This window comes from Proteus hauseri ATCC 700826 (genome assembly GCF_001654965.1).
In the GTDB taxonomy this organism is placed as follows: Bacteria; Pseudomonadota; Gammaproteobacteria; order Enterobacterales; family Enterobacteriaceae; genus Proteus; species Proteus hauseri.
Genome location: NZ_LXEV01000002.1, coordinates 1 through 53,827, shown reverse-complemented (window position 1 = coordinate 53,827; position 53,827 = coordinate 1). Strand labels below are relative to the sequence as shown.

General features: G+C 37.6%; 51 protein-coding genes and 1 pseudogene. 33 read left to right on the top strand and 19 right to left on the bottom strand.

What is annotated here, in order from left to right; translation table 11 throughout:
• Nucleotides 1-202: 202 nt before the first annotated feature.
• Nucleotides 203-913 carry a HAMP domain-containing protein gene (locus M997_RS00380; RefSeq protein ID WP_064718145.1) on the top strand — a complete coding sequence of 237 codons (711 nt, stop codon included), beginning with the start codon at nt 203-205 and terminating at the stop codon, nt 911-913.
• A 173-nt stretch (nt 914-1,086) separates the two neighbouring features.
• Nucleotides 1,087-2,610, top strand: a complete 1,524-nt coding sequence (locus tag M997_RS00375; protein ID WP_064718144.1) for an insulinase family protein — start codon at nt 1,087-1,089, stop codon at nt 2,608-2,610.
• Between the two features lie 84 nt (nt 2,611-2,694).
• On the opposite strand, the gene M997_RS00370 is transcribed toward M997_RS00375, so the two are convergent.
• The 4 genes from M997_RS00370 to M997_RS00355 all read right to left on the bottom strand — a co-directional run bounded on the left by M997_RS00370 (nt 2,695) and on the right by M997_RS00355 (nt 5,798).
• Entirely contained in the window at nt 2,695-3,705 is a 1,011-nt protein-coding gene (locus M997_RS00370; protein WP_064718143.1) for a serine hydrolase domain-containing protein, read from the bottom strand.
• A gap of 78 nt (nt 3,706-3,783) precedes the next feature.
• Nucleotides 3,784-3,993, bottom strand: coding sequence for a 2-hydroxymuconate tautomerase family protein (locus M997_RS00365; protein WP_064718142.1), 210 nt, complete (start codon nt 3,991-3,993; stop codon nt 3,784-3,786).
• An 83-nt stretch (nt 3,994-4,076) separates the two neighbouring features.
• Entirely contained in the window at nt 4,077-5,096 is a 1,020-nt protein-coding gene (gene yhjD, locus M997_RS00360; protein WP_064718141.1) for an inner membrane protein YhjD, read from the bottom strand.
• A 312-nt stretch (nt 5,097-5,408) separates the two neighbouring features.
• Complete coding sequence (locus M997_RS00355) at nt 5,409-5,798, bottom strand: DUF1090 domain-containing protein (protein WP_064718140.1); 390 nt, start codon at nt 5,796-5,798, stop codon at nt 5,409-5,411.
• A 179-nt stretch (nt 5,799-5,977) separates the two neighbouring features.
• Between M997_RS00355 and M997_RS00350 the strand changes: the two genes are divergently transcribed.
• The 5 genes from M997_RS00350 (at nt 5,978) to fic (ending at nt 12,137) form a co-directional block, all read left to right on the top strand.
• Nucleotides 5,978-6,820, top strand: a complete 843-nt coding sequence (locus M997_RS00350; RefSeq protein ID WP_064718139.1) for a 23S rRNA (adenine(2030)-N(6))-methyltransferase RlmJ — start codon at nt 5,978-5,980, stop codon at nt 6,818-6,820.
• Nucleotides 6,821-6,968: 148 nt separating this feature from the next.
• Entirely contained in the window at nt 6,969-8,321 is a 1,353-nt protein-coding gene (gene gorA, locus M997_RS00345; RefSeq protein WP_064718138.1) for a glutathione-disulfide reductase, read from the top strand.
• Between the two features lie 433 nt (nt 8,322-8,754).
• Complete coding sequence (locus tag M997_RS00340; protein ID WP_064718137.1) at nt 8,755-10,173, top strand: NAD(P)/FAD-dependent oxidoreductase; 1,419 nt, start codon at nt 8,755-8,757, stop codon at nt 10,171-10,173.
• A gap of 48 nt (nt 10,174-10,221) precedes the next feature.
• Nucleotides 10,222-10,716 carry a RidA family protein gene (locus M997_RS00335; protein WP_064718136.1) on the top strand — a complete coding sequence of 165 codons (495 nt, stop codon included), beginning with the start codon at nt 10,222-10,224 and terminating at the stop codon, nt 10,714-10,716.
• 344 nt (nt 10,717-11,060) lie between these two features.
• Nucleotides 11,061-12,137 (top strand): protein adenylyltransferase Fic, encoded by a 1,077-nt coding sequence (gene fic / locus M997_RS00330; RefSeq protein ID WP_064718135.1) that lies wholly within the window; start codon nt 11,061-11,063, stop codon nt 12,135-12,137.
• Between the two features lie 63 nt (nt 12,138-12,200).
• Here fic and M997_RS00325 read toward each other — a convergent pair whose 3' ends face one another.
• The gene (locus M997_RS00325; RefSeq protein WP_064718134.1) at nt 12,201-13,181 is read right to left on the bottom strand and encodes a LacI family DNA-binding transcriptional regulator; all 981 of its coding nucleotides are present in this window, start codon (nt 13,179-13,181) and stop codon (nt 12,201-12,203) included.
• 209 nt (nt 13,182-13,390) lie between these two features.
• On the opposite strand from M997_RS00325, the gene M997_RS00320 reads away from it, so the two are divergent.
• Nucleotides 13,391-15,049 carry an alpha-glucosidase gene (locus tag M997_RS00320; RefSeq protein ID WP_064718133.1) on the top strand — a complete coding sequence of 553 codons (1,659 nt, stop codon included), beginning with the start codon at nt 13,391-13,393 and terminating at the stop codon, nt 15,047-15,049.
• Between the two features lie 69 nt (nt 15,050-15,118).
• Here the strand turns inward: M997_RS00320 and mobB are convergent, their stop codons facing one another.
• Nucleotides 15,119-15,637: a molybdopterin-guanine dinucleotide biosynthesis protein MobB gene (gene mobB / locus M997_RS00315; RefSeq protein ID WP_064718132.1), complete on the bottom strand. Its 519-nt coding sequence runs from the start codon at nt 15,635-15,637 to the stop codon at nt 15,119-15,121.
• Nucleotides 15,634-16,227 (bottom strand): molybdenum cofactor guanylyltransferase MobA, encoded by a 594-nt coding sequence (gene mobA / locus M997_RS00310; protein WP_064718131.1) that lies wholly within the window; start codon nt 16,225-16,227, stop codon nt 15,634-15,636. The genes mobB and mobA overlap by 4 nt, the downstream gene beginning before the upstream one ends.
• Before the next feature lie 220 nt (nt 16,228-16,447).
• Between mobA and M997_RS00305 the strand changes: the two genes are divergently transcribed.
• From M997_RS00305 to polA, 5 genes are all read left to right on the top strand, one after another.
• On the top strand, nt 16,448-16,717 hold the full coding sequence (locus M997_RS00305) for a YihD family protein (RefSeq protein ID WP_064718130.1): 270 nt from the start codon (nt 16,448-16,450) through the stop codon (nt 16,715-16,717).
• Between the two features lie 14 nt (nt 16,718-16,731).
• Nucleotides 16,732-17,727 (top strand): serine/threonine protein kinase, encoded by a 996-nt coding sequence (locus tag M997_RS00300; RefSeq protein ID WP_064718129.1) that lies wholly within the window; start codon nt 16,732-16,734, stop codon nt 17,725-17,727.
• Nucleotides 17,728-17,747: 20 nt separating this feature from the next.
• Complete coding sequence (gene dsbA, locus M997_RS00295) at nt 17,748-18,371, top strand: thiol:disulfide interchange protein DsbA (RefSeq protein ID WP_064718128.1); 624 nt, start codon at nt 17,748-17,750, stop codon at nt 18,369-18,371.
• A 777-nt stretch (nt 18,372-19,148) separates the two neighbouring features.
• The gene (locus M997_RS00290) at nt 19,149-19,541 is read left to right on the top strand and encodes a SemiSWEET family transporter (protein WP_064718127.1); all 393 of its coding nucleotides are present in this window, start codon (nt 19,149-19,151) and stop codon (nt 19,539-19,541) included.
• Nucleotides 19,542-19,885: 344 nt separating this feature from the next.
• Nucleotides 19,886-22,684 (top strand): DNA polymerase I, encoded by a 2,799-nt coding sequence (polA, locus tag M997_RS00285; protein ID WP_064718126.1) that lies wholly within the window; start codon nt 19,886-19,888, stop codon nt 22,682-22,684.
• Between the two features lie 80 nt (nt 22,685-22,764).
• On the opposite strand, the gene M997_RS00280 is transcribed toward polA, so the two are convergent.
• The gene (locus tag M997_RS00280) at nt 22,765-23,223 is read right to left on the bottom strand and encodes a hypothetical protein (RefSeq protein ID WP_064718125.1); all 459 of its coding nucleotides are present in this window, start codon (nt 23,221-23,223) and stop codon (nt 22,765-22,767) included.
• Between the two features lie 192 nt (nt 23,224-23,415).
• Complete coding sequence (def, locus tag M997_RS00275; RefSeq protein ID WP_064718124.1) at nt 23,416-23,934, bottom strand: peptide deformylase; 519 nt, start codon at nt 23,932-23,934, stop codon at nt 23,416-23,418.
• Nucleotides 23,935-24,220: 286 nt separating this feature from the next.
• Here def and spfP point away from each other — a divergent pair, with 286 nt between their 5' ends.
• Nucleotides 24,221-24,268 (top strand): small protein SpfP, encoded by a 48-nt coding sequence (spfP, locus tag M997_RS17965; RefSeq protein WP_438361642.1) that lies wholly within the window; start codon nt 24,221-24,223, stop codon nt 24,266-24,268.
• A 141-nt stretch (nt 24,269-24,409) separates the two neighbouring features.
• Here the strand turns inward: spfP and yihA are convergent, their stop codons facing one another.
• A complete protein-coding gene (gene yihA, locus M997_RS00270) occupies nt 24,410-25,042 on the bottom strand; it encodes a ribosome biogenesis GTP-binding protein YihA/YsxC (protein ID WP_064718123.1) in 633 nt (210 codons plus the stop codon).
• Nucleotides 25,043-25,313: 271 nt separating this feature from the next.
• On the opposite strand from yihA, the gene ppiA reads away from it, so the two are divergent.
• The 3 genes from ppiA to argD all read left to right on the top strand — a co-directional run bounded on the left by ppiA (nt 25,314) and on the right by argD (nt 28,168).
• Entirely contained in the window at nt 25,314-25,883 is a 570-nt protein-coding gene (gene ppiA / locus M997_RS00265; protein ID WP_064718122.1) for a peptidylprolyl isomerase A, read from the top strand.
• 374 nt (nt 25,884-26,257) lie between these two features.
• Nucleotides 26,258-26,833, top strand: a complete 576-nt coding sequence (locus tag M997_RS00260) for an aminodeoxychorismate synthase component II (protein WP_023583284.1) — start codon at nt 26,258-26,260, stop codon at nt 26,831-26,833.
• A 117-nt stretch (nt 26,834-26,950) separates the two neighbouring features.
• Nucleotides 26,951-28,168, top strand: a complete 1,218-nt coding sequence (gene argD, locus M997_RS00255) for a bifunctional acetylornithine/succinyldiaminopimelate transaminase (protein ID WP_064718121.1) — start codon at nt 26,951-26,953, stop codon at nt 28,166-28,168.
• A 111-nt stretch (nt 28,169-28,279) separates the two neighbouring features.
• Here argD and crp read toward each other — a convergent pair whose 3' ends face one another.
• Complete coding sequence (gene crp, locus M997_RS00250) at nt 28,280-28,912, bottom strand: cAMP-activated global transcriptional regulator CRP (protein WP_004246872.1); 633 nt, start codon at nt 28,910-28,912, stop codon at nt 28,280-28,282.
• Between the two features lie 311 nt (nt 28,913-29,223).
• On the opposite strand from crp, the gene M997_RS00245 reads away from it, so the two are divergent.
• Entirely contained in the window at nt 29,224-29,631 is a 408-nt protein-coding gene (locus tag M997_RS00245; RefSeq protein ID WP_064718120.1) for an OsmC family protein, read from the top strand.
• Between the two features lie 90 nt (nt 29,632-29,721).
• On the opposite strand, the gene M997_RS00240 is transcribed toward M997_RS00245, so the two are convergent.
• The 3 genes from M997_RS00240 to M997_RS00230 all read right to left on the bottom strand — a co-directional run bounded on the left by M997_RS00240 (nt 29,722) and on the right by M997_RS00230 (nt 31,867).
• Nucleotides 29,722-30,591: a phosphoribulokinase gene (locus M997_RS00240; RefSeq protein WP_064718119.1), complete on the bottom strand. Its 870-nt coding sequence runs from the start codon at nt 30,589-30,591 to the stop codon at nt 29,722-29,724.
• 77 nt (nt 30,592-30,668) lie between these two features.
• Nucleotides 30,669-30,890 carry a YheU family protein gene (locus M997_RS00235; protein WP_064718118.1) on the bottom strand — a complete coding sequence of 74 codons (222 nt, stop codon included), beginning with the start codon at nt 30,888-30,890 and terminating at the stop codon, nt 30,669-30,671.
• Entirely contained in the window at nt 30,887-31,867 is a 981-nt protein-coding gene (locus M997_RS00230; protein ID WP_064718117.1) for a hydrolase, read from the bottom strand. The genes M997_RS00235 and M997_RS00230 overlap by 4 nt, the downstream gene beginning before the upstream one ends.
• Before the next feature lie 97 nt (nt 31,868-31,964).
• Here M997_RS00230 and M997_RS00225 point away from each other — a divergent pair, with 97 nt between their 5' ends.
• The 3 genes and pseudogenes from M997_RS00225 to M997_RS00215 all read left to right on the top strand — a co-directional run bounded on the left by M997_RS00225 (nt 31,965) and on the right by M997_RS00215 (nt 35,880).
• The gene (locus M997_RS00225; protein WP_064718116.1) at nt 31,965-32,570 is read left to right on the top strand and encodes a LysE family translocator; all 606 of its coding nucleotides are present in this window, start codon (nt 31,965-31,967) and stop codon (nt 32,568-32,570) included.
• Between the two features lie 761 nt (nt 32,571-33,331).
• Nucleotides 33,332-34,192 (top strand): SIS domain-containing protein, encoded by an 861-nt coding sequence (locus M997_RS00220; protein WP_064718115.1) that lies wholly within the window; start codon nt 33,332-33,334, stop codon nt 34,190-34,192.
• 148 nt (nt 34,193-34,340) lie between these two features.
• A pseudogene (locus tag M997_RS00215) lies at nt 34,341-35,880 on the top strand (methyl-accepting chemotaxis protein).
• 69 nt (nt 35,881-35,949) lie between these two features.
• On the opposite strand, the gene M997_RS00210 reads toward M997_RS00215, so the two are convergent.
• The 3 genes from M997_RS00210 to M997_RS00200 all read right to left on the bottom strand — a co-directional run bounded on the left by M997_RS00210 (nt 35,950) and on the right by M997_RS00200 (nt 42,190).
• Nucleotides 35,950-37,695, bottom strand: coding sequence for a methyl-accepting chemotaxis protein (locus M997_RS00210; protein WP_064718114.1), 1,746 nt, complete (start codon nt 37,693-37,695; stop codon nt 35,950-35,952).
• Nucleotides 37,696-38,236: 541 nt separating this feature from the next.
• Nucleotides 38,237-39,922 (bottom strand): methyl-accepting chemotaxis protein, encoded by a 1,686-nt coding sequence (locus tag M997_RS00205; RefSeq protein ID WP_064718113.1) that lies wholly within the window; start codon nt 39,920-39,922, stop codon nt 38,237-38,239.
• 333 nt (nt 39,923-40,255) lie between these two features.
• The gene (locus M997_RS00200) at nt 40,256-42,190 is read right to left on the bottom strand and encodes an ABC transporter ATP-binding protein (protein WP_064718112.1); all 1,935 of its coding nucleotides are present in this window, start codon (nt 42,188-42,190) and stop codon (nt 40,256-40,258) included.
• Nucleotides 42,191-42,312: 122 nt separating this feature from the next.
• Between M997_RS00200 and kefG the strand changes: the two genes are divergently transcribed.
• From kefG to slyD, 4 genes are all read left to right on the top strand, one after another.
• Nucleotides 42,313-42,870 carry a glutathione-regulated potassium-efflux system ancillary protein KefG gene (gene kefG, locus M997_RS00195; RefSeq protein WP_064718111.1) on the top strand — a complete coding sequence of 186 codons (558 nt, stop codon included), beginning with the start codon at nt 42,313-42,315 and terminating at the stop codon, nt 42,868-42,870.
• Nucleotides 42,870-44,723: a glutathione-regulated potassium-efflux system protein KefB gene (gene kefB, locus M997_RS00190; RefSeq protein WP_064718110.1), complete on the top strand. Its 1,854-nt coding sequence runs from the start codon at nt 42,870-42,872 to the stop codon at nt 44,721-44,723. The genes kefG and kefB overlap by 1 nt, the downstream gene beginning before the upstream one ends.
• 13 nt (nt 44,724-44,736) lie before the next feature.
• Nucleotides 44,737-44,940 carry a YheV family putative zinc ribbon protein gene (locus tag M997_RS00185; RefSeq protein WP_064718109.1) on the top strand — a complete coding sequence of 68 codons (204 nt, stop codon included), beginning with the start codon at nt 44,737-44,739 and terminating at the stop codon, nt 44,938-44,940.
• Nucleotides 44,941-45,028: 88 nt separating this feature from the next.
• Nucleotides 45,029-45,661, top strand: a complete 633-nt coding sequence (gene slyD, locus M997_RS00180) for a peptidylprolyl isomerase (protein ID WP_064718108.1) — start codon at nt 45,029-45,031, stop codon at nt 45,659-45,661.
• An 84-nt stretch (nt 45,662-45,745) separates the two neighbouring features.
• Here the strand turns inward: slyD and M997_RS00175 are convergent, their stop codons facing one another.
• Nucleotides 45,746-45,964: a SlyX family protein gene (locus M997_RS00175; protein WP_064718107.1), complete on the bottom strand. Its 219-nt coding sequence runs from the start codon at nt 45,962-45,964 to the stop codon at nt 45,746-45,748.
• A 335-nt stretch (nt 45,965-46,299) separates the two neighbouring features.
• On the opposite strand from M997_RS00175, the gene fkpA reads away from it, so the two are divergent.
• Nucleotides 46,300-47,049: an FKBP-type peptidyl-prolyl cis-trans isomerase gene (gene fkpA / locus M997_RS00170; RefSeq protein ID WP_064718106.1), complete on the top strand. Its 750-nt coding sequence runs from the start codon at nt 46,300-46,302 to the stop codon at nt 47,047-47,049.
• A 116-nt stretch (nt 47,050-47,165) separates the two neighbouring features.
• Here the strand turns inward: fkpA and M997_RS00165 are convergent, their stop codons facing one another.
• Nucleotides 47,166-48,047, bottom strand: coding sequence for a DMT family transporter (locus M997_RS00165; protein ID WP_064718105.1), 882 nt, complete (start codon nt 48,045-48,047; stop codon nt 47,166-47,168).
• 646 nt (nt 48,048-48,693) lie between these two features.
• On the opposite strand from M997_RS00165, the gene M997_RS00160 reads away from it, so the two are divergent.
• The 7 genes from M997_RS00160 (at nt 48,694) to fusA (ending at nt 53,759) form a co-directional block, all read left to right on the top strand.
• Nucleotides 48,694-49,398 (top strand): helix-turn-helix transcriptional regulator, encoded by a 705-nt coding sequence (locus tag M997_RS00160; protein ID WP_064718104.1) that lies wholly within the window; start codon nt 48,694-48,696, stop codon nt 49,396-49,398.
• Between the two features lie 9 nt (nt 49,399-49,407).
• Nucleotides 49,408-49,803, top strand: coding sequence for a sulfurtransferase complex subunit TusD (gene tusD, locus M997_RS00155; protein ID WP_064718103.1), 396 nt, complete (start codon nt 49,408-49,410; stop codon nt 49,801-49,803).
• Nucleotides 49,803-50,171 (top strand): sulfurtransferase complex subunit TusC, encoded by a 369-nt coding sequence (gene tusC / locus M997_RS00150; protein WP_064718102.1) that lies wholly within the window; start codon nt 49,803-49,805, stop codon nt 50,169-50,171. The genes tusD and tusC overlap by 1 nt, the downstream gene beginning before the upstream one ends.
• A 31-nt stretch (nt 50,172-50,202) precedes the next feature.
• Nucleotides 50,203-50,496 carry a sulfurtransferase complex subunit TusB gene (gene tusB, locus M997_RS00145; protein WP_064718101.1) on the top strand — a complete coding sequence of 98 codons (294 nt, stop codon included), beginning with the start codon at nt 50,203-50,205 and terminating at the stop codon, nt 50,494-50,496.
• A gap of 127 nt (nt 50,497-50,623) precedes the next feature.
• Nucleotides 50,624-50,998: a 30S ribosomal protein S12 gene (gene rpsL, locus M997_RS00140; RefSeq protein ID WP_004246896.1), complete on the top strand. Its 375-nt coding sequence runs from the start codon at nt 50,624-50,626 to the stop codon at nt 50,996-50,998.
• A 97-nt stretch (nt 50,999-51,095) separates the two neighbouring features.
• Entirely contained in the window at nt 51,096-51,566 is a 471-nt protein-coding gene (gene rpsG / locus M997_RS00135; RefSeq protein WP_064718100.1) for a 30S ribosomal protein S7, read from the top strand.
• A 78-nt stretch (nt 51,567-51,644) separates the two neighbouring features.
• Nucleotides 51,645-53,759 (top strand): elongation factor G, encoded by a 2,115-nt coding sequence (fusA, locus tag M997_RS00130; RefSeq protein WP_064718099.1) that lies wholly within the window; start codon nt 51,645-51,647, stop codon nt 53,757-53,759.
• Nucleotides 53,760-53,827: the final 68 nt, after the last annotated feature.

Here is a 53,827-nt window from a genome sequence, read left to right as displayed (position 1 = left end):
GAGATAGAATCTATTTTTAAGCTATTTTATTATTTTTTGTTGGTTACTTTACTAGAATATTTGACGCTTATTATTAATATTACTTCGTCTAAACGAATGGACTATCTTTATAGCGATATTTTCTTTATTGAAGAGTGATACACAAACAAAAAAATACAGTATAATCATTATTGTTCAAGTGTGTTTACTGGAAATAGCTGTGATGAAACCTCACCTTAAACGTTCATTAACAATAAAACAGATGGCCGCAGTAGCGGGCGTCACGTTGGTGACTATTGCTATTTTTATCAGTATTCAACTTGTTTATTTGATTGATCAACGTCGTGATGATTATCAAAATCAGCTTTTTAATGCCGGAGTCAGTATTCAGCAACCACTTGCAAATGCATTATTGCGTTCAGATTTAAACGAAGCTAAGCAACTGATTGTGGGATTAAAAACAACCGGTATTCTGGGTAAAGCGATTGTTATGCAGCCAGAAAATACTCAGGTATTAAACCTTGATTTTGCGCCTAAAAAACCAGTTTCTGATTTTTCACAGTGGCTTTTTGGTATTCCTGTTGAAGTCTCCATTCCTTTACAGCCGTTAGGAATAACTGCAACAGATGATAAGTCCTATACAGGTCACCTTATTTTACAAGCGGATACTAATCGCTTTTATCGTTTTGCCAGTAATACTGTTGCATTAATGCTCACCACTTATTTACTGATGGGGCTAACTTTAACCGTTGCTATCAGTTGGTGTATTAATCGTATTGTGATAAAACCATTACGTAAAATTGCGGTTACACTTAATCAAGATAATCAGGTATCTGCATTATCTTGCACAGAATCTCATCGTGATGATGAAATTGGTTTGTTGGTTAAAGGATATAATCATCAAAAATCTGATCAAAAATTACCAAAGGTCTGAACCTTCTGATGCCACAATGAGTCTAATCTCTATCGTGGTTTAGTTTTATGATTTTATGGTGATTAAGAATGACAAATATAAAAATAGACATTAAACATCTAACATGTCTTCTGGCACTTATTGTTAAACCTCATAAGTGGTTTAATACCAAGGATTAATAAAAAGAGGTTCACATGCAGGGTGTAATTACACGAGTTTTATTAGGAAGCGTTATGTTAGGCGCTGTTGTTTGCCAAGTTCAAGCTGAAGCTTTGCAGCCTGATCCTGCGTGGCAAGAAGGGCGTTTAGCCAATGGTTTTCAGTGGCAAATACTACAAACCCCACAACGTCCTAATGACCGCATACAAATTCGTCTGTTGGTGAATACTGGCTCATTATCCGAAAAATCAAATGAGACAGGTTTTTCATCACTAGTTTCAAAATTAGGTGTATTAGAAAATACAGGACTTTCTCCTGTTAAACGCGATAATTTATGGAAAAATGCATTAGATCCTGATTATCCACTACCGCCAATGATTGTTTCTTACGATTTTACGGTTTACAACCTAAGCTTACCAAATAACCAGCCAGAGCTACTTAAAGATGCGTTTGCATTACTTGCTGGCATTGCTAAACCCGCAGAATATACAGAAGATGCTGTTCGTAATGCTGTTCAATCACAGCTTCCTGTAGTGACATTCCCTGCTAATATAGAAGACCCTGTTTGGCGTGCTCGCCTTGAAGGTTCTAATTTAAAAGGGCATAACCCAGGTAAACCCGTTAACCACTCTGTTAATACCAAAGAACTTTCTGATTATCAGCAACGTTGGTATACCCCAGATGTGATGACACTGTATGTAACAGGTAACGTAGATAACCGACTACTAACAGAAAGCATTAATCAGGCATTTTCCCCACTTAATGGAAAACGTGTTTCGCCAGTTCCCGTTCCGGTACTGGCGGATATGAAGCCTGAAACATTGTATGTGCAAGAACCAATGCGTGCTAACGACCAAATTTCTTTAATTTGGGACTTGAATTGGTCGCCAGTAAAAGATTCGGACACATTAAATAAATACTGGTTGAGCGATCTGGCACGGGAAGTGATTTTTGTTCACCTAGGTCGTAGTCTTGAGCAACGAAAAGAGAAAGATAATACCCTTGTTAACATTGATTGCCGCGTACAATATCAGCGTGCCAGTTGCTCACTTAATGTCGACACAACAACGGCGAATGTACCTGTTATTGCATCGTGGGTTGGTGAAGAACTAGGCAAATTACGCAATCAGGGTATTAGTGATGAATTGTATCAAGAGCTTCAACAAGAAAAACAACTTCAGTTAACACAGTTGTTTGCGCGTTATGCAAAAACCAGTACTGCACTTTTGATTAATCAACGTTTGTTATCTCAGCAAAGTAATATTATTGATATTCCACCTGAGCAATATCAACGTTTGCGCCAAGCTTTTTTAGCAAATTTATCGAAAGAAATGTTGAACCAAGAGTTATCTAAAGTTTTATCTGAGGATATTACTTTTGTATTAACTCAAAGTGGTGAGACACCAACGGTTAATTTAGGGGAGTTGCGTATTCAGTTTGAAAAACAAGTTCACCCTGAATCAGCAATTATTCGTGAAGCTCAGCCTAATACAGCAATAGCGCCTGCACCTGTGGTCGATTCTGAAACTGTAAAACCAGTGATACCTGCAAAAAAATAGGTAAATCAGCATCAATTATTTAGTTTGCTGACAAAACATAGAAAAGCCGAAATATGTTAATTGTATTTTCGGCTTTTCTTTGAATTAAAGGCGCTTAAATGCTTCTTTAATAATAGTAATGAGAGCTTCACGATCATTACGTTGTGTGATAAATCCGGCTATAGCAATACGCTTTTCTGGTAAATAATAAGCAGCAGATCCCCAATAACCAAGATGATAATAAAGTGTACCTAACTCTGTATCTTCGGCCATTAAACCTAATCGATAATTAGCCGCCCCAGTATGATTGCCTTGCCAATACATCTCTTTTAATGTTGTGGGATGGGTATAAACGCGGCCTTCAAATAAATCCGCTGTAAACTTAGCAAGCTCTAGTGTTGTCATGACTAATCCCCCGCCGCCAAATGCATCCATAGAGGCATTGATATGTGTACCTTCATGTTTGCCTGTAAATTGTCTTGCGCGAGGTTTTGCATGCGTTGGTGATGTTTCTAATGATTCCCACCAGATTTGAGATAAATCTAAGTCTTGAAAATGTAGTAATTCTCTCACTGAGGTGGCCATATTTTTTTGGGTGAATTGAGAGAGAATATCACCAAGCAAAATATAACCGGTATCAGAATAAATAAAACGTTTTCCTGCGGGAATAATGGGAAAACCTTGCTGAGCATAATGTGTTATTTGTTCTTCACGAGTCCATTGATGTGAAGGGTTTTTAATGACATCTTCAAGATAAGTTTCATTAGCATGATCAAATAAACCGCTACTATGGCTTAATAAATGACGAAGTGTGATGGTTTTTAGGTCATATCCAAGTTCTGATAATGTTTGCTGATAGGTTGAACTAAGATATTTAGTTATATCATCGTCTAACGAAAGTGCATCTTGCTCCCATAAACGTAAAAATGATGCAGCTAAAAATGTTTTCGTATTACTTGCGATGCGAAAAGGTGTATCGACGGTTAATTTCTTCTTGCTGCTTTCATCAGCAAATCCATGTGCTATACCGAAAGGATACTTAACACCTTCACCCATAATATAGATGGCGCTTGATGAGGGTAAAGCATGAAAAGCATCAGTAATTGATTGAACCATTAATCACTTCCTTATCCGTCAGGAAATTGGTCAGAAAAAAGGGTGTACTTGGCACCCCTTAATATTTATATGTTGAGATTACTTATTTTTTGCTGCTGCTCGTAAATCAGTCACCGTTTTACCACCTATTCCCCAATTATCGGTATCAACCTCATCAATAACGACAACAGTTGTTGCGGGATTTTTACCTAATACATCCACTAAAAGTTGTGTTGCACCTGCAATAAGTTGCTCTTTTTGCTCGGCTGTTGCACCTTCTCGTGTAATTTTGATATTAACGTATGGCATTATTTTTTCCTTATTACGTTATTTAATAGGTGGTTAATGCACAGTGTTACCCATATAGCTAACGATGTAGTTTTATCATAAATTTAAGATACTGATGACGTTTCAGATAACTGTTCTTTTCGCATATTTGGTCCATCAGTTGCAATCCAAGCGGCGCAAAATAGTGTTAATCGTGCAAAAAAGTAGAAAAAAGCCATTAATCCGATCACCGAACCAAAAGCAGCACCGGAAGGTGAACTTGCAATTTTAGGTAACATCCAGGTCATAACCGATTTTAAAATCTCAAAACCAATTGCTGCGATTAATGTTCCTTTGACTAATGAGATCCGTTGAGGCTGGTGGCGAGGTAAAATCCAAAGTATCCACAAAAAGAGCAAATAGTTTGCTGTAATTGAGATAGTTAAGCCAAAGACTGTCCAAGCTGGGGTAAGCCATTCAATACCATCTAAGCCGAGAGCATGAACAATTATTTTTTGCGCAGAGCCTGCCACTGATGTCAATGTAATGGTGATAATCAGTGCAATCAATAAGCCAATCAGCGCTAAAAAATCACGAAAATAACGGAAGTAGATTTTTTCTTGTTCTTCTGTATTACGTTCCCAAATTGGACGAGATTGTGCCAAAATAGCTTGGCGTAAATTACCAACCCAATTAACACCGGAGTAAAGTGCGATAGCTAGTCCAGTCAAACCGACGGTAGTGCGTTGGCGCACGGCGGTGTCTATGCTCTGCTGAACTGTTGATGCTAAGGTGGGATCATCAATACTATTTGCAACGCCCGTAATCAGTTTTGCTAACAAATCTGGGTTTGATGCCAAAATAAAACCCGCACATGCAAAAGAGAGCATGAGTATAGGAATTAATGATAAAAATGAGAAATAAGTGATAGCTGCACCAAATTGGTTTCCCATTCTGTCAGTAAAGCGTTCTGCGGCACGAATAAGATGTGCAATAAACGGAATATTAGTAATAAAATTGGTGATCTTTATTCCTAACCCAATTGCTTTTTTCCCATTATGAAGCCCTTTTTCTAACCCTTTTTTAATAGGTTGAGTCAGTTGAGTTTTTTCTTTTGATGTTTGTTCCTGTCTCTCTTCTGACATATATCCTCTTTAATTAAATCAGTCCACTTTCAATGAATTAGTCATGTTACTATAGATTTTACTAAAAAATATCATAGCTTAATTAATGTTACATATCTTACACTTATTATAATTAGTTTATAATTTTAGCAGTCTATTGTTTTGCGTTGATTTAAGTGTAGATGATGTTCTCTTAAATGGAGATATCACTTCTTACTTCCGATTAATAAAAGCAACATTGTTATTAAAAAAATAAGTTTAGGATGAATAGAATAAATTGCTACTCACTTATCATTCTATTTATTAAGAGAGCAGCAATTATAATTATGGCTATTATTTGGTAAGTAAATTTAACTCATTTTCAAGTTCTTTAAGTTCTATTTTTGCTTCTGCTAACTTATTTTCTCGTTTTGCAATTTTATCAGCATCACCTTTAAGTTGTGCTTCTTGTAATTCAAGCTCTCGCTCTTTTACATCAAGCTGTTTTTCACGTAGTTCAAGGCGGGTGTTTTCGACGACCTTCTCAGGTGTGCAATAGCGTTCAACATTTTGCAAAGCACGCTCTAATCCTTGTAAACGATATTGGTTACCATGAGCTTTAGCATATTCTATTTGTCGCTGAATATTCTGCTTCTTTATCTCACAACCATTTACCGAGGTATTTGCATATGCATTACTCGCCACCATGCTAAATGCGATTACTGCAAAAAATATTTTTCTCATGATTTTCCCTTTCTGACTTAAGTTAAATAATCATTCATCATAACGGTTGAAAATCAAGACACAATGATTCTTTCGCTTTCAATAAAGAAGTTCGGTTTTTTCTGATACACTTAGCAGCATAACTCTTTTCAGAGTAAGTTAATTACTTTGCTATACCCATTTCTAACGGAAGATAAAGAATGCTGAGCTATCGCCATAGTTTCCATGCTGGTAACCACGCTGATGTTTTAAAACATATTGTTCAAACCCTTATTATTGAGTCGTTAAAAGAGAAAGAAAAACCGTTTCTTTATCTTGATACTCATGCTGGCGCTGGACGTTACCAATTGACCAATGCTCATGCGAGTCGCACTGGCGAATATTTAGAAGGTATTGCACGTTTATGGCAGCAAGAAGAGGTGCCTGAACTTATCCTTCCTTATTTAGAAGTTGTGGGTGCGTTAAATTCAAAAGATGAATTACGTTATTATCCTGGTTCACCTTTATTAGCTGCAAAATTATTACGTGAATATGATTCATTAGCGTTAACAGAACTGCATCCAACTGATTTCCCAATGTTACGTACTGAGTTTTCTCGTGATGATCGCGTTCGTGTTGCTCGTGAAGATGGTTTTGGCCAATTAAAATCAAAATTACCGCCAGCAAGTCGTCGTGGATTCGCATTAATTGATCCACCTTATGAGTTAAAACAAGATTACTCTGCGGTAATAAGCGGCGTTGTCGAGGGTTATAAACGTTTTGCTACAGGGACTTATGCAATCTGGTATCCCGTTGTCCACCGCCAACAAATTAAGCGTATGCTAAAAGAATTACAATCAACCAGCATTCGCAAAATCTTGCAAATTGAGCTGGCAGTAAAACCGGATAGTGATCAACTAGGAATGACGGCATCTGGCATGATAGTCATTAATCCACCTTGGAAACTAGAATCACAAATGAAATCCATCCTACCTTGGTTACATAAAACATTAGTGCCAGAAGGTATTGGGCATACATTAGTTGAATGGGTTGTACCAGAGTAACCGTTGTTTATCACGGTTTTTACCTATTACTGTAAAAGCTAAAACCTGACGTCCTATATCACAAAATTTGTCATAATAGACTTTATAATGTGTAACACTTAGGCTGTTAGTTACCTATTTTTCTACAGATAAATGGATTAGAGAAACGATGAGCAAACATTACGATTATATCGCCATTGGCGGTGGTAGCGGCGGTATCGCATCAATAAACCGTGCTGCAATGTATGGCCAAAAATGTGCATTGATTGAAGCAAAAGCTTTGGGTGGCACTTGTGTTAACGTGGGCTGCGTTCCTAAAAAAGTGATGTGGCATGCAGCGCAAATTGCTGAAGCTATTCATCAATATGGTCCAGACTACGGTTTCGACACTACAGTAAATCGTTTTGATTGGGATACATTAATCAGTAGTCGCTCAGCGTATATTGATCGCATTCATCAATCATATGATCGTGTATTAGGTAACAATAAAGTAGATGTTATCCAAGGTTTTGCACGCTTTATTGATGCGCATACTGTTGAAGTCAATGGAGAAAAGATAACTGCAGATAATATACTGATTGCAACAGGGGGTCGCCCTGTTCAACCTAATATTCCAGGTGCGGAATATGGTATTAACTCTGATGGTTTCTTTGAACTTGCAGCATTACCAAAACGCGTTGCTATTGTAGGTGCAGGTTATATTGCAGTAGAGCTGGCTGGAGTACTTAATGCACTTGGCAGCGAAACGCATTTATTTGTGCGCAAACATGCTCCTTTACGTAGTTTTGATCCTTTAATTGTCGACACGCTTTTAGAAGTGATGGAAGCTGAAGGACCTAAATTACATACTCATGCGATACCAAAAGCGGTTATTAAAAATGCAGATGGTAGCCTAACATTGCAGTTAGAGAATGGTACAGAGCAGACGGTTGATACTCTAATTTGGGCAATTGGCCGTGAGCCTGCAACGGATAATCTTAACCTTGCAGTGACAGGTGTTGAGCTTAATGACAAAGGTTATATCAATGTCGATAAGTTCCAAAATACCAATGTTAAAGGTATTTACGCTGTTGGTGATAATACCGGTGCTGTGGAACTTACGCCTGTCGCTGTTGCTGCTGGTCGCCGTTTATCTGAACGTTTATTTAATAATAAACCGAATGAGCATTTAGATTACTCGAATATTGCCACTGTCGTCTTTAGTCATCCACCAATTGGCACGGTGGGATTAACAGAACCACAAGCTATTGAGCAATTTGGTGAAGATCAGGTGAAAGTATATAAATCTTCGTTTACTGCGATGTATAGTGCAGTTACTCGTCATCGCCAGCCATGTCGTATGAAACTCGTTTGTGTGGGTGATGAAGAGAAAATTGTCGGCATTCATGGTATCGGTTTTGGTATGGATGAGATGTTACAAGGTTTTGCTGTTGCACTAAAAATGGGAGCAACGAAAAAAGACTTTGACGATACCGTCGCTATTCACCCAACAGCCGCTGAAGAATTTGTCACAATGCGCTGATCCTCCGTTATAACGACTTAGTTTCTTTAAAAGCAGATATTGCATTGTTGATATCTGCTTTTTATTTATCTAATCGTGCGATAATTTCGCCTATTTTGTAAACAAAACTTTACTCTCATTCTTAGCTTATTTGTTGCAATTATTTAACAAAATAGGCAGCTCATTTTTTTCTCGCTTTCGTTCTCTTGCTAATCTTTCCTTTATTTATCATCGAATAGAAAATTATTTTTTAAATACAGATCATTTTATTAATGAACTTTTACACAGAATGCCTAATTACGTAACCATAATGTATCTGCGGTTATTGTTATTACTGGAAATGGTTAACAAATTATTATAACTGTTAACAATATAATAAATTATTGATACTATAAGTATTCTAATATTCAGTCTAATAACAATATAAATGGTAAGGCCATTACTGAGGTAGAAGATGAAAATTTCAAGGAGAAAACTGCTTTTAGGTGTTGGTGCTGCGGGCGTATTAGCTGGCGGTGCTGCTTTAGTTCCAATGGTTCGCCGAGAGGGTAAATTCGTTGAAGCTAAATCAAGAGCATTGTTTGTAGAAGGTACTGAGGGTGCTCTGCCTAAAGAATCAGATGCAGTTATTATTGGTGGCGGTATTCAAGGTATCATGACCGCTATCAACCTTGCTGAACGTGGCATGAGTGTCACTATTTTAGAAAAAGGTCAAATTGCGGGTGAGCAATCAGGCCGTGCATACAGCCAAATTATTAGCTATCAAACATCACCAGAAATTTTCCCCCTACATCATTATGGAAAAATTTTATGGCGCGGTATGAACGAAAAAATTGGTGCCGATACCAGTTATCGTACACAAGGCCGTGTAGAAGCACTTGCTGACGAGAAAGCGCTTGCAAGTGCACAAGCGTGGATTAAACAAGCAGAAGAAACCGCAGGATTTGACGTCCCATTAAATACAAGAATTATTAAGGGCGAAGAATTATCTAAACGTTTAGTTGATGCTCAAACACCTTGGACTGTCGCTGCATTTGAAGAAGATTCAGGATCTGTTGACCCAGAAACAGGGACACCAGTATTAGCGCAATATGCTAAACAAATCGGTGTTAAAATTTATACTAATTGCGCAGTAAGAGGCATTGAAACCGCGGGTGGTAAAATTTCTGATGTGGTAACTGAAAAAGGTTCTATCAGAACATCCAATGTTGTTCTTGCTGGTGGTATTTGGTCACGTTTATTTATGGGTAATATGGGTGTTGATATTCCAACACTGAATGTTTACTTATCACAACAACGTGTATCAGGCGTTCCAGGCGCACCACGTGGTAACGTGCATTTACCTAATGGTATTCACTTCCGTGAACAAGCTGATGGTACTTATGCTGTCGCACCGCGCATTTTCACCAGCTCTATCGTTAAAGATAGCTTCTTGTTAGGGCCTAAGTTCCTACACTTATTAGCCGGTGGCGAGCTTCCATTAGAATTCTCTATTGGTGATGACTTATTTAACTCATTCAAAATGCCAACGTCATGGAAATTGGATGAGAAAACACCGTTTGAACAGTACCGTGTTGCCACCGCAACGCAAAATACTGAGCACTTAGATGCGGTATTCCAAAGAATGCAAGCTGAGTTCCCAGTATTTGAAAAATCGCAAGTTGTTGAACGTTGGGGTGCAGTTGTAAGCCCAACCGCAGATGAACTGCCAATTATTTCTGAAGTTAAAGAATACCCAGGACTAGTTATTAATACTGCGACTGTTTGGGGTATGACCGAAGGTCCTGCTGCGGGTCAAGTGACAGCAGATATTGTGACTGGTAAAACACCGATTATTGATCCTACACCATTTAGTATGGATCGCTTTAAGTAGTAAATAACCCCTTGTTTTACTGTATATTTAACATGTTAAGGAGTTTCTATGCGCTATAAAAGTTTACTTGTTGCTCTGCCTTTTGTTTTTGGTGTAGCAAGTGCAAATGCGGAGGGTGTTGTGCACCATAAATTAAACGGCATGCCTATTTCTGAATCAGTTGAAGTGAGCGCAGGTAATAATCTGGTTTTCTTAAGTGGTAAAGTGCCTGCTAAAAAATCAGCAGACGCGCCAGAAGGCGTATTAGCCTCTTATGGTAACACTGAAGAGCAAACTATCAGTGTGTTAGAGCAAATCCAAACTCACCTGAAAGAACTTGGCCTAGACATGAAAGATGTTGTTAAAATGCAAGTCTTCCTAGTTGGTGGTGAAGAAACTAAAGGCGAGATGGACTTTAAAGGCTTTATGGATGGTTATTCTAAGTACTTTGATGCTTCGAAAACTGACCAACTGCCAGCACGTTCAACTTTCCAAATCGCAAAACTGGCTAATCCAGCATGGCGTGTAGAGATTGAAGTTATTGCAGTTCGTCCTGCAAAATAAGGCGATAGTTTTTACTCAATTTTGAGTAAAACATAATCCAATAAAACGTCAAAGAAGGGAAACTTTCTTTGGCGTTTTTTTATGGTATCGACATGTTATAGCTATATGTCGATATAAATGAGTTTTATAAACATAATGGTGTGACATGTTTATGGTATCGACATGTTATAGCTATATGTCGATATAAATGAGTTTTATAAACATAATGGTGTGACATGTTTATGGTATCGACATGTTATGGAGATATGTCGATAAAATGGATTTTTATAAACATAATGGCGTGACATGTTTATGGTATCGACATATTATAGCTATATGTCGATATAAATGAGTTTTATAAACATATGAGCTGGTCTTCTAAAATACCCTATAACGATCTACCACTATTGCCGCCAGATCTGGAACTCATTGAAACACGTGAAATATTGAAAGCGTGCATCAATGCGCGCTCAGCAATTGCTGAGTTGAAAACAGCGGGGGAGTTAATTCCGGATCAGGAATTATTGATAAATATTCTTCCTATATTGGAGGCAAAAGACTCTTCACGTATTGAAAATATTGTCACAACCAGTGATCAGCTTTTTCAGTATATTGATCATGAAGAAGGCGCAGATCCTGCAATTAAAGAAGCGCTTCGTTATCGTACTGCTCTTTATGATGGTTATACTCATCTTGAAACCTATCCACTTTGTACTAATACTGCGATAGCTATCTGTACCAAATTACGTGCAATACAAACTGATATAAGAAAAACCCCAGGTACTGTATTACGTGATCAGTATCAGCAGGTGGTGTATACGCCACCAGAGAGTGAAGAGTCTATTCGTAATTTGTTGTCAAACTGGGAGCGTTTTATACACAATGAAGATGATTTAGATCCATTAGTAAAAATGGCTATTGCACATTATCAGTTTGAATGCATTCACCCATTCCCTGACGGGAACGGCAGAACGGGGCGAATACTCAATATTTTGTATTTAATTCAAAGCGAATTACTTACATTACCCATTCTTTATTTATCTCGCTTTATCTTAGAAAAGCGTGATGATTACTACCTGCTTTTACGTAAAGTGACAGAAGAAGGTGATTGGGGATCTTGGATATTATTTATGTTAAAGGCTGTTGAAAATACATCTCGATGGACAACAAGTAAAATATTATCTATACGTAAATTAATGGAAGAAACAATTCATTATGTGCGTGAAAATCTTCCTAAAATATATACTCATGAGCTAATTCAAGTTCTTTTTACACAGCCATATTGCCGGATTGATAATCTTGTTCAACATGGTATAGCTAAGCGGCAAACCGCATCAATATATCTCAAACAATTGGTTGAAATTGGTGTATTGGAAGAAATGATTGTTGGTCGTGAAAAGCTGTATCTCAATACAAGATTATTACAAGAGTTGAATCAATAACGTTTTTTATTGCCTCTATAACTTAGAGGCAATAAAGGAATAATTGAGCTCATAATAGATGTTTTAACTACTTTCACCTTGAATAAATTGAATCGGTAATACAGTCACTTTTTCTGTTATTACTTTGTTTTCAATAAGAGAAGTAATGATATCTACACTTTTTTGTGCTAATTGTTCAAAAGGTTGTTCAATACAGGTTAGTGTATTAAGAGTTTGTTTTAACCAAGGGCTGCCATCGTAAGCGACAATTTTCAATTGTTCTGGAATTGTAATATTTCGTCTTAATGCTTCATTGAACAGCGCGATAGCAGGAATATCTGCAGCAAAAATGGCATCTATATCAGGATGGAGTGTAAGTGTTTTTTTTGCAAAAGTATGGAAATAATCTTTTTCTTCTTCTTTCCAATTGACTCTGCAAGGGATAGGCGTAATACCCGCATTATCTAGTGTTTCTTTAAATGCTAAGCAACTTTTATAAGATGGCGTAGAGGCAAGATAGCTAGAATTATCTTCAATATAAAGGATTTTTTTACACTGTTTTTCAATCAGATGTTCTGCTGCTAATTTGCCGCCAGTTAAGTGATCGGAACAGACTAGAGGGATATCAACAAGGTGTCTATCTAATGTAACGACAGGCTTTTGGATATGTTGATACTCTTTATCATCAAGTACCAGATACTCTGCAATAATACCGTCAATCTGACCTCGTTTTAGCATATCAAAGAAAATACGCTCACGTACTTTGCTATTTTGAGTTGCACACAACATCATGCTATAGCCATTTTCAGCGAGTTTTTGTTCAATGAAACGCGTTACTGTCGCAAAATAAGGGTATTCAAGGCTATTAATAATTACGCCAATTACAGCGCTTTTCTGTTGGTATAAGTTTCTTAGCCACGTATCAGGAATATAATCTAATTCTTCTACGGCTTTCCTTATTTTTTCTCGTGCGGCTTGTGAAACGTAACCACTGTTATTTAGTGCTCTTGAAACAGTGCTTGCGGCGACATTTGCTCTTTTTGCGACATCTCGGATCCCGGCCATTAAATATCCAGTTGCTCCTCTAAGTAAGTTGAACTCTTAATATATCTCAATGTGATTATGTTAAAAGCACAGTTACTGAGGTAATTGTGTTTTTTTAATATGAGCTATTTCACATTTTTATATGTTTATTCGCTTATCCCAAATTTTAGTGCTTATAGTAAATATATGGAACAGTTCCACAATTAATTTATTATTTCTGTGAGGTGAATATGTCTAGTGCTTGGTGGAAGGAAGCGGTTGTCTATCAAATTTATCCTAAGAGCTATTATGATAGTAATGGTGATGGTATCGGAGACTTAGCTGGGATCACTGAGAAACTAGATTACATTCAGTCATTAGGAACGAATGTTATTTGGTTATGTCCTATCTTTAAATCTCCTATGAAAGACAATGGCTATGATATTGCTGATTATTCCGTTGTAGATCCTATTTTTGGTGATAATAAGGCATTAGACAGACTTATTAGTGAAGCAAATAAGCGTGAGATAAAAATATTACTAGATCTGGTTTTAAATCACTCTTCTGATGAACATCCCTGGTTTAAAGCGGCTTTGAATGATCCTAATAGTCTTTATGCAGATTACTATATTTTTAAACAGTGGGATAAACCAACACCGCCAAATAATTTACGCACCTATTTTGATTGCTCAGTGTGGAGTCGAGTTCCTAATACTAATCGTTGGTACTTTAATTCTTTTGGACCTGAGCAACCTGATTTAAATTGGGAAAATCCGCAATTACGCCAAGATATTATCGATATGATTAATCTTTGGATTAAAAAAGGTGTTGCTGGATTTCGTATTGATGCGATAGGTAATTTAAAGAAATCCCCAGAAGCATTGTCTGAATATCAATTTGAACCAGATAAAGATGATGGTTCAGCGTCTTTAGTGCCGTGGGTATTAAATCAGCCAGGCATTGATAAATTTTTAACTGAGTTAACAGAAAAAACATTTAAGCCAGCAAATAGCATGACCGTCGCAGAAATTGATGTACCAGAAAAGGATTTACGTGCTTATGTTGGTGAAAATGGTTATTTTTCAATGGTATTTGATTTCAGTATTGCCGATTTAGATATTCGAAATGAGAAACCATTTACAATAAATCCAATTACAGGCGAAAGATTAAAACCTATTTTTATTAAGAGCCAATTAGATACCCAGCGTGTTGGTTGGGGGGCTCCTTATCTTGAAAATCATGATCAGCCTCGCTCATTAAATAAATTTCTACCTGAAGGAGGAGTCAATCTTATTAGTGCAAAAATGTTAGCAACATTTTTATTAACTCAAAGAGGAACGCCTTTTATTTATCAGGGACAAGAAATAGGTATGACAAATTGCCCTATGAAGCTTGAAGAACACGATGATTTACACGTATTCAAATTGCATGAATGGGGTAGAAAATTAGGATATAGCGATGAGCAAATAATTCGTTATTTTAATGCTCGTAGCCGAGATAATTCACGGACACCTTTTCAATGGAATGATAAACCAAATGGCGGATTCACTACGGGGAAACCTTGGTTAAAAGTAAATCCTAATTATGTGGATATTAATGCAGAGCAAGAAATTGCAGAAAATGCTTCTTTATTTAAATATTATCAACAAATTATAGCATTAAGACGTCATTCAGATATTAGTGATATTTTAATTTATGGTGAATTTTCGCCGTTAATTTCTCCTGAAAATGTGATTGCTTTTAAGCGTACCCATAAAGGTAAATCAGTAAATATTTTCTGTAATTTTGCGAATCAAATAGAATCATTATCAGTAAGTGCAACGCAAGTTTATTTGTGTAATAGCCCTATAGTGAAAGATGAAACAGGTGCTTTACTTTTACAGCCTTATCAAGCGATTATTTTTTCTTAATGATTTTAAAACTCAGTGCTTTTGAGTACTGAGTTTTTCTTCTTAAGCAGCCTTAAGTTGTATGGAGTACTAATTTAATTGCTTGAGCCAGTTGGTAATAAATTCTGCAATAATCTCTGGGTTATTGATATCCAGTAATGGAAAATTGATCTCTAAACTGTGGTCACTCGCAACAGCAATAACATGTTCATCGAGTAAATCATTAAGATCACGCTCGTTAATATGACGATAGAGGGCAATTTTTGGGATCGTTTCACCTTTAAAGCCTTCAACTAAGATTAAATCTAACTTATTCGTATCAAAACGTGAAGCAAGGTAATACAAATCTAATTCTGGCAGATCTGGTGTTTCTGTCATTAATGCCCATCGTTGTTGGCTGGCGACTAACGTCTGGTCAGCACCAGCTTTACGAAGTTCATAGCTATCTTTCCCCGGTTTATCAACATCCATATCATGGTGAGTATGTTTTATCATGCCAACACGTATTTCTCTTTTACGTAATTCAGGAATAAGCTTTTTTAATAATGTTGTTTTGCCTGTACCACTCCATGCGGTAATGCCTAAAAGAGGTAGATGTGCCACAGTTATAGCTCCTGTTGTTTTAATTTATTGGCTTTTTGAATATCGTCTGAGGTATTTAAATTCACAAAAGCATTTGCCTGATTCGCAAATAAAATAGGGCGTGCATTTATTTGTTTCATAAACAGCATGAGTTTGCGATCACCTTGAGCTAAATAAGCTTCAAGTGTAGGAATAATACGACGATTTAATAATGCGAGAGTGGGATGTTCTCGTTCTCCATCATCAACATATGTCGCTAATGCTTCTCCTTTTTGAGTATATAATGTTTCAACTAAATTTGATGGGAAGTAAGGAACATCACAAGGAACAAACGCAACCCACTGCGTTTCAGCTTGTTTTAATAAAGCGAGCATTCCGGCTAAAGGGCCCGCAAATTCGGTTGTCTCATCGGTAATAACGGGATAATGACTTTGGCGATACAAATCAATATTTCGATTTGCACTAATTAAGATAGTTTCAACTTGTGTTGCGAGTTTCTGTGCAATATGCCAATACAGAGGCTTTCCGTGTAGGATTTGTAACCCTTTATCAACACCACCCATTCGGGTTGCTTGGCCACCAGCAAGTATGCCACCAGTAATATTCTTATTTTTCATATTCAATATTTGTGAATGAATCAGCTAAAAATTCCGAACGATATTTATCAAGTAAAAACGATATAGTAATAAAAAGCACTTACTTATTGGTATTTCATGTAAAGCAACAGCAATTTTGCTCAAAAAAGCGTAATATTTACGCAGATTGACAGAGGTTTTCTTTTTCTATCGGATAATACTTGATACTTTGTTGTTGTTTTTAATAATAAGGATTTTTTGTATGAAATGTCACCGTCTTAATGAGGTTATGGAATTACTGCACCCTGTTTGGGAAGAAAACTCAGATTTAAATCTAGTTCAATTATTGCAGAAATTAGCAGATGAAGCGGGTTATAAAGGTCAATTATCTGATCTGACAGATGATATTTTAATTTATCATCTAAAAATGCGTGGAACAGCGGCAACTGATGTTATTCCAGGATTGAAAAAAGACTACGAAGAAGATTTTAAAACTGCGATTTTACGTGCTCGTGGTGTCATTAAAGATTAACCCCAGGATAGAACATGGAAATGTCTGCCTCATTTAATTTTCAGGGACTTTCACCTGATAACATTTGGGATGCACTAATTAAGATTGGTTTTTATCCTGAATCAGGGCTGACCGAACTAAATAGCTATGAAAATCGTGTTTTTCAATTTATGGATGAGCAACGACAACGTTATGTGGTTAAATTTTATCGCCCACAACGATGGTCTTATCAACAAATAAAAGAAGAACATGAGTTTGTTTTGGCACTAAAAGAAGCTCAGGTTTCTGTGGCCGCACCTTTAATTATTAATGGTGAAACAGTACATATTTCTGATGATGGTTTCTATTTTACGTTATTTCCTAGTATTGGTGGACGAGCTTATGAAACCGATAATCTTTTTCAGTTAGAAGAAGTGGGACGAACACTTGGACGCATTCATAAAATTGGTAAAAAAAATAGTTATCAGTATCGTCCAACAATTTCTATTGCAGAATATCTGGAAGTGCCAAAATTAGATTTTGAGAAAAGCCATTTAGTACCAAATAGTCTAAAACCTCAGTTTGTTGAGGTTATTGATAAACTTATTCATTTGGTCAGGCCTAAAATAGAGAACCCAGAGTGGAAAATATTACGCTTACACGGGGATTGTCATCCCGGAAATATATTGTGGCGTGATGAAGTTGTAATGGTTGATTTTGATGATTCCCGTATGGGAACAGCAATACAAGATTTTTGGATGTTATTCAATGGCTCCAAACAAGATCAGGTCATACAGTTAGATACACTGCTCGAGTCTTATAGTGAATATCAGGATTTTGATTTAAAAGAGCTGTCATTAATTGAGCCATTAAGAGCTATGAGAATGGTGCATTACCTTGCGTGGGTACTGAAACGCTGGAATGATCCCGCTTTTCCAAGAGCTTTTGTTTGGTTTCAAGAACCCGATTTTTGGCTTAAACAACTCGTATTATTTCAGGGGCAAGTGGAGCAATTAAATGAACCTCCGTTACAACTTCGCCCAATGTATTAATTTTTAGGAGACGATTAGAAATGAAGAAAATTTGGCTAGCGTTAGCAAGTATGGTGTTAGCATTTAGTGTTTCTGCTGCTAATATTTCTGAAGGAAAGCAATATACAAATCTTTCAAAACCAGTGGCCGGTGCACCTGAAGTTGTTGAGTTTTTCTCTTTTTATTGCCCCCACTGCTATCAGTTTTCTGAAGTTTATAAAGTAAACAGTACTGTTGAAAGTAATGTGCCAGAAAATACAAAAATGGTTCGCTATCACGTTGATTTTCTTGGGCCTCTAGGTAAAGATATGACACGTGCTTGGGCTGTGGCAATTGCATTAGGTGTTGAAGATCAAGTTTCTCCAGCACTATTTAAAGGTATTCAGGAAACTCAATCTATTCGTTCTGTTGATGATATCCGTAATACATTCATCAATGCCGGTGTGAAAGCAGAAGATTATGATGCTGCAATCAACAGTTTTGTCGTAAATTCATTAGTAAGCCAACAACAAAATGCAGTGGCTGATTTTCAAATCAATGGTGTTCCAGCTATGATCATTGATGGAAAATATAAAATGAAAAATGATGGCATTAATGCTAAGTCACCTGAAGAATATGCTAAGGCATACTCTGATATTGTTAATCAGTTACTAATAAAAAAATAAGATATAGCGGAAGTTTTAATAAATACTACGTATAATTGTTTAGATGTAATATATAAAAATAGCGTTCATGTACATTGAACGCTATTTTTTTGCGTTCATATTTTTGTCATAATATAACTATCCACATTATCTACTTTTTAACTTATTAATTTATAGTTTTTTAAAAACCAGCTAAGTCATTGATTTTTTAATTATGTTAATGAAATGAAAATAAGGCTAACTTATTAATATAGCTAGAGTTACAAATCTATTCACAGAGTTATCCACAGGTTATTGTGTCTTAGTGAAAACCGGGATGGAAAAAGATGAATAAAATGTGACGTTAATGTGAAGGTATATTTCTCCTATACTGGGATTGCATATTTATCCATTGGGTGTTTTTTTAAAAGAGACATAAAAAACAAAAAAGAAAAACTCTTTTCAGATTAATGCATTAGCATATCACCAAGAATAAAAAATAAGTTATTAAAATATAAAGTTAAATTATTTAAATGATTAGGTTTATAAATGTAATAGTAGTGTGAAATTGGAAGAAATACCTTTCTATTAAAAGAGAGATAGAAATTAATCAGTAATTTGACAGGTTTATTTTAATTGTGTTAAAACAATAAAGCTAAAGGCATTTATCGTAATAAAAATCATAGCAATGATATTTAAATGATATTTAGCCGATGAGAAGAGTAGAAGTATTACTCTATATAAATTTAAAAACATGTAGCCAATAATAAAAATAATTTAAGTGGAGGAAATCACAGGCTACCGAAAAACGGAGGCTTAATGCAAACCGATACTGATACAGAAAATCTTACTTTAATAAATGGAACAACGAATAGTACCGCGAATACGTTTATTAGTGCTTTAAATAATCAAATAGCTGGATTATTTAAAGTATTATCAGCCAAAGTTGCCGGTATAACAGAAATCAATACTATTACTTTAGTTAGCTGGATAGCAACAGTAACTGCGTGTGGTATGTATGTTTCTTATATCCCACAAATAGTTGATAATCTTAATGGGATTAAAACAAGTCCATTTCAGCCTTTTGTTGCCGCGATTAACTGTTCTCTTTGGACATTCTATGGTGTGAAGAGTAAAGAATATCCTGTTGCTATTGCGAATGCACCGGGTATTATTTTTGGTGCAATTGCATGTTTGACTGCTATTATTTAATGTTATTTCTATTATTTATTAAAAAATAAAGTTTGATAGAGTTAATAACAAATTAATAAAAATCATTAAGGCAATAAAAAATTAAAATATTTTTTAATCACTCTAAAATAAGTCTATTAGGGTGATTTTTTATTTTAGTCGATTTTATTTAATATAGAATTATCAACCTTATAATGACAACTTATAAATAATAGATGATGGAATACGGATAAGCGTAGATAAAGAAATATATTGCTTTATTTATGTACAATATCTAATTTTAAAAACAGGTAATATTCGTCTATTGGGCTACATTGTGGCATTCTAGTCATATTAATGAACCTCAAAACAATGATGAACAGATTATGGTCCAGATAGCAGAAAACCCCTTTATCCTTGTAGATGGCTCCTCATACCTTTACCGTGCCTACCATGCTTTTCCTCCGCTAACAAATAGCAAAGGAGAGCCGACCGGTGCAATGTATGGTGTGCTTAACATGTTGCGTAGTCTGATAATACAGTATAAACCGAGCCATGTAGCGGTTGTGTTTGATGCTAAAGGCAAAACATTCCGTGATGAGTTGTATGAGGAATATAAGTCTAATCGTCCACCAATGCCTGATGATTTACGCGAACAAATAGAGCCTTTGCATGAAATGGTGCAGGCAATGGGTTTGCCACTGTTATCTATCACAGGTGTTGAGGCTGATGATGTTATTGGCACGCTAGCATTAAAAGCAGCCGCAGAAGGTAAAAATGTATTAATCAGTACGGGTGATAAAGATATGGCGCAGTTAGTTACGCCAAATGTCACTTTGATAAATACAATGACTAACGTGATCCTTGGCCCTGATGAAGTAAAAGAAAAATATGGTGTTCCACCTGAGCTTATTATCGATTTTCTTGCTTTAATGGGTGATTCTTCAGATAACATCCCTGGTGTTCCAGGTGTTGGTGAAAAAACAGCATTAGGTCTTTTACAAGGTATTGGTAGTTTAAATCAGATTTACCAGCAACTAGATACTATCGCAACATTAGGTTTTCGTGGTGCAAAAACGCTGGGTGCAAAAATGGCAGATCATGAAGAAATCGCCATGCTCTCTTACAAACTTGCGACCATAAAAACAGATGTTGAGTTGGATAAAACCTTTGACGATCTTATTGTTAATGAGCCTAATTTAGATAAATTACTGGAGATGTTCACACGTTATGAATTTAAGCGTTGGATTAGTGATTTACACAATGGTGGATGGTTAGCACAGCGTAGTAGCCGTAAAGCAGCAGTGCCTTATACTACTGATATTGCAGACGCTAAAGAAAAACGAGTATCAACCGATTTTCCTGTTATTACACAAGAAAATTATGAAGCAATATTAACGCATGAAAATCTGATGCGTTGGGTTGAAATCCTAAAAAAAGCACCCGCTTTTGCATTTGATACTGAAACAGATAGTTTAAATAATATCGATGCTCGCTTAATTGGTATGTCATTTGCAGTCGAAGTGGGTAAAGCGGCTTATATTCCATTACGTCATGAGTATCTTGATGCTCCTGAACAATTACCCGTTGATGACGTTCTTGCTGCGTTAAAACCTATTTTAGAAGATGAATCAATCTTAAAGATTGGACAAAATCTAAAGTTTGATCGCGGTATTATGGAAAATGAAGGCATTGAATTAAAAGGTATCCATTTTGATACTATGCTGGAATCTTATGTGCTTAATAGCGTAAGTAGTCGCCATGATATGGATACCTTGGCTGAGAAACATTTAAACCATAAAACAACTACTTTTGAAGAAATAGCAGGTAAAGGCAAAGGGCAACTGACGTTTAATCAGATTGAAGTTGAACAAGCCACGCTATATGCCGCTGAAGACGCTGATATTACATTATTACTGCATCAGGCATTATATCCTCAAGTAGAAGCTATTCCATCGCTTAAACACGTTTACAGAGATATTGAGATGCCATTAGTCCCTGTACTTTCCAGAATGGAACGTACAGGTGTACTTATTGATGCACAAGTTCTCGCTGTGCAATCTCAAGAAATTACACAACGATTAGCTGAAATTGAAAAAGAGACATTTGAATTAGCGGGGCAAGAATTTAACCTCTCTTCACCAAAACAGTTGCAGGAAATCCTATTCGATAAATTAGCATTACCTGTTATTAAGAAAACACCAAAGGGTGCACCTTCAACCAATGAAGAAGTATTAGAAGAGTTAGCGCATAGCCATGCATTACCTCGTTTAATTCTAGAGCATCGTGGATTAGCTAAATTAAAGTCAACTTATACCGATAAGTTGCCACTAATGGTTAATGGTAAAACTAAACGTGTTCATACTTCTTATCATCAGGCGGTGACAGCAACCGGGCGACTTTCTTCTCGTGACCCTAACTTGCAAAATATCCCAGTTAGAAACGAAGAAGGTCGTCGTATTCGCCAAGCCTTTATTGCTCGTGATGGTTTTAAAATTGTGGCTGCCGACTATTCACAAATTGAATTGCGTATTATGGCGCATTTATCTCAAGATAAAGGTTTGTTAGATGCCTTTGCTCAAGGTAAAGATATCCATCGTGCCACAGCGTCGGAAGTATTTGGTATTCCATTAGATGAGGTGACTTCTGAGCAACGTCGTAGCGCTAAAGCCATTAACTTTGGTTTAATTTATGGTATGAGTGCCTTTGGTTTGTCTCAGCAAATTGGCGTAGAGAGAAGAGAAGCTCAGCGTTATATGGATCTCTACTTTGAGCGTTACCCGGGTGTGTTGGATTATATGGAGCGAACTCGCCAGCAAGCATCAGCGCAGGGTTATGTTGAAACTCTTGATGGACGCCGTTTATATCTACCCGAAATTAACTCAAAAAATGCCATTCGCCGCAAAGCATCAGAACGTGAAGCAATCAATGCACCAATGCAGGGAACTGCAGCAGACATCATCAAAAAAGCGATGATTGTGGTTGATAATTGGATTTGTAATGAATGCCCTGACGATGTGCATATGATTATGCAAGTGCACGATGAATTAGTGTTTGAAGTACGCGAATCTTATTTAGATACCGCCAATGCAATGATCCACCAATTAATGGAAACGAGTATGGAACTGGCTATTGCGTTAAAAGTAGAAGTGGGTATTGGTAATAACTGGGATGAAGCACACTAAATTCTTATTTTTAAAATGATGAAGCACACTAAATTCTTATTTTTAAAATAAAGAAAGGGCGCTATTGATAGCGCCTTTTTTTAATCTTTAAGTTGTGTTTTAAGCTCTAACTCTTCAAATTCAAGAAAATCTTCATGTAATCCTTGGATAAGCCTATCAGTTGTTGTGCCATGTTCATCCAATTCCATTAAAGTCCAGCCGACTTTGTCATTTACGCCATAGAGATAACCTTCATCTAACATATCAATCACCATTCCAATGATGGATTTGCCGTAAATATGCAGAAATTCGTTGAGTTCTTTTGTATCGATTTGAGCTGTGAGTTTGTTATAGATATTTTTTGCATTATCTGAGTAGGTATCTATTTCAGAAATATTTCCTTCTATATCGCGATAAATATCAGTAAGGCCTTTTAAAACAAGAAAGCGAGCAAATTGAGGAATATTTTCTTGTAACTCACTGTTCGCCCAAGATTTAGGATGGATAGCTCCTGCAGCTTTGAGTTGTTCGCATAATTGCGTAAATTGTTTTTTTTCCATTTTAATCTCGGTGATGTGTTTATTATTGAGGTCGTTATTTTATCGAAATTAGTAGTAAAGTCTGTGAGGTATTGTCTGTTTAACGAGGGAAAAAGAAAGGGATATTTAAATAAAAAAAGCTCAATCATTAAAATAACAACTGAGCTTTTGTGTCAGTATTTTTCAAAATATGAAAAATACATAAGTGAATAATTAAGCAACTTGAGTATCAGTCAGTTTGCTCAGTTTCTTCTGTTTTTTCTCAATGCGTTGACGTTTCAACGGAGATAAATGGTCAATAAATAGTTTACCATCTAAATGATCGAGCTCATGTTGAATACAGCCTGCAAATAGATCTGCGGCCTCAAGCTCAATATCATCGCCATTTCTATCCCATGCTTTGACCTTCAGAAAGCGAAAACGCTCTGTAGGTGCAAAAGACTCAGGAATAGAAAGACAACCATCCATCATATCCATTACTTCATCTTCAGTACTAATAATGACCGGATTGATTAAGGCTATAGGTTGATCTCGGTTTTCAGAAACATCAATAACAACAATGCGTTTAGATACATTAACCTGAGGTGCGGCTAATCCGATACCTCTTTCTGCGTACATGGTTTCAATCATGTCATCGATTAATGCGCGTATTTCGTCATCTACTTTTTCCACCGGCATAGCGACTCTGCGCAGACGCTCATCTGGAAAACGCAGTAGCGTTAATACAGCCATGGATACCTCATTTTTATCGCTAATTTACAAATTTACTACGGTCTCGCGATAAGACTATCACAAAATTAGCAAGGAGAAACCGCATCATTTGTGTGATTTGTTCTATTTTTAATCACATTTCTTTAGGTGATTAAAGTCTCATAAATATGTAATTAAGCTACATTAATTCGTGTTTTGAATACATAAACGCAGGCTGAATCGTATCGGCATGTGAAAAAAAATTACAAAGGGCTTTTATTAACCAATAAAATGGAGTACATTATCTCTCGTAGGGTACAGAGGTAAGATGTTCTATCTTTCAGACCTTTTACTTCACGTAATCGGATTTAGCTGAATATTAGCTGCCCCAGTCGACTTTTATTTCGACTGGGGCATTTTTTTGCCTAAAATTCGCTAAAAGAGAAAAATTGTTGGGGAAAAGAAATTTCCCCCATGATTAAGGCAGGTTTGTACTTGATTGGTAGGCTGTGGTGTCTTAAGCGTTATCTTCTGTTGCTTCTACTTCAGAAGTACCGGAATACCAGCCATTTAGAGTGTCACGAAGTTTATCAATACCAATTTTCTTCAAGGAAGAAAAATATTCAACGCGAATATCTCCTGATTTATTTGAAAGCTCATTGCGAACATCCATTAACTGCTTTTTACGTGCGCCAGAAGCGAGTTTATCAGCCTTAGTGAGTAGAACGAGTGTGGGTAGTTCAGATTCAACGGCCCAATCAATCATCTGCATATCTAAATCTTTTAAGGGATGACGGATATCCATTAAGATCACGACACCTTTTAAACATTCTCTTTTTTGTAGGTATTCACCTAAAGAACGCTGCCATTTACGTTTCATCTCTTCTGGGACTTGAGCATAACCATAACCTGGTAAGTCAACGAGACGTAAACCTTCTTCAATTTGGAAAAGGTTAATTAATTGTGTTCGACCAGGGGTTTTACTGGTACGAGCAAGACCATTTTGCTGGGTTAGTGCATTTAATGCGCTGGATTTTCCTGCATTGGAACGACCCGCAAAGGCAATTTCAATTCCTGTATCTGGCGGCAAATGACTGATATCAGGTGCACTAATAATGAAATGTGCTTTTTGGTAGTTAAATTGGGTCATTATGGTATTAGCCTCTCTGAAATAATGCTGCATCTCATGCATACTCATATTGGCTCTGCATTGAGAATGAATATCTATAATATCTACTTGCTCTATTTTGGCGCAATTTAGGCGGTTATGACAGTGATTAAAAATTAAAATTTCCGCTGTTGTAAACAAAACTCGTTAATTAAGCGTAAATAAAGGTAAATGATTAGCACTATTTACCTCAGCGAATTAGAATCGCTGCATATTAAGTAAGTTGTAGACTATTAAAGTAAAGGATCCCTGCATGTTAAAACGTTTTCTTGTCACCTTCGTTACCGCTTGCACTTTAACAACAGCGCCTTTTGCAATGGCAACGGGAGAGACCTTCGTTAAATTAGTCACATCTGAAGGTAATATCGAACTTTCACTGGATAATAAAAAAGCACCTAACACAACGAAAAATTTTATTCAGTATGTTGAGGATGGATATTATAACGGTACAACTTTTCATCGCGTCATTCCTGGTTTTATGGTTCAAGGCGGTGGTTTTACTGCTGATTTGCAACAAAAACAAGCTCGTGAACCAATTAAAAATGAAGCCGATAATGGGTTACGCAATGTAAGAGGTACTATTGCGATGGCACGTACTTCAGATAAAGACAGCGCAACGAGCCAATTTTTTATTAATGTTGCTGATAATGCTTTTTTAGATCATGGTCAACGTGATTTTGGTTATGCTGTGTTTGGTAAAGTTGTCGATGGTATGGATGTTGTGAATAAGATTTCGCAAGTTCAAACTCGTAATATTGGCCCTTATCAGAATGTACCCGTTAAAACGGTGACGATCCTCTCTGCTGAAGTCATCAAAAAATAACGCGTTATTAGGATAGGATCCTTACTTATCCTAATAAGCCAAAATACTAATAAACCGGAATGAACCTGTTTCATTCCGGGATTTTTACTACCAAAAAAATATTTTTTACCACCGTTTTATTTATGTGTTCATCTGTCATAAGTACTCATTACGTTATTAATAACTCTATTCATCATTAATTACCGCCATTATTGTTATTGCGCAATAAATCAGCAGGTTTTCTTGCTTACTATTCATTTTTTATACCTGTGCTATGATAATCGGCTTTGTTGTACCCAAGTCGGTTAAACAACGAGCTATTTTGGCAGGGATACAACGGTTTCAAAATAGCAATAAAATATAAAATGATAAAAAAATCAGTCGGATAGGCTAATATGCTGTTACTTATTGATAATTACGACTCGTTTACTTACAACCTCTATCAATATTTTTGTGAATTGGGTGCTGAGGTTGTTGTTAAACGTAATGATGAGATTGGGCTTAAAGAGATAGAAAAGATGATGCCAGCACATCTTGTTATCTCCCCAGGACCTTGTACTCCAGATGAAGCAGGGATCTCTCTTGAGGCTATACAGCGATTTGCCGGTGAAATCCCGATCCTTGGGGTTTGTTTAGGACATCAAGCTATTGGACAAGCTTTTGGTGCATCAGTAATAAGAGCACGTGAAGTGATGCATGGTAAAAACTCACTTATCCATCACAACCAACAAGGCGTATTTAAGGGACTTAACCGACCTTTAAATGTGACCCGTTATCACTCTTTGGTGATTGATGCAGCGACATTACCAGTACCATTTGAAGTCACAGCCTGGAGTCAACATGATGGAAATGTTGATGAAATCATGGGGATACGACATCGGACACTGCCAATAGAAGGTGTGCAATTTCATCCAGAAAGTATTCTTAGTGAACAAGGACATGAATTATTAAATAATTTCCTTAAATATTAAATAGATAGAATTATTTTGCCTAAATAACGCATTTTTACCCTCAACCAGATTTGATTTTTTATTCATATTTAGTGATTATATTTTCACATTAGAAATAAATATCGATCAGGTGGGGTAATGACAACGCAAAGCATCAACCGGGCAACTTACGATCAAGTAATGTTGCCAATCTATTCACCCGCAGAGTTTATTCCAGTTAAAGGCAAAGGAAGCCGTGTTTGGGATCAACAAGGCAAATCTTATATCGATTTTGCTGGTGGGATTGCCGTATTAGCATTGGGGCACTGTCACCCAGCACTCAATCAAGCACTTAAAGAACAAAGTGAGCAGCTTTGGCATGTTAGTAATGTTTTTACGAATGAACCTGCATTGTGTTTGGCACAAAAATTAATCGATAACACTTTTGCTGAACGTGTTTTTTTTGCGAATTCTGGTGCAGAAGCGAATGAAGCTGCATTTAAACTGGCTCGTCATTATGCAATAACGCGTCATAGTCCTTATAAAACCAAAATTATTGCCTTTCATCATGCTTTTCATGGACGAACGTTATTTACGGTTTCAGTTGGTGGACAACCTAAATATGCTGATGGTTTTGGCCCTAAACCTGCCGATATTGTTCATGTGCCTTTTAATGACCTAGAAGCGGTGAAAGCGGTAATGGATGATCATACATGTGCCGTTGTGCTAGAACCCGTTCAAGGTGAAGGTGGGGTTACACCAGCAACAGCGGAATTTATGAGAGGACTGCGAGAGCTGTGTGACAAACACCAAGCGTTATTAGTGCTTGATGAAGTACAAACGGGTATGGGGCGTACAGGCAAGCTATTTGCCTATATGAACTATGATGTTATGCCAGATATCATCACGACAGCAAAAGCATTAGGCAGTGGTTTTCCATTAAGTGCGATGCTGACAACGCAAGAGATTGCTTCTGTAATGGGTGTAGGGACTCATGGTACAACATATGGCGGTAATCCATTAGCATGTGCAGTTGGTAATGTAGCATTTGATTTAATTAATACACCCGCATTGCTTGAAGGTGTGCAAACGCGTTATCAATGGATTGTTGATGAATTAACGGCAATCAACCAAAGTTATTCTGTATTTACACAAATTCGAGGTCAGGGTTTGTTAATTGGCGCCGAATTAGCGCCCAAATATGCAGGTAAGGCTAAAGTGCTATTAGGGCTTGCTGCGCAACATGGATTAATGATGTTAAATGCAGGTCCTGATGTAATGCGGTTTACACCGTCATTAATTATTACTCAAGAAGAGTTACAAGAAGGAATGGCGGCATTAAAAGTTGCAGTCGCCGAATTTGTTAAAATAAATTAATGTTTCTTTCCAACTAAAAAACCCCATCGGATCATGATGGGGTTTTATGCAGAAATCATTTTTAATAGCCCATTTTGGGAATGGGCTATTATTTGTTCTAGGTGGCTAAACTTAGCGGGTGCCGTAAACGACGATAGTTTTGCCGTGTGCAGAGATCAAATTTTGATCTTCCAGCATTTTTAAAATACGGCCTACCGTTTCGCGTGAACAACCTACAATCTGACCAATTTCCTGACGTGTAATTTTAATTTGCATGCCATCAGGGTGGGTCATTGCATCAGGTTGTTTTGCTAAGTTAAGTAAGGTTTGTGCAATACGTCCTGTTACATCAAGGAAAGCAAGGTTACCTACTTTTTCTGATGTTGTTTGCAGTCTATTCGCCATTTGGGCAGAGAGACGCATAAGAATATCAGGATTAACCTGAATTAATTGGCGGAATTTTTTATAGGAAATTTCTGCTACTTCACAGGCTGTTTTTGCTCTAACCCATGCACTACGTTCTTGATCTTCTTCAAATAATCCAAGTTCACCGATGAAATCCCCCTGATTTAGGTAGGAGAGGATCATTTCTTTTCCTTCTTCATCTTTAATAAGAACAGCTACGGAACCTTTAACAATATAATAAAGTGTTTCCGCTTTCTCACCTTGGTGGATCAGCGTGCTCTTGGATGGATATTTGTGAATATGGCAGTGAGACAAAAACCATTCAAGAGTCGGGTCTGTTTGCGGCTTGCCGAGAACCATTCGCGTTATCCTCTGTACGTTAAATGCAGCCTTTCAAAACGGATAGGTTCCCTTTTGAGACAGCATGCTTAAAAATCCTATCTTTACCGATTAACTTCCTGAGAACACGGAAAGTTAATATGGAATAGATTATAATAAATGAGAAAATAATGCATTGATCTTAACCACTATCATCAAGCAGATATTGTTTTTAGCACAGTTAACGCATTAAGTCTCGTTTTACGCAGTCAGCATAATAAACCTATTTGCTAATTGCCAGTTGAATTATGAGAATGTACTCTTTTAGTTTCTGTCTTATTGAGGATAAATAAATGGAAGCACGGGTTAAATGGGTTGAGGATTTATCTTTTTTAGGGGAGTCTTCTTCAGGCCATCAAATCATGATGGATGGTAATTCTGGCGATAAAGCGCCAAGTCCAATGGAAATGCTATTAATTGCAGCTGGTGGATGTAGTGCGATAGATGTCGTGAGTATTTTACGTAAAGGTCGTCACCAAGTAACTGATTGTGAAGTAAAATTAACTTCTAATCGTCGTGAAGAAGCGCCTCGTTTATTTACCGATATCAATTTACATTTTATTGTTTCTGGTAAAGAACTCACTGATAAAATTGTTGAACGAGCTGTTCAATTATCGGCAGAAAAATATTGTTCGGTTTCTTTAATGTTGGGTAAAGCGGCAAATATTACTCATTCATTTGAAATAAAAGACTCTGAATAAATTTGATATTTTAAAATAGTTTTTAACTAATAAAATAATATCCCTTTTACCGATGGGATATTATTTTTTACTAAATAGAAATAAGTCTATTTAACTAATTTTTTCACCCTTTAATAATTTACTGACTAATGGCGCCATAATTAATTCCATTGCTAAACCTAATTTTCCACCAGGAACAACTATCGTATTTATTGTTGACATAAACGAGCCATGTAACATAGCCAGCAGATAAGGAAAGTCAATATCGGTAAGGCCACGAAAGCGGATCACAATAAAGCTTTCATCTAAAGTCGGAATTGCTTTTGCTGAAAATGGATTTGAGGTATCAACAGTAGGCACACGCTGAAAGTTAATATGGGTACGAGAAAATTGAGGAATAATATAATTAATATAGTCATCCATTGAGCGAACGACCGAATCTTTTACGGCTTCTTGAGAATGGCCTCGTTCTGTTGTGTCACGAGTCAATTTTTGTATCCACTCAAGATTGACTATCGGGACAACACCTACCAGTAAATCGACATGTTGTGCAACATTGTGCTCTTGTGTGACAACGCCACCATGTAACCCTTCATAGAAAAGTACATCTGTTTTTTCAGGTAATGGTTCCCAAGGTGTGAAAGTACCTGGTAGCTGATTGTAAGGCGTTGCTTCATCATAAGAGTGAAGGTATTTACGACACTCGCCTTGGCCTGTTTTGCCGTAATTGTGTAACGTCGAACTTAGTAGGTTAAAATCATTTGCTTCTGGACCAAAATAACTAATGTGCCGACCTTGTTCTTTGGCTTTTCTAATGGCCATATCCATTTCAGGGCGCGTGTAGCGATGAAAACTATCACCCTCAATTAATGCCGCATTCACATTAAGTTGCTGGAATATTTTACGGAAAGCTTGGCTTGTAGTGGTGGTTCCAGCGCCGCTAGAGCCGGTGACGGCAATGATAGGGTGTTTGATAGACATAAAAACGTTGCTCCTTTATCAAAGCAAGGGGGAGCCGGCCCCTCGCGGGTAGATGCCATGCCGTCAACTGAGCTTAATTAATCAGGGCGAAACTGTGATGCAGGCATAATATTGACGCTTTCATGCAACTCTGACCAGACTAATACCGCTTCACCAGATGAAAGTTGTTTCTTTACATCCGCGACTTTTTGTTCGAGCGTCTTCTCTTGGATACCATAATCAGTCCCTTCACGTAAAACAAAACTTTCAATTAAACTATCTAGTGTATCTGCTGAAAGCTCTTTCCAAGGAATGATCACTTCGATTTCTCCAAATAGGTTGTTAGCCAATCAGGGATCCGGCTTTCAAGCCACATGACTGGTTTTGATAATTTGCCACTGACAAAGCCCACATGCCCACCAAATTCAGTTAATTGATACTCAATATTATTAGGCAACGAAGCGACATCTGGGATGACATCAGAAGACATAAAGGGATCGTCTTTCGCATGGATAATCAGCGTTGTTTTCTTTATCTGATTTAATAAAGGTAATGCACTGCATTGGCGATAGTAATCTAACGCATCCTTAAAACCATGAATTTTTGATGTTATAAGATCATCAAATTGACGTAACTTTTTAATCGACTTAATGCTTAATAAGCTAATCGGTAATGATTGTGGATAGCGAATCAATTTTCGTGTGGCATTACGTTTTAACTCTTTAAGCAAATACCACTGATAAAAACGTGAAAAACCGTGTTCAATTTTCGTGGAGCAAGGTTCTAACATTAAGGGCGCTGAAACTATTACAGCAGCATCAAGCACTGCGCTTTCTCCACTCTCAGCAAGATAATACGCTAACATATTGCCACCAAGAGAATAACCTACAGCGGCAGTGGGTTGTTCACCAAACTCTGTTTTTAGCCAATTTAGAAAATACCGCGCATCTTCTGTTTCACCAGAATGATAAATTCTTCTTTGTCTATTTGGTTCTCCGCTGCATCCTCTAAAGTGCATCACAACGCCCAGCCAACCACGTGCTTTTGCAGCAGCTAACATGCCATGAACATAAGGGCTATTAAAGCTACTTTCTAGGCCATGAAAAATAACCAAACGTGGTTTTTGTTGTGCCTGAGTTGGATCTTCACTCCACGCCAAATCGACAAAGTCATTGTCAGGCAAATTAAGACGTTGCCAGTGAGGTGTTAAAAGTGGAGTTCTGCGCACTATGCGTGGCAAAAGTGTTTGTAAATGCGGATTTTTAGCCCAGCGCATGGGATTAAAGTATTGAGACATATTTTTGTTTATCAAAATGAATTAACACTTGTTTGCTAAATAACATACTGCTATTTTCGATGAAAATAAAACATCTGTCACATCTTTGAGCTTTATCATGACAACCAGCCTCGTTTTTTCTTTAAGTATTTTTCTGTTTATCGCCGCTATAACACCAGGACCCAACAATTTATTGTTAACATCTTCTGGCGCACATGTGGGATTTAAAGGCTCATTAAAATTGATGGCAGGTATTATACTCGGAATGCAGTGCGTTTTGTTTAGTTCTGCATTTGGTATCGCTGCATTATTGATTATTTATCCGGCTTTGCATATAGGATTAAAGTTGGTTGGTAGTATCTATCTGCTCTGGTTAGCTTGGAAAACAGCAACCTCTAATTATCAACGTCTTGATATACCAGTACAAACGGCACAAAGTGTTAGTTGGTTTCAGGGCGGATTATTGCAATTTCTTAATCCTAAAGCATGGATGATGGGATTAGGTGCGGTAGGTAGTTTTAGTCTCTCTGGCGATGCCTATTTTAGTTCAATCGGTGTGATTAGTGTGGTTATGGTGATTGTTAATTTAGTCGCAGGTATCGCGTGGATCCTGGGTGGGACGCTTATTAGCTTGTTTTTACAAAGCCGGCACTCCTGGTTTATTTTCAATATCACTATGGGGCTATTAACCGCTGCCTGTGTTCCTTTAATATGGTTTGAATAAATTTATTAGCTAATAAGAAGAAATAAAAGAGTAGTGCGCTCCAGTTCTAAATAAAATAATATTTTTTTAGGTTTAAGTAATAGGTTATTTTATTTTTTCTATTAAAAATAGCGAATATCACCATTAAAAAGGATTGTTTATATTATCAACAATTCTGTTAATCTATGATACAGTTAGTATAATATTTAGTATGAATTTATTTCTTATGCTAATTATCCTCACTGTATTGGTAATTAATGTAAGTTAATAGTGATCATTAATGCTGTACATTAATAGTCAAAAGCTCAATATTCTATTTTTTTAATGTTATTCCTAAATTTTTATGAATAAAATGTCATGTAAAGGAATTATTTATTCCGTTTAATTGATTGTAATTAAAGTGTTTTTGTTTCTTATGTTTTAGGATAAGAAACCTTATCTATTAATGTATTATATTTTAAATTAATTTTATTAAGTGTGAATGAACTAAGTTATATCACCTCATTGACTTAAAGGAATAAATTATTTATTTGGTAAAGATCAAATGCTTTTCAAAAGTATATCTATTCAATAGAATGGCATGAGCAGAAAATAGCTATAAAACATCATTATTATAAAAATAATTTTATTCATAAGGTTATTGCTTTCGTAATACTTAATAAAATAGTTCTTCTTGTTTTTAATTGATTTTATTCCAAAAACTTAATTATTGAAGGCGATAAATTCGTTATCAAAAATTAGGCCATTATAACTATATAGTCCTCTGAGTGGATATTGTCATTATGCCGACATTAACGAAGATTGCGTGGATTAAACCAGGGATGGCAACAAATCAACGTAAAATAGCTGATTACATTCTAGCAAACCCCGAAAAAACGGTCACACTTTCATCACAGCAATTAGCTGAGATTATGGGCGTTAGCCAATCCGCTATTGTAAAATTTAGCCAAAAAATAGGGTTTAAAGGTTTTCCGTCATTAAAACTGGCTATTAGTGAAGATTTAGGCCGTAAAAATGCCAGCTTAGGAACAACTTCAAACCTATTACATAATCAGATTGGTGCAGATGATAGCTTAGTCGTTATCGCTCAAAAACTGGCACAAGAGAAAAATAATTCTATTAGTGATACCACTCGTCAAATTAATTACCTCCATTTTGAAAAAGTGATCCAACTTATTGATGAAGCCGCAAGAGTGCAAATTATAGGGATCGGGGGCTCAGGATTGGTTGCGCGAGATTTAAGCTATAAGCTACAAAAGATAGGTATTACGACATTAATTGAAACAGACCACCATGTGCAGATTTCTGTTGCTCAGATGTTAAGCCCTAAGGATTTGCAGATAGTCATTTCTTATTCAGGCAAGAGAAAAGACATGCTTGTTGCTGCAACTGTCGCCAAAAAACAAGGGGCTAAAATTATTGCAATCACAGGTGAAAAGCATTCACCTTTAGGACGACTAGCCGATTATATATTAGAAACAATTGCGGATGAAGGAGAGTGGCGAAGTGCATCCATCTCTTCACGTACTGCACAAAATACAATTACAGATCTTATTTTTATGGCGTTATTAAAGACTCGTGATGAAAATGCGAAGATTTTAGTCTTAAGCTCACAAGCATTAATTAATAGCCTTGATGATTAAAAATTTTGAACTGATTCAAAATTTTAATATTTAAATGTAGGTATTTACACTTATTGCTAAAGTTATTCTCTCTACGGCCGAAACGGTAGTTATTTGAGCGATCTTTTTTAGTTGAGAAGTTTGATTTCAATGTCGAGGAGAGTAACTAATGCGTAACAACCAACCGGTGACACAGCGAGAATATCCGGTATCTGAAAACGCAACATTGATGTCAACAACAGACCTTGATGGCAATATCATTTATGCCAATGAGGACTTTGTTGAGGCCAGTGGGTTTTCAGTTGATGAACTAGTGGGACAACCCCATAACATTGTCCGGCACCCAGATATCCCTTCTGAAGTGTTTAAGGATATGTGGAGAACATTAAAACAAGGGAGTGTTTGGACAGGTATTGTTAAAAATAGACGTAAAAATGGTGATTACTACTGGGTAAGGGCAAATGTCACTCCAATTATTCGTCAAGGAAAAATACAAAGTTTTATGTCTGTAAGAACCTGTGCTAAAAAAGAGGAAATAGCACAAGCCTCGGCACTATATAACGGATTTAATCAAGGAAACTATCCATCACAAACCTTTTTAAAAGGCGCTTTCATTTATAAGGGATGGCAACGTTGGCGCTCGTGGAACCAAACGATTTCGTTAAAACAGCGCCTTCGCTTACTTATCTTATTACCTCTTCCATTTATGCTACTCAGTGCATGGTTTGCAGGGCTAAGTGGCTATGCGCTTTTATGTCATGCTGTCATTTTACTTCTATTGTTGATGTTTAATGAGGGGGTACTTTATTTTCAAATCATTAAGCCGATTCGGTTATTGAATGAGCAGGCAAATCGCGTTGCTACAGGCGATGAGCATAACGTCGCTTATCTAAACCGTATTGATGAGATAGGGATGACACAGCGTTCGGTCAATCAACTTGGGCGAATGTTTCGATGGTTGGTAAATGATGTTAGCCACCAAATTCATCAGGTGGATATTTCTTGTGACCAACTTGCAGCTGGAAACCGTGATTTGTACGTCAGAACAGAGCAAACCGCCAGTAATGTAGAAGCCACTGCTTCAACGATGAATGAGTTAACAACAGCAGTAAGTAGTAATAGTGAAACTGCAGGACAAGCCAATAACTTATCTAATATCACTTGTAGTGCTGCAATTAAAGGCGGCACAGCAATGGATAATATCGTTAACACGATGAATGATATTGCCAAAAGCTCTGATCGTATCAGTAATATTATTGGCGTGATTGATAGCATTGCTTTTCAAACTAATATATTGGCGCTGAATGCTTCAGTAGAAGCAGCAAGAGCCGGAGCTCAAGGACGTGGCTTTTCTGTGGTAGCAACCGAGGTGCGTAATTTAGCGCAGCGCGGAAGCGGCAAAAGAAATAAAAATGCTAATTAATACATCTAGCAATAATATTCGTGTGGGTTCAAAACAAGTTAATGAAACGGTAGGTACAATGGAAGATATCGTTGTGCATGTTAAGAATGTCACTGACCTTATCGGTGAAATTAGCCTTGCCTCGTCAGAACAGAGTGCGGGATTAAAAGAGCTAGGTCGAGCTGTCGAAAAGTTGGAATCGATTACTCATGAAAATGCTGATTATGTTTCTAAGGCATCAACAATTTCAGGTGAAATGAAAGTACAAACTAACTATTTAGTCAGTGCTATCAACGTATTTCATTAGTTTTTTTGAAAAAAAGACACCTAAATAGATTAGGTGTCTTTGTGTTAAAAATGAGCTTGTGACTCAAACTTAAAAGCTTGTCCAGTCGTCATCTTCATCATGATTTATTATCGGTTCTTTGGTTGTTTTCTTCTCTTTAATAACATCGTTTTTCACTCTAACACGGGTCTTAGCACTCTCTTTTTGCCGAGAGTTTTCCGTAATAGTGTCATTTTCTACGCTATTTTTAGGGCTGGTTCTTGTCTGTTGTTCGCTTTCAGCGGTTTTAAACTGTTCAACTATTTGCTCTAAATTACCTGCTTCTTCAGTTAGCAAGCTCGCTACGGCTGATGATTGTTCTACCATTGTGGCGTTTTGCTGAGTGGCTTTATCCATCTCATTAACCGCAAGGGTAACTTGTGTGATCCCTCTAGTTTGTTCTTCAGATGCAGAAAGAATTTCTGTCATTGAGTCTTCAACATGTTTTACGGAAGTCAGTATTTCACTCATTGAAATACTGACTTGTTCAACTAAGTCGTTACCATGACGGACTCTACTGATTGAAGCATCAATTAACTCTTTGATCTCTTTTGCTGCTTCCGCACTGCGTTGAGCTAATTCTCGTACCTCGGTTGCCACTACAGAAAAGCCACGCCCTTGTTCACCGGCTCTTGCTGCTTCTACTGCTGCGTTTAAAGATAAAATATTGGTTTGGAATGCAATACTATTAATAACAGCCGTGATTTCGCCAATTTTTTGTGAGCTTTCAGCGATGTCAGTCATGGTTTTCACCATTCTATTTGTGACATCTCCACCTTTACTCGCAATGTTGGAGGTTTGATTGACTAAATGTGAGATTTCTCGCGCACTTTCAGTATTATTCCTTACTGTTGCGGTGAGTTGCTCCATACTTGAAGCTGTTTCTTCTAGTGCACTGGCTTGCTCTTCAGTACGACAAGAGAGGTCTGTATTGCCAGCTGAAAGCTCTTGAACCCCCGTATAAATATGGTGGCTCGTTCCACGAATCGCATTCACAATTAACGAAAGCTCAGTACGCATATACTGAATGCCATAAATTAATTGGTCGATTTCATTATTACCTCTTACTTTTATCTCATTGTTTTCAATTAAGTTTCCTTGGGAAATTTCAGACATATATTCGATAATTTGATTGATACGCAAAACGATGTTTCGACGTAGCCAAATCATGACGAGAACGGTAAATGCAATAAAAATACACATAAAAACAAAGGCAAGTATTAAGGCTCGCTCATAGTTACCTTGTGCTGCTTTAAGTGCGTGGGCAACAACATTATCACTTAAGTGGTCGCTGGCCTCATACAACGCGTTAGTAAAACGCTCATTGGTATTGTGTGCATAGAGCGATTGGAAACCGTAAAAGTCTCGAATTTCTAAAGCAGAAACTAATTGGTCAAGATCGTAAAGAACACGAGTGAATAGTTTTTTCATGGCATCTAGCTTTTCTGGATCGTAGTCTACTTTTTGAGCGACATTAAAGTAGTCTGCCATGATAGAAGAAACTTCTTTTTTTCGCTCTGGATAGATAGCGATAAAAGAAGTTATTTTTTCTTGTGCAATATCCGGTGTGAGTTGCGCATCAAGTAATACATTGAGCATATCCTCACGTAACTTATTGAGTTTTGCATAACCGTAATCCATCGTTTTCATCTGTTCAAAGCCATGGGCTAATTGTGAGATCCGCTTATTGGTTAAATTCGAATCACGGATACTCATTGCGCCAGAAAAAAGTTGAATAGCGCAAAACAGTATTAAGATAAACATCAAGCCATTAGATATTTTTATTCGTTTAAGCATAGCCTTACCTATTTAATAAATTTGTAGGATAAACAGCAAGGAACGACAAACATACATCAATTAAACTTATTCGGCTTAATATCTGAAAACTTTAATGTTTCTATACTATTTGCGACTAAAGATGACTTGTTTTTCTTTTTTTAGCTTTAATTAACAGCTAATAACTAAAATTTTCTAATGGCACCTACAATTGTCTATAAGTAAATTATCCTACTCATTAGTGGTGTTAATTGTTAATTATTAAGATTTAATAATGTTTTTCTTAGGAAGGCTTGTTATTACTGTGTGGTTTTATTATTGGGCGTTTCTTTATTTTTTGATAAGTAAAATGAAATTTAGCTGTTATCAAACTTAATTTACTGACTTTAGTACAAATCATTTTTTCTATTTCATAAAATTGAGAAATCTTAATTTTTATATCTTTTAACGTTAAGAAAAATATCCCCAATCTAATGATTGGGGATCGTGTAGGTAGAGGTTTTTTATGCGTAATATATATAACTAATGAACACCATGATGCTTATTAAGTTACAACACTAAATCAGAAGCTTTCCCAATTATCATCAGCTTCATTGTTATTTGGCTTGATGGTTGGCGTTTTGGGTGTTTTTACTACTTCTGGTTCATATTTTTTTGCTGAGAAAGTTGGTAATGATGTGGATGTTTCTTGCTCTACTTTAAATGTATTCACAATCATATCTAACATACCCGCCTGCTCACTTAATGTGGCTGATGCAGCTGTTGATTGTTCAACCATTGCTGCATTTTGCTGTGTGGCTTTATCCATTTCATTAACGGCAAGGCTAATTTGAGCAATACCACGAGTTTGTTCTTCTGAAGCAGATAAAATTTCTTTCATTGAACCCGAAACATGGTTAACCGATGTTACAATCTCACCCATTGAAATACTGACTTGTTCAACAAGGTCATTTCCTTGTCTGACACGTAAAATCGTGGACTCGATTAATTCTTTGATCTCTTTTGCGGCTTCCGCGCTGCGCTGCGCAAGATTGCGTACCTCACTTGCAACAACAGAGAACCCACGGCCTTGCTCGCCAGCTCTTGCTGCTTCAACGGCCGCATTCAATGCCAGAATATTGGTTTGAAAAGCAATATCATCAATAACAGCTGTGATTTCGCCAATTTTTTGTGAGCGATCAGCGATGTCAGTCATTGTCATCACCATTTTGTTACTGTGCTCGCCACCTTGAACGGCAATATCGGCAGTGCTAATAACGAGTTCTGTCACTTCACGAGCGCTTTCTGTATTGTTACGAATAGTCGCCGTCATCTGTTCCATACTTGATGCGGTTTCTTCTAATGCGCTAGCTTGTTCTTCGGTTCTGCTTGATAAGTCATTATTACCTGCTGCAATTTCTTGTACGCCAGTATAAATATGGCTACTGCTATTTCTAATAGAAGTCACCATCTCTTTTAAACGAGCACGCATTTGTTGCAAGCCAAGCATTAATTGATCAATTTCAGTATTACCTGAAACGTCACTATCCATGCGACTGACTAAATCACCTTTAGCAATGGTTTCCTGATAAGTGATCATTTGATTAATACGAGCAATGATGTATTTACGGATCCAAATAAGAACTAATGTCGTGAAGATAAGGAAAATACCCATAAAGGTAGATGCTATCCACAACATGCTGTAGTAGTTCTTTTCCGCTTCAGTGACCGAGGGATTAACAACGTCATCGGTAATAAAGTCAGTTGCTTCATACAATGAGTTGGTAAAATTAGTATTTGCTGGGCTTTTTAAGATCAACGTAATTGCATTCACATTACGCTCACCTAAATATTGTGCGAGAAGATCTAAATCAGTGCGACTTTTTTGATAAAGCTGTTTGATTTGTGCCATTCGCTGTTGGTCAAAGCCTGTTTGGGCTGATAAATCAACATACTCATTCATCAATTTATCAACGTCAGCCTTGCGTGTATTTATGGTTTGCATAAATGCAGTTACATTAGCATCTTCTTTGCTTGGATTTGATATGTAACTAAATGCTTGAGCAATGATATCTGTGCGTAATGTATTTAATTCCGCATAGGTATTATCCATAGTACGCAGTTGATCAAAACTGTATGAGATTAATTTAAGTTTATTTTGTGTCTGGTAAGCATCATGAATACTTTGCACGCCAGAAATTACCTGAATAATACAAAACAGAGTCAGAACACACATTAAACCTTGAGAGATTTTAATTCGTTTTAACATAACCCTACCTATTAGCTTTGTCTTCACTTTTGTAAGTGGGAGGTCCACTTAGCAGAATGATTAATTCGGCTGGAATGTTAAAAACTTTAGAGCGAAATAGTTTATTTCCCTTACTAAATACAAATGATAGGTAAATAAAAGATAGACTATTATTTTAATTGGGTTATTGCGACAAAGGTCGATATTATCTTTTGTGTAATTCGTGCGGTAGTAAAATGAAATAAATGCACTAAGTAAAATGAGTTGTATAAGTTTTTAGAATGAATAAGGCAATAAAAAATAAGAGAGCTGCTTATTTCTAAAACAGTTCTCTTATTTATATGTTAAGTATTATTATTGTGATTCAAATTCGGCTGTCATTTCTTCAAGCGTTTCTTGTAATGTCATCCATTCCATTTCAACTTCTTCAAGCGCTGATTTTGCTACACCTTGGCGGCTTAAATAGTCAGAAAGCTCATTTTTACGGTTGGCGTCATAAATACTACTGTCTGAAAGCGCAGTTTCAATATTAGCTAACTCTTGGCTTAACTTATCCATTTTACTTTCTAAGGTGGTTAGTTTTTTACGTAAAGGTTGAGTTTGTTGTCTAAACTCTGCTTCTTTGCGCTTTTGCTCTTTTTTATCTTGAGCGCTTAAATTAGTGGTGTTAGCACTGTTATCCTTTTCTTGTTGGCTCTTATTGGCTTGAGTTTCTTGACGATTTTGATCAACCAGCCATTGCTGATAGTCATCAAGATCACCATTAAATGGCTCGACTTGACCATCATGAACCAGATAAAGATCATCGGTGGTTGAGCGTAATAAGTGACGGTCATGGGAAACCACAACGATAGCCCCTTCAAAGCTAATTAACGCTTCAGTTAATGCTTGTCGCATATCTAAATCAAGGTGGTTGGTCGGTTCATCCATTAACAGTAAATTTGGACGCTGCCAAACCAGTAGAGATAAAACAAGGCGTGCTTTTTCACCCCCTGAAAATTGCCCACAAGCATCTGTGACTTTATCACCATGAAAACCAAAGCCACCGAGATAATCACGCAATTTTTGCTCAGTTTCTTTTGGTGCTAAACGCGTTAAATGTTGTAATGCTGATTCATCTGAGCGTAAAAACTCTAATTGATGCTGAGCAAAATAACCGAGCTTAATTCCTTTTGATAAACCAATCTTACCTTGTAGTGGCTCTATTTCGTTAGCAAGCAGTTTAATTAAGGTCGATTTACCTGCACCATTGCGGCCAAGTAAGCCAATCCGAGAGCCAGGGATTAAATTAAGCTTAATATCATTGAGAATGACTTTATCGCCGTAACCCGCACTGATTTTTTCCATTGAAAGTAACGGATTAGGCAGGCTTTCTGGTTGACGAAAACTAAAGTGGAAAGGGTTATCTAAATGCGCAGGGGCAACACGTTCCATGCGTTCGAGCATTTTTACTCGGCTTTGTGCTTGTTTCGCTTTTGTCGCCTTGGCTTTAAAGCGGTCGATAAAACTTTGTAGATGAGCAATTTTACCTTGCTGATTTTCAAATAATGCTTGCTGCTGAGCCAATTTTGTTGCTCGTTGCAATTCAAAGGAAGAGTAATTTCCTGAATATTCAAATATCTTTTCTTGCTCAATATGTAAAATTTTATCTACGATAGGATCAAGAAAATCGCGGTCATGAGATATCAGAATTAACGTGCCCGTATAACTCTTTAACCATTTCTCTAGCCAAATAACGGCATCTAAATCTAAGTGGTTGGTTGGTTCATCAAGCAATAATAAATCAGAACGACAGATCAGTGCTTGAGCAAGGTTTAAACGCATCCTCCAACCACCGGAAAATGATTTTACTGGCTCATTGAGCTGTTGTTGACTAAAGCCTAATCCATTGAGTAGCGTGGCCGCACGAGATTGAATAGTCCATGCATTAATTGCGTCTAATTGCCCATGAATCAGTGCAATAGCATGGCCATCGTTAGCGTTATTGGCTTTTTGTAAACGTTGTTCGAGTGTGCGGTATTCTCTATCACCATCAATGACATAATCAATTGCAGGAATATCAAGCGCAGGGGTTTCTTGGTTTACCCACGCCATCGCCCAAGAGCTTGGGAATGTCACATCGCCTGCTTCAGCTTGTAGCTCGCCTTTTAATAATGAAAGCAGTGTGGTTTTACCACAGCCATTTTTGCCGACTAAACCAATTTTCTGTCCTGGGTTAATAGTTGCACTGGCATTTTCCAGTAGCACCCTAACACCACGGCGAATTTCTAAAGAAGAAAAAACAATCATAGATATCGTCTATTAAGAGTATGTTAAATTAATATATAGAATAAGTTGTTCGTAACAGTTGGTCACAATGCGTGCATGGTAACGGAAAAATCTGTTTCTGACACGCTTTGTAAGGAGGAGTGATGTCAAACGCATCAAATATATTACTAATCTATGTACATCCCGAACCGCGACAATCAGTCGCCAATAAGGCGTTATTGAATGCGGTGAGGGATTTAGAGAACCTAACTATTCATGATTTGTATGCAGTTTATCCTGATTTCTTTATCGATATTCATCATGAGCAGGCTCTATTATGCCAACATCAGGTGATTGTGTTTCAATTTCCATTACAAACTTACAGTTGCCCAGCATTGCTAAAAGAGTGGCAAGATAGGGTGCTTACGCGCCCTTTTGCGGGTTCGAATCGTGTTAGTCGATCACAATTAAAAGGGAAATCATTTCGCTGTGTCGTCACAACGGGTGAACCTGAATATGCTTATCAGCACAATGGAAAAAATCGTTATACGTTATCTGAGTTATTAAGGCCTTTAGAATTGATGGCTGAAATGTGTGGTATGCGTTGGTTGTCTCCTATGATTATTTATTCCGCAAGACAACAATCTCCAGCAACATTAACCCATATTAGTGATGCTTATCGCCAATGGCTAATCGCCCCTCTTGAAGGAGAACACGCTTAATGGACGATAATTGGATGATAAAAGCGGTGCTATTTTTCCTTTGTGCTGCTGTGGTCATGGTGCCTATTGCCCAGCGTATTAAAATTGGTGCTGTTTTGGGCTATTTAATCGCCGGTATCGTGATTGGTCCTTGGGGGTTCGGGCTATTTAAAGACGTCGATAATATTTTGCATTTCGCTGAATTAGGGGTGGTTTTTTTAATGTTCTTGATAGGACTTGAATTAAACCCTGCAAAACTTTGGCAATTAAGACGCTCAATTTTTGGCGTAGGCTCAATGCAGGTTGTGTTTACCGTTTCTATTTTCGCTGGGCTAATTTTGCTGTTTACTTCATTTTCATGGCAAGCCGCGGTGATTGGAGGTTGTGGTATTGCAATGTCATCCACGGCAATGGCGTTGCAGCTGATGAATGAAAAGGGCATGAACCATAATGAAGGGGGACAACTTGGATTTTCGGTTCTACTCTTTCAAGATATGGCTGTGATCCCCATTTTAGCCATTATCCCGTTATTAGCGGGTGAAACAGCAAGCAGTGATTGGTATAAAATTGGCTTAAAAGTTGTGTCATTTGCTGTTTTACTGATTTGTGGCCGTTTTTTATTGCGTCCACTGTTTCGCTTAGTTGTTAAATCAGGCGTAAGAGAAGTTTTTACCGCGGCGGCGTTATTAGTGGTGTTAGGTGCCGCTTTGTTTATGGAAACACTTGGCTTTTCTATGGCAATGGGAACCTTTATTGCGGGTGTCTTATTGGCCGATTCTGAATATCGTCATGAGTTAGAAATTTCTATTGAACCATTTAAAGGGTTACTTTTGGGGCTCTTTTTTATCTCTGTCGGTATGTCGTTAGATATTGGTATTTTATGGCGTTACTTACCCGAAGTTTTACTTGGCGTGCTAGTTCTTGTTTTGGTTAAAGCCGCCATCCTTTATGGTATTGGCTGGTTAGCTGGTTTACGTTTCTCAACACGATTGCAATTTTCTGCTGTTTTAAGCCAAGGTGGTGAATTCGCTTTTGTTGTGTTTTCTACCTCAATGGCGATGGGCGTGTTGGATAGTCAGCAAATGGCATTATTGCTGGTGGTTGTGACACTCTCTATGATGACAACACCTCTTGTGATGCAACTGACAGACGTTGTGTTATCTCGCCGTTATAATGAGGAACAAACCGATGAAGAGCCTTTTGTTGAAAATAATCAGCCTGAAGTAATTTTGGTTGGATTTGGCCGTATGGGGCAAGTGGTGGGGCGCTTGTTAATGGCGAATAAAATTAATACTACTGTATTAGAGCATGATGTGGGGATCTTAAGCACCATGCGTAAATATGGTTATAAAGTTTATTATGGCGATGCAACGGATCTCAATCTATTACGAGCCGCAGGCGCAGAACATGCCAAAGCGATAGTTATCACTAGTAATGAACCAGAATCTACGATGGATATTGTCCATTTGTGCCAGCAGCATTTCCCTAATTTACATATTATTGCTAGGGCTAGAGGGCGTGTAGAAGCTCATGAGTTACTAAAAGCGGGTGTGACAGAGTTTAGCAGAGAAACATTTTCTAGTGCGTTGGAATTAGGTCGTAAGACCTTGATTGAACTTGGAATGCATCCTCATCAAGCTTATCGCGCTCAGCAACATTTTCGTCGTTTAGATATGCAGCTGTTAAGAAAGTTGGTTGATGAATCTCCAGAAGAAGTATCAAACGTTTCTCGTGTTAAAGAGGCTCGTAGAGAGCTAGAAGAGCTTTTTCATGAAGAGATCCAACAAGAACATCATCAGCCTGATATTTGGGATGAATCTTTAACCGATGCTATTCCTCAAACAATAAGAGAAAAAAAATCTATTGATAAATAGGAGAATTGACCCCATGTCTGCAATCCGTAAACGCTTTATCGCAGGAGCAGTGTGTCCTCACTGTCAAGCTCAAGATACATTAAAAATGTGGCGAGAAGATAAAGTGGATATCGTGGAATGTGCTCAATGTGGCCATCAGCAAAGACAAACAGATGGTGAGGTAAATTCGCTTGTTCGTGAAAATGAACAGGTCATTGGGATCTTTACACCACAATAATTGTAGGTTTTTTGATATAACCCGATACAGAAGATTTATTTTTCGTTACAATCGGGAAAATTTTGCCCACGGGTATGTAGGAGATGTCATGAAAGTAGCAAACGACTTGGTAGTTAGTCTGGCTTATCAAGTAAGAACAGAAGACGGTGTTTTGGTTGATGAGTCCCCGGTGAGTGCACCGTTAGACTATCTGCATGGCCGTGGTTCTTTAATCAGCGGTTTAGAAAATGCTTTAAATGGTCGCGAAGTCGGTGAGAAATTTGACGTAGAAGTTGCATCTGATGATGCTTACGGTCAATACGACGAAAACTTAGTTCAACGCGTACCAAAAGATGTTTTTGTTGGCGTTGATGAATTAGAAGTTGGTATGCGTTTCTTAGCGGATACAGATCAAGGCCCAGTACCTGTAGAAATTACAGGTATCGAAGGTGATGACGTTATCGTTGATGGTAACCACATGTTAGCAGGTCAAAACCTGAAGTTTCATGTTGAAATCATTGCTGTTCGCGAAGCAACAGAAGAAGAACTGGCTCATGGTCATGTTCACGGTGAAGAAGATGAGCACGAATGTTGTGGTGGTCATGGTCACGGTGAAGAAGGCGGATGTTGTGGCGGTGGACATGGTCACGACCACGGTGAAGAAGGCGGATGCTGCGGTGGCGGCGGACATGGTCACGATGGTCATGGCCACGGTAATGGCGGTTGTGGTTGCCAGCACTAATCTTTATTTAGATATGTTAAAAGGAGCGCTTAAACGCTCCTTTTTTGTTGTCTAATAGGGGTTAATACGCTGATTTATTACAAATTAATAATGAGGAGGTGGGGTTTCATCCTCAGGTCTAGCAAGCATTGAAGGTTGAGTGGCTTTTAATCTTTCCGTTACTACTTTTAAATGCTCTTTAAATCGGCTCATCTCAATTTGTTGCTGTGTAACCACTTGATTGAGTTCTTCAATGGTGGCATCTTGAAAAGCAATTTTACTTTCCAACTGAATGAGTAACTCTTCTATTTCCTTAATATCCATTGTGTTTTTCCTCCTTTAATACGTCTTATTACGACGAAAATAATCAATTAACTCACGAAATTTAATCTTATTTACTGATATATACACAGGAAGACATAAATCTGGTTTGAGATAAAAGACTATTTTGTTAATGTGATAACACTCTGCGTTGACAAAAATCCTAACATTAACTGTTAAGAGTGTCGGCAAATTTTTTAAATTCATATAAAATTGCTAACAGCGGATGAGATCTACTCCGCAATGACAGCAAGAAGTGGTGCTAATCGTTTTTGCTAAGATCTATGATGATCGTTTGCACAAACGTAGCGATTCACTAATAAATACTGGAGAATGGGATGAAAGCTTTATTAAAAACGACGTTGCTGGCAACAAGTTTAGCATTTGCATTCAGTGCGCCAAGCGCATTTGCTGAAGAAGCCGCTAAAGTGCCAACATTAAACAGCGCGTTTAAGACTCAGGATGAGCAAAATGCATATGCTTTAGGTGCATCAATGGGTCGCTACATGGAAGCTGCATTGCAAGAGCAAAAAAATATCGGTATTACTTTAGATTCAAAACAACTGTTAGCCGGTGTTCAAGATGCATTTAATAGCAAATCAAAATTGTCTGATGCTGAAATCGAATTAACGTTAGCTGCATTTGAAGACCAAGTTCGTAATGCTGCAACCATTAAAATGGAAAAAGAAGCCACTGAAAATAAAACAGCGGGTGATAAATTCCGTACAGAATTTGCAGCAGAAAAAGGTGTCGTTAAAACCAAATCAGGTTTACTGTATTTAGTTGAAAATGCGGGTAAAGGTAAAACGCCTACTGATGCTGACCGCGTAACTGTAAACTATAAAGGTATGCTTATCGATGGCAAACAGTTCGATAGCTCTTATGATCGTAAAGAGCCGCTGACTATTAGCCTGAAAAGTGTTATCCCTGGTTGGACAGAAGGTCTGAAATACATCAAAGAAGGCGGTAAAATCAAACTGGTTATTCCACCAGAATTAGGTTATGGCCAACGCGCAACTAGCGGTATTCCAGCTAATTCAACATTAGTATTTGAAGTTGAATTATTAAGTGTTGAAAGCGATAAATAATATTTAAAACGCTATTGAATTGTTTTGTCATTTGTCATAAAGATGATTCATTAGCGGGTTAACAAAATAAAAATGCTGGATAGACTCCAGCATTTTTTATGTATTAAACTGAAAAATTACTCCATCTTTTCTTCTACAATAATTGCTTTTGGTTTTTTAAAGACAAAAAGTAAGCCAATAATAATTGCACCCATTCCGGCTAAACTTAACCAAGACATCTTATTACCCAAAAAGATATAGTCCATTAATGCAGTAACGCCAGGGACTAAATAAAACAGGCTGGTAACATTAACGAGGTTTCCTGTGGTGAGTAAGCGATATAACAGCAATTGAGCAACAACAGAAATAATAATAGCGAGCCATAATACAGGAATAATAAAACCAATATCGAAAGAGGCTTTAATAGGTTGAAAAGGCACAAATAATAAACATAATGCAAGGCTAACGACATATTGCAAAGGCAATGCATCCATTGGCGCTAATTGAAGTTTCTTTTGTGAAATTGCACCAAAGCTCATACACAATAAAGCGACGAGCGCATAAATCATTCCTGTCAACGAAAGTGCTGTATTAAATAAACTCTGAGCCACAACAAGAACAAGACCCGCAAGCGCAATAAGAAGTCCGAATAATCTCGTCGCCGTAAAATTGCGCTCAATTATCCATAATGTAATTATGGGTTGAACGCCCATAATTGTTGCTAACATTCCCGGTGTAATACTATTAGCTAAGGCTAAAAGATAACAAATAGAATAACCACCAATAATAAGCAAACCGACCCACGCTGTTTTTAGGCGACTCCCTTTTGGCGGTAAAAAACGATGGCGTTGAAAACATAAAACAGCGAGGAAAGCTAAAGCTATCACAAAGCGCCAAGTTAAAATGGCAAAAGAACTTCCGTTATCTAAGCCCCAACGTGAAAATATTGCGCCACTACTCCAAAGTAAGACGAATAATGTTGTTGGGCCAAACTTAGCCCAATATTGGCGTAATTGCATAGTGACATACCTGTAACATAGGAAAAAATATATTTAATATTTTAATGTGGCTTAGAATGAGTGAATTAAATTTAAAAAAAATACTCATTTATGATTAACATTAATAAATATCGATTAAATCTAGTGATTAATCTAATCGAGTAAATTAAGCAAAAAAACTGCGACAACAACTATTGTATTAACAATAACCACTTTCTTTGAATGAGGTGAAGATAAGGGGGACAATAATAGGTATAGGAGCAGCAAATATTAATGCAATTATTTATGTCGTTTGCTCAAATTTATGAACTACCAGTCTATTCATAGGATTAACAACGTTTTAAAATAATAATTTCTCGAACGTAGGAAATCTATAGCAGAGTGTCAAACTTTATTGCTTTCCTCTTAAAAGAGGTAAATTACAATAAAGAATTGCGTGATAGCTAAAGAAATACAAAAAAAATAGTGAAAAGCTGTGACCTATCACAAAGCTCTTATTCTAAGTAACTTGACGTTAATGTTCTTGCGATCTAACGTCGGAATTGTTCCTAATTCCGTTTTTACATTAAAAAAAATTAAATTGAATTGATTCACAGTGATGAATCGTTATAAAAAATAGAACCTCAAGTCATTATCATAATTAAAGCCTTTAAGGATTATATAATCAATGTCTAGCCCGTTATTTTATGGTGACAGCAGCGAGTTCGAAAAACTTGATAGCCGACCTTTTGCCCAAACTGATCACGAGATTTTAAAAGCGTATGAAGCAGCGGTAGATGGCTTAGCGATGCTGATTGGTAACCATTGTGAAATCGTATTGCACTCTCTGGAAGATTTGAAATGTTCAGCGGTTAAAATTGCTAATGGGGAACACACAGGTCGTAAGATCGGCTCACCTATTACTGATTTGGCATTACAAATGTTACATGATATCACAGATGAAGATTCAAGTTTTTCAAAGGCTTATTTTACAAGAGCCAAAAGTGGTGCATTGATGAAATCTATCACTATCGCTATTCGCAATCGCGAACGTCGTGTGATCGGATTGTTGTGTATCAATATGAATCTTGATGTCCCATTCTCGGATATAATTAAAACCTTTATTCCAGAAGAGACTCATGAAGTTGCTTCTGATGTTAACTTTGCCTCTTCTGTTGATGATTTGGTCGCCCAAACATTAGAATTTACGATAGAAGAAGTGAATAATGATAGAGAAGTGGCAAATAACGCGAAAAATAAACAAGTTGTTTTAAGTCTTTATGAAAAAGGTATATTTGATATTAAAGATGCCATTAATCAAGTTGCTGATAGATTGAATATTTCTAAACACACTGTGTATCTTTATATCCGTCAATTTAAGAATGGAGAATAAAGTAACACAATGAATTCCCTGACGTATTGCTTGATTGTTACAGGCTCTCATTATGGCACAGAACAAGCATCAAGTGCTTATTTGTTTGCAAATGCACTTATAGAAAAAGGGCATAAAATTGCCCAAGTTTTTTTCTATCGTGATGGCGTAACTAATGCGAATAAATTAGTTTCACCTGCTAGCGATGAATTTAATCTGCCAAAAGCGTGGCTGGCATTTGCAAAAGAACATCGTATACCATTGCAAGTGTGTGTTGCTGCAGCGTTACGCAGAGGAATTATTGATGAGCAGCAGGCAAAAGAGCAGGGAATTGATGGCGCTAATTTAGCATCAGAGTTTGAGTTAAGCGGATTAGGTTCACTTGCTCAAACAATGCTAACGTGCTCTCGGGTGGTGCAATTTTAATGAAAAAAATAAATTCGGTCGCATTTGTTTTTACTCAAGCTCCACATGGTAATGCGGCAGGCCGTGAAGGGTTAGATGCATTACTTGCTACCTCTGCATTAACCGAAGATATTGGTGTGTTTTTTTTATCTGATGGTGTCTTTCAGTTAGTTGACAATCAACAGCCTGATGGCATCTTGTCGCGTCATCATGCAGCGACATTTAAAGTACTACCCTTGTATGATATTACAAGCATCTATGTATCACAGGAAGACATAACACTTCGAGGCCTGTCAGCACAAACATCGTTTGTGTTAGCAGCCCAAAAATTATCATTTCATGATATTACACAAAAATTACATGATTATGATGTAGTGTTGCGTTTTTAACAGTGGAGTTAGTCAGGAAGGTTGCACAGTTATGTTGTATACTTATTCCGTTTCTATTTATCAGAGTGATTTAGAGACATTTTTATCTTTACTGACAAAACAGGATGAAGTTTTGTTAATACAAGATGGGGTACTTGCTGTCTTAGAAGATAACCCGCTACTTAAATTTTGTCTTAAACAGCAAATTCCAATTTATGCGTTAATTGACGATGTTGTTGCCCGAGGTCTAAAAGATCAAGCTTCTCATCACATTACCTTAGTCAATTATGGTGATTTTGTCGATTTAACTGTAAAACATCCCCAACAAATGCACTGGGGAGTGTAGAATTGCTGTATAATTCTTGACACATGAGCCCGTCAGCAATAAAATTCTGCGTCCTCATGTTTTGTCTTGTTGACAAGACAGAGTTCAAATCCGTGTTTACGAAGCAAAAACCAGGAGCTTTTTTTAAATGGCAACTATTAACCAGCTGGTGCGCAAATCTCGTAGCTCGAAAGTTGTTAAAAGCAACGTTCCAGCTCTGGAAGCTTGCCCGCAAAAACGTGGCGTATGTACTCGTGTATATACTACCACTCCAAAAAAACCAAACTCAGCACTGCGTAAAGTATGCCGTGTTCGTTTGACTAACGGTTTCGAAGTTTCTTCCTACATCGGTGGTGAAGGCCACAACTTGCAGGAACACTCCGTTATCCTAATCCGTGGTGGTCGTGTTAAAGACTTACCAGGTGTGCGTTACCACACTGTTCGCGGCGCGCTGGACTGTTCCGGTGTTAAAGACCGTAAACAAGGTCGCTCTAAGTACGGTGTGAAGAAGCCAAAGGCTTAATGGTTCTCCGTTAAGTAAGGCCAAACATTTTTCACTATTAATGTCAAAATAAACTCATTGAGTTTTGGACAACCCTGAATTTAAACGGAGTATTTCCATGCCACGTCGTCGTGTAATTGGTCAACGTAAAATTCTGCCAGATCCTAAGTTCGGATCAGAACTGCTGGCCAAATTTGTTAACATTCTGATGGTAGATGGTAAAAAATCTACAGCAGAATCTATCGTTTATAACGCGCTTGAGACCCTGGCTCAGCGTTCTGGCAAAACTGAACTGGAAGCGTTCGATATCGCATTAGATAACGTTCGCCCAACTGTGGAAGTTAAGTCCCGCCGTGTTGGTGGTTCTACTTACCAGGTTCCAGTTGAAGTTCGCCCAGTTCGTCGTAATGCATTAGCAATGCGTTGGATTGTTGAAGCTGCTCGTAAACGCGGTGATAAATCCATGGCTTTACGCCTGGCAAATGAATTATCTGATGCGGCTGAAAACAAAGGCGCTGCTGTTAAGAAACGTGAAGACGTTCACCGTATGGCAGATGCAAACAAGGCGTTCGCACACTACCGTTGGTAATCCACGGAGTATTGCAACTCTTTTCAGGACAGCTCTGCTGTCCTTTACCTGAATTGAACGCCCACGAGAGAGGAAAAAATGGCTCGTCAAACCCCCATAGCACGTTACCGTAACATCGGTATCAGTGCGCACATCGATGCCGGTAAAACCACTACAAGTGAACGTATTCTGTTTTATACCGGTGTAAACCATAAAATTGGTGAAACTCACGAAGGTTCAGCAACAATGGACTGGATGGAGCAGGAGCAGGAGCGTGGTATTACTATCACATCCGCAGCAACTACTGCATTCTGGTCTGGTATGGCTAAACAGTTTGAGCCTCACCGTGTCAACATCATCGACACCCCAGGTCACGTTGACTTCACTATCGAAGTTGAACGTTCTATGCGTGTTCTTGATGGCGCGGTTATGGTTTACTGTGCAGTTGGTGGTGTTCAGCCTCAGTCAGAAACAGTATGGCGCCAGGCTAACAAATATCATGTACCACGTATCGCGTTCGTTAACAAAATGGACCGTATGGGTGCAAACTTCCTGCGTGTTGTTGAGCAAATCAAAACGCGTCTGGCTGCAAACCCAGTTCCTCTTCAGATCCCAGTAGGCGCTGAAGAACATTTCACCGGTGTTGTTGATTTAATCAAAATGAAAGCAATCCGTTGGAGTGAAGAAGATCAAGGTGTTACCTTCGAATACGAAGAGATTCCTGCAGAGCTGCAAGATTTAGCAGACGAATGGCACAACAACCTGATCGAATCTGCTGCTGAAGCATCAGAAGAACTGATGGACAAATATCTAGGCGGCGAAGAATTGACAGAAGCAGAAATCAAAGCTGCTCTGCGTAAACGCGTTCTGGATAACGAAATTATTCTGGTTACCTGTGGTTCTGCATTTAAGAACAAAGGTGTTCAGGCAATGCTGGATGCGGTTATTGAATACCTGCCAGCACCAACAGATGTTGCTGCAATCAATGGTATGTTACCAGATGGTAAAGATACCCCAGCAGAACGTCATTCAAGCGATGAAGAGCCATTCTCTGCACTGGCATTCAAAATCGCTACAGACCCATTTGTTGGTAACTTAACATTCTTCCGTGTGTACTCAGGTGTTGTAAACTCTGGTGACACAGTTCTGAACCCGGTTAAAGACAGAAAAGAACGTTTTGGCCGTATTGTTCAGATGCATGCTAACAAGCGTGAAGAAATTAAAGAAGTTCGTGCAGGCGACATCGCTGCTGCTATCGGTCTGAAAGACGTAACTACAGGTGATACTTTATGTGCGATAGATGCACCAATCATCTTAGAACGTATGGAATTCCCAGAGCCAGTTATCTCTGTTGCTATCGAACCTAAGACTAAAGTTGACCAAGAAAAAATGGGTATCGCTCTGAACCGTCTGGCTCAGGAAGATCCATCTTTCCGCGTATCAAGCGACGAAGAAACTGGTCAAACAATCATCGCTGGTATGGGTGAGTTACACTTAGACGTTCTGGTTGACCGTATGCGTCGCGAATTTAAAGTTGAAGCGAACGTAGGTAAACCACAGGTCGCTTATCGTGAAACAATTCGCGATACAGTAACTGATATCGAAGGTAAACACGCGAAACAATCTGGTGGTCGTGGTCAGTATGGTCATGTTGTTATTGACCTGTCTCCATTACCAGCAGGTGGTGAGCAAAACTACGTGTTTGAAAACGATATCGTTGGTGGTGTAATTCCTAAAGAATTCATCCCAGCTGTTGATAAAGGTATTCAAGAACAGCTGAAATCTGGTCCATTAGCAGGTTATCCTGTTGTGGATATTAAGGCTCGTTTACATTATGGTTCTTACCATGATGTTGACTCCTCAGAAATCGCGTTTAAAATTGCCGCATCAATGGCATTTAAAGACGGCTTCATGAAAGCTAAGCCAATTCTGCTTGAGCCAGTCATGAAAGTTGAGATTGAAACGCCAGAAGATTACATGGGCGACGTTATCGGTGACTTAAACCGTCGTCGTGGTATGGTTGAAGGTATGGACGATTTGCCTACCGGTAAGATCATCCGTGCTCAAGTACCACTGGCTGAAATGTTCGGTTATGCAACTGACCTGCGTTCACAAACTCAGGGTCGTGCTTCTTACTCTATGGAGTTCTTGAAGTACAGCGAAGCGCCTAGCAACGTCGCTCAGGCTATTATCGAAGCTCGTAAAGCGAAATAAGATCCTTTCGAGTTCAATTTAGTTTACGCTCCCTCTGCTAGAGGGAGCGATATTAAGGAATATAGTCG

Excerpts from the sequence above, each read along its gene's own strand:
- M997_RS00380 (WP_064718145.1), top strand. The coding sequence starts at position 203 with ATGAAACCTCACCTTAAACGTTCATTAACAATAAAACAGATGGCCGCA.
- M997_RS00375 (WP_064718144.1), top strand. The coding sequence starts at position 1,087 with ATGCAGGGTGTAATTACACGAGTTTTATTAGGAAGCGTTATGTTAGGC.
- M997_RS00370 (WP_064718143.1), bottom strand. The coding sequence starts at position 3,705 with ATGGTTCAATCAATTACTGATGCTTTTCATGCTTTACCCTCATCAAGC.
- M997_RS00365 (WP_064718142.1), bottom strand. The coding sequence starts at position 3,993 with ATGCCATACGTTAATATCAAAATTACACGAGAAGGTGCAACAGCCGAG.
- yhjD (WP_064718141.1), bottom strand. The coding sequence starts at position 5,096 with ATGTCAGAAGAGAGACAGGAACAAACATCAAAAGAAAAAACTCAACTG.
- M997_RS00355 (WP_064718140.1), bottom strand. The coding sequence starts at position 5,798 with ATGAGAAAAATATTTTTTGCAGTAATCGCATTTAGCATGGTGGCGAGT.
- M997_RS00350 (WP_064718139.1), top strand. The coding sequence starts at position 5,978 with ATGCTGAGCTATCGCCATAGTTTCCATGCTGGTAACCACGCTGATGTT.
- gorA (WP_064718138.1), top strand. The coding sequence starts at position 6,969 with ATGAGCAAACATTACGATTATATCGCCATTGGCGGTGGTAGCGGCGGT.
- M997_RS00340 (WP_064718137.1), top strand. The coding sequence starts at position 8,755 with ATGAAAATTTCAAGGAGAAAACTGCTTTTAGGTGTTGGTGCTGCGGGC.
- M997_RS00335 (WP_064718136.1), top strand. The coding sequence starts at position 10,222 with ATGCGCTATAAAAGTTTACTTGTTGCTCTGCCTTTTGTTTTTGGTGTA.
- fic (WP_064718135.1), top strand. The coding sequence starts at position 11,061 with ATGAGCTGGTCTTCTAAAATACCCTATAACGATCTACCACTATTGCCG.
- M997_RS00325 (WP_064718134.1), bottom strand. The coding sequence starts at position 13,181 with ATGGCCGGGATCCGAGATGTCGCAAAAAGAGCAAATGTCGCCGCAAGC.
- M997_RS00320 (WP_064718133.1), top strand. The coding sequence starts at position 13,391 with ATGTCTAGTGCTTGGTGGAAGGAAGCGGTTGTCTATCAAATTTATCCT.
- mobA (WP_064718131.1), bottom strand. The coding sequence starts at position 16,227 with ATGAAAAATAAGAATATTACTGGTGGCATACTTGCTGGTGGCCAAGCA.
- M997_RS00305 (WP_064718130.1), top strand. The coding sequence starts at position 16,448 with ATGAAATGTCACCGTCTTAATGAGGTTATGGAATTACTGCACCCTGTT.
- M997_RS00300 (WP_064718129.1), top strand. The coding sequence starts at position 16,732 with ATGGAAATGTCTGCCTCATTTAATTTTCAGGGACTTTCACCTGATAAC.
- dsbA (WP_064718128.1), top strand. The coding sequence starts at position 17,748 with ATGAAGAAAATTTGGCTAGCGTTAGCAAGTATGGTGTTAGCATTTAGT.
- M997_RS00290 (WP_064718127.1), top strand. The coding sequence starts at position 19,149 with ATGCAAACCGATACTGATACAGAAAATCTTACTTTAATAAATGGAACA.
- polA (WP_064718126.1), top strand. The coding sequence starts at position 19,886 with ATGGTCCAGATAGCAGAAAACCCCTTTATCCTTGTAGATGGCTCCTCA.
- M997_RS00280 (WP_064718125.1), bottom strand. The coding sequence starts at position 23,223 with ATGGAAAAAAAACAATTTACGCAATTATGCGAACAACTCAAAGCTGCA.
- def (WP_064718124.1), bottom strand. The coding sequence starts at position 23,934 with ATGGCTGTATTAACGCTACTGCGTTTTCCAGATGAGCGTCTGCGCAGA.
- yihA (WP_064718123.1), bottom strand. The coding sequence starts at position 25,042 with ATGACCCAATTTAACTACCAAAAAGCACATTTCATTATTAGTGCACCT.
- ppiA (WP_064718122.1), top strand. The coding sequence starts at position 25,314 with ATGTTAAAACGTTTTCTTGTCACCTTCGTTACCGCTTGCACTTTAACA.
- M997_RS00260 (WP_023583284.1), top strand. The coding sequence starts at position 26,258 with ATGCTGTTACTTATTGATAATTACGACTCGTTTACTTACAACCTCTAT.
- argD (WP_064718121.1), top strand. The coding sequence starts at position 26,951 with ATGACAACGCAAAGCATCAACCGGGCAACTTACGATCAAGTAATGTTG.
- crp (WP_004246872.1), bottom strand. The coding sequence starts at position 28,912 with ATGGTTCTCGGCAAGCCGCAAACAGACCCGACTCTTGAATGGTTTTTG.
- M997_RS00245 (WP_064718120.1), top strand. The coding sequence starts at position 29,224 with ATGGAAGCACGGGTTAAATGGGTTGAGGATTTATCTTTTTTAGGGGAG.
- M997_RS00240 (WP_064718119.1), bottom strand. The coding sequence starts at position 30,591 with ATGTCTATCAAACACCCTATCATTGCCGTCACCGGCTCTAGCGGCGCT.
- M997_RS00230 (WP_064718117.1), bottom strand. The coding sequence starts at position 31,867 with ATGTCTCAATACTTTAATCCCATGCGCTGGGCTAAAAATCCGCATTTA.
- M997_RS00225 (WP_064718116.1), top strand. The coding sequence starts at position 31,965 with ATGACAACCAGCCTCGTTTTTTCTTTAAGTATTTTTCTGTTTATCGCC.
- M997_RS00220 (WP_064718115.1), top strand. The coding sequence starts at position 33,332 with ATGCCGACATTAACGAAGATTGCGTGGATTAAACCAGGGATGGCAACA.
- M997_RS00210 (WP_064718114.1), bottom strand. The coding sequence starts at position 37,695 with ATGCTTAAACGAATAAAAATATCTAATGGCTTGATGTTTATCTTAATA.
- M997_RS00205 (WP_064718113.1), bottom strand. The coding sequence starts at position 39,922 with ATGTTAAAACGAATTAAAATCTCTCAAGGTTTAATGTGTGTTCTGACT.
- M997_RS00200 (WP_064718112.1), bottom strand. The coding sequence starts at position 42,190 with ATGATTGTTTTTTCTTCTTTAGAAATTCGCCGTGGTGTTAGGGTGCTA.
- kefG (WP_064718111.1), top strand. The coding sequence starts at position 42,313 with ATGTCAAACGCATCAAATATATTACTAATCTATGTACATCCCGAACCG.
- kefB (WP_064718110.1), top strand. The coding sequence starts at position 42,870 with ATGGACGATAATTGGATGATAAAAGCGGTGCTATTTTTCCTTTGTGCT.
- M997_RS00185 (WP_064718109.1), top strand. The coding sequence starts at position 44,737 with ATGTCTGCAATCCGTAAACGCTTTATCGCAGGAGCAGTGTGTCCTCAC.
- slyD (WP_064718108.1), top strand. The coding sequence starts at position 45,029 with ATGAAAGTAGCAAACGACTTGGTAGTTAGTCTGGCTTATCAAGTAAGA.
- M997_RS00175 (WP_064718107.1), bottom strand. The coding sequence starts at position 45,964 with ATGGATATTAAGGAAATAGAAGAGTTACTCATTCAGTTGGAAAGTAAA.
- fkpA (WP_064718106.1), top strand. The coding sequence starts at position 46,300 with ATGAAAGCTTTATTAAAAACGACGTTGCTGGCAACAAGTTTAGCATTT.
- M997_RS00165 (WP_064718105.1), bottom strand. The coding sequence starts at position 48,047 with ATGCAATTACGCCAATATTGGGCTAAGTTTGGCCCAACAACATTATTC.
- M997_RS00160 (WP_064718104.1), top strand. The coding sequence starts at position 48,694 with ATGTCTAGCCCGTTATTTTATGGTGACAGCAGCGAGTTCGAAAAACTT.
- tusD (WP_064718103.1), top strand. The coding sequence starts at position 49,408 with ATGAATTCCCTGACGTATTGCTTGATTGTTACAGGCTCTCATTATGGC.
- tusC (WP_064718102.1), top strand. The coding sequence starts at position 49,803 with ATGAAAAAAATAAATTCGGTCGCATTTGTTTTTACTCAAGCTCCACAT.
- tusB (WP_064718101.1), top strand. The coding sequence starts at position 50,203 with ATGTTGTATACTTATTCCGTTTCTATTTATCAGAGTGATTTAGAGACA.
- rpsL (WP_004246896.1), top strand. The coding sequence starts at position 50,624 with ATGGCAACTATTAACCAGCTGGTGCGCAAATCTCGTAGCTCGAAAGTT.
- rpsG (WP_064718100.1), top strand. The coding sequence starts at position 51,096 with ATGCCACGTCGTCGTGTAATTGGTCAACGTAAAATTCTGCCAGATCCT.
- fusA (WP_064718099.1), top strand. The coding sequence starts at position 51,645 with ATGGCTCGTCAAACCCCCATAGCACGTTACCGTAACATCGGTATCAGT.